Source organism: Microbispora sp. H10830, from assembly GCF_014161375.1.
In the GTDB taxonomy this organism is placed as follows: Bacteria; Actinomycetota; Actinomycetes; order Streptosporangiales; family Streptosporangiaceae; genus Microbispora; species Microbispora catharanthi.
This window is the reverse complement of sequence record NZ_JABBWX010000014.1, coordinates 168,414-222,960: the sequence shown is the minus strand read 5'-3', so window position 1 is coordinate 222,960 and position 54,547 is coordinate 168,414. Positions and strand designations below refer to the sequence as shown.

The following is a 54,547-nucleotide window of genomic DNA, read 5'->3' as shown; positions in this document are numbered from 1 at the left end:
GCTGCCCGACAGGCTGGCGGCCGTCCTCGCCGTGGTCTATCTGATCTTCAATCAGGGCTGGGGCGGTGGCCGCGTCGACCTCACCGCGGAAGCGATCCACCTCGGCCGGGCGCTCGCCGGCCTGATGCCGGACGAACCTGAAGTGCTCGCGCTGCTGGCGCTGATGCTGCTGCACGACGCGCGCAAGGCGGCCCGCCTGCGCGACGGGCAGATCGTCCCCCTCGACGAGCAGGACCGCACTCTGTGGGACGCGCGGCAGATCGACGAGGGCCGAGCGCTGCTGCGGCGGGCCATGGCACGCGGGCGCACCGGGCCCTACCTGGTCCAAGGGGCCATCGCCGACCTCCACCTGCATGAGCCCCGCGACTGGCGGCAGATCGCCGCGCTGTACCAGACGCTCGCCCGGCAGACCCGCTCGCCGATCGTCGAGATGAACCGGGCCATCGCCGTGGCCGAGATCGACGGGCCCGAGGCCGGCCTGGCCATCCTCGACCGCCTCGACCTCGGCCACTACCGATACTTCCACTCCACCCGGGCCGAGTTCCTGCGTCGCGCCGGCCGCGACGCCGAGGCTCACCACGCCTATCGCCGGGCGCTCGATCTCGCGCAGACCGAGCCGGAACAGCGTTTCCTCGCCGACCGCCTGGCCGAGACCGCGCCCCCGTCCTGAGGAGCCCGGCCGCCCCGGCAGATGACGGGCAGCATCAACCGATCACCCCGAGCGATCGGCGGGATTCGGAGGGCCGCTAAACCGGGAGAGCGGCGGCGTCGTGCCGCAGGGCCATGACCAGCAGGGTCGCGATCAACGTGGCGATGAGCAGCCAGCTCACCGCGATGATCACAGTGGAGCGGCCCGGCCGGCGGCGGCCCGCCCCTCGTCCCTGCCGCCCGCGCCCCGCACGGTGGTTGAACGACTCGAGCCTGGCCGCAAGCTTCGGGTCCTCGTCGGTGAGGTGCCGCTCGATCATCGCCAGCATCCGCTCTTCGTCCTGCGACCAGGCCATCGCGCAACTCTCCCAGAACGCAAGGTATGTGCCGACGTTCTGCCCAACGATGAAGATCGTTAGCCGTTTCGAGGGCCGCGATTTACGACGCGTTGCACGTTGCGATCTCCATCGAACCTCTGTTCTAATCGAAGGGTGCGATGGGACGGGCTGCGCCTCGACGTGGGAATGGACACGGAGAGCGGCGGGCGTGATGGCGAGCAGGGCGATACGACACCCCTGTTCGCCCGGTCGGCCGTGACGCGGACCTTCGACACCCCGGAGTTCCGGGGCGTCACCTTCTACGAGATCCACGCGCGCTCGATCATCAACCGGGTCCCCTCCGCCAGCCGGGTTCCGTTCGAGTGGACGATCAACCCCTACCGCGGCTGCACCCACGCGTGCACGTACTGCTTCGCCCGCAGGACGCACGAATACCTCGACCTGGACTCCGGGCGGGACTTCGACTCGAAGATCGTCGTGAAGGTCAACGCCGCCGACCTCGTACGCAGAGAGCTCGCGGCCCCCCGGTGGGGCGGGCACCCCATCGCGATGGGGACCAACGTCGACTGCTACCAGCGGGCCGAGGGCCGCTACCGGCTGATGCCGGGCATCCTCGCGGCCCTGCGGGATGCCCGCAACCCGTTCTCGATCCTCACCAAGGGCTCACTGATCCTGCGCGACCTCGGGCTGCTCACCGAGGCGGCCGAGGTGACCGACGTCAGCACGGCCGTCTCGATCGGGTTCACCGACGAGTCACTGTGGCGGGCCGTCGAGCCGGGCACACCCTCGCCACGCAAACGACTGGAGGTGTGCGCCACCCTGAACGAGCACGGCATCCCGTGCGGCGTGCTCATGGCGCCGATCCTCCCCTATCTCTGCGACTCCCCGCGAGCGCTGGAGACAGCCGTGCGCCGCATCGCCGAGACCGGCGCGACGCACATCACACCGATCGTGCTCCACCTGCGGCCGGGCGCGCGCGAGTGGTTCATGGCCTGGCTGTCGCGCGAGCACCCCCGGCTCGTCCCCCGTTATCTGGAGCTGTACGGCCGGGGCGCCTACGCCCCCAAGGCGTACCAGGAACGGATCGGCCAGGCCGTGCGCGCGCTCGCCCGCGAGCACGGGATCGGCCGGTCGGCCCCGCGCGGCGATCGAGCGTCGGGGGCGCGCGGCGCCCGTGTTGGGCAACGGCCCGGCGAGCCACCGGTCCCCCAGCCCGCACCGGCCGCGACGCCCGAACAGCTCACGCTCCTTTAGGCGGCCGCCGGCAGGTGCGGCTGCTCCTGCTCGGCGCGGGACCGACCGGGCCGTCAGGTGTCGCCGGGGGGCGGGGGCTCGGCGAAGGCGCCGGCGGATGCGGCGAGGGTGGCGGTTCTGGCGGCTTGGCCGGGCAGGTCCGGGTCGGGTGGCGTGCGGAGAAGCACCAGCTGGTGATACAGGGGCGCGGTGGCGGCGATGAGCAGTCGCCGGGCGTCGGTGCGCGGCGGGAGTTCCGCGCGCTCGAGGGCACGGCGGACGATGACCTCGCAGCGGGCGTACCGGTCCTCCCAGAGCCGCCGTTGGGCGTGGTCGGCCTGCTCGGAGCGGAACGAGGCGGCGATCAGGGCCGCCACGATCGGCGGCTCTGCGGTGAGCGCGTCCTGGATCTCACGGTTCAGCGCCGCCAGGTCGCCCTCCAGGGAGCCGGTGTCCGGGGGCTGCCAGGCGTCGTCGCCCGCCGCGTCCAGGACGTCGGCGAGCAGCCCGCCGACGTCTCCCCAGCGCCGGTACACCGTCGCGCGGTGCACACCCGCGCGGGCGGCGACGGCGTCCACGGTGAGCCCGTCATAACCGCGCTCTCCGAGCTCGGCGAGCACCGCGTCGAGCACCTGCCTGCGGATACGGGCGGTTCGGCCGCCGGGGCGGGGCCGGGGCGACGGCACGGGCCGTGCGCCCTCCGGTTGGGGTGCTGAAGAAGTCATCGCTGGTGGTCCGGTTGCTCGATGAGACGACGTCGTGGCAGGATCTTAACGCACCAACTGTCGCAATAATGGCGTCATCGATGCTCTCGCGGAGCGTTCGCCAGGAAGGAACCGACGCGTGATGCCGGCTGTGCCCGCCGACCCGACCGTGCTGCATCCGATGCCCGGGCAACCGCGGGTGGTGCTGCTGAAACCGCTGATCACCTCACCGCTGATCGAGGTCGGAGAGTTCTCCTACTACGACGATCCGGACGATCCGACCGCGTTCGAGACTCGCAACGTGCTGTACCACTACGGGCCGGAGAAACTCGTCATCGGCAAGTTCTGCGCGCTGGGCGAGGGCGTGCGGTTCATCATGAACGGCGCCAACCATCGCATGGACGGCCCCTCGACGTTCCCCTTTCCGATCATGGGTGGTTCCTGGGCCGAACACTTCGACCTCGTCACCGGCCTGCCCGGGCGGGGCGACACCGTGGTGGGCAACGACGTGTGGCTCGGATACCGGTCAATGGTGATGCCCGGCGTACGCATCGGCCACGGAGCGATCATCGCCTCCGGGTCCGTCGTCGTCGACGACGTCCCCGACTACGGCATCGCCGGCGGCAACCCCGCCGGGCTCATCCGCCGCCGCTACGGGGACGCGGACATCGAGCGCCTCCTCGCAGTGGCTTGGTGGGACTGGCCGCTCCAGCACATCACCGAACACCTCCGCACGATCATGTCCGGAAGCATCGACGACCTGGAGAACGCGGCACCGGCGCCTTCGCACCCGTAATCCCACTCTTCACGCTTCCAGCACCTCGGAATCGAGCCATCAGCATGCCTTCCTCGTCCCCCCACAACCCGTTCGCCGGCTGGCTTCGCGCCCATGCCGTCCCGCTCGCCCACCTCGACCCGAAGGCGCCGCTGGACGACCTGGAGCCGCTGCGCGACATCGTGGGAGACGCGCGCGTCGTCGCGGTCGGCGAGCACTCCCACTTCATCGACGAGTTCGCACGCGTGCGCCGGCGCATCCTGCGGTTCCTGGTCGAACGCTGCGGATTCACCGTCCTGGCCTTCGAACACGGCTTCAGCGAAGGCTTCCCCCTCGACGCCTGGGCCCAGGGGAAGGGCGCGGACGACGACCTGGCGGCCCACCTCGCCGCGGCAATCCCCGTGGGAGCCGACGAGCCGTTGCGCTGGATCCGCGGGCACAACCGCACAGCCGCACATCCGGTGCGCTTCGCCGGCATCGACATCCCCGCGGCCGGCGGGTCCCTGCTCCCCGCACTCGTCCCGATCGCGGACTACCTGCGCCAGATCGATCCCGAAACTCTGCCGATGATCCAGGCGGCGATCCGGATCGCCGAATCGTTCGCCGGTGGCTCCGGGGCGGTGGCCGCCCCCGCGTGGGCGCGCCTGGACACCGCCGAACAGGACGCCCTCAGTGCGATCCTGATGCGCCTGCTCATCCGGTTCCGCGCCGTCGAACCGCTGTACGTGTCCCGCGGCGACCAGGACAGCTATGACATCGCCCTGCGTCGCCTCGAAGGGGCCTGCCACGGCGACTACACCTTCCGCGCCATGGCCGGCCTTTTCGCCGGAAGCGGCCTGACCGCCGACACCTCTGCCCGCGACGTCTACATGGCCGGCTCGGTCCTGTGGCATCTGGAGCGCTTCGAACCTGGCACCCGGGTCGTGCTGGCGGCCCACAACGCCCACATCCAGAAGGTGCCGATCTCCTTCGACGGTCACCTCACGGGGCTGCCGATGGGACAGCACCTGCACAGCGCCCTCGGCGACGCGTACTTCGCCCTCGGCCTGACGAGCACCACCGGACACACACCCGAGATGCGCCGCGATGAGAAGACGCCCTTCGGTTTCACCATCGACGACATCACGCTGGAGCCGCCAGAACCCGGAAGCGTCGAAGCCGCCTTCGCCGACGCCGGCCTCGGGCTCGGCATCGCCGATCTCCGCCGGGCACGCCGCGAGACGGCCGACGGCGCCGGCCCCGACCGGATCCGGATGCAGAGCGTCTACGTGCATATCCCCGTGCTCGACGCGTTCGACGGCATCCTCAACACGCCGGTCTCCACCGTCGCCGGCGACGTCCAGATCTGAGGACCCCGGCCTCCGCTGATCAACCTTTGCGGGGCCGAGGGCTCGTGGCTCCCCGACATAAGCAACGGAAGGACTCACCCATGGTCTTCACCCAGGCCGAACTCGACTACCTGGCCACGCAGCGCATCGGGCGGCTGGCCACCGTCTCACCGGACGGGCAGGTGCAGAACAACCCGACCAATTTCTTCCTCGATGCCGGCACCGGCACGATCGTCATCGGCGGAGGCGCGCTGGGCAGGTCGAAGAAGTTCCGGAATGTCCAGCAGGGCAGCACGGTCGCGTTCGTCGTGGACGACGTGGCGACGGTCGATCCGTGGGCACCCCGCGGTGTCGAGATCCGGGGCGAGGCGGCGGCGCTGACCGATCAGGAGCCGCCGCTGCCCGGCCTGTCCCGAGAGATCATCAGGATCACCCCAACCAAGATCGTCTCATGGGGGCTGGACGGGCCGCGAGCGAGCCGTACGGTATGACGCTGCCGGCCGTTCCGATCCTGCTCGCGAGTGTGTAGCCCCGGACGCGTGTCCGTGCGGATACGATCGGCGGCCGTGGAGGACGACGCCGAGGACTTCGTCCGCGCGCACACCGGGCTCGCGGCCGTGCCGTACGTGCCGGAGATACGGCTGCGCCTGATCACGCCCGGCGCCGGGCCGAATGCGGTGCCGGACGCGGGCGGGGACGACCGCGTGTACGAGCTGTGGGAGCGCGCCGGGCGGCTGCCCTTCTGGGCCTGCCCCTGGGCCGGCGGGCAGGCGCTGGCCCGCCACGTGCTCGACCACCCCGAGATCGTGCGGGGCCGCACCGTCCTCGACCTCGCCAGCGGCTCGGGCCTGGTCGCGGTCGCCGCGGCACTGGCCGGAGCCGCCCTGGTCGTCGCCAACGACGTCGACCCGTACGCGCTGGCGGCCGTCAGCGTGAACGCCCGCGCCAACGGCGTCGCGGTGCGGATCGCCGGTGGCGACCTGCTCGACGGGACGCCGTCCCAGCAGGTCGTGCTGGCCGGGGACGTCTACTACGAGGAGCCGCTGGCCCGGCGGGTCACCCCGTTCCTCTCCCGGGCCGGCGGCGAGGTCCTTATCGGGGCGCCGGCCCGCGCCTGCTCCTATCTCCCTGAAGGTGTGTTCGAGCAGGTCGGAGTGCATCAGGTGCCCGCCTTCCTGGAGGACGCCTCCAGCAAACGGACGACCATATATCGGCTTTCCAAGCACTGTGTGACCTAGTTCACAACAACGGAACAACTGCCGGTTACGTCATAGGGAAAGGGGATCTTCGTCTGACACGAAACGGGGCGTGACTGTGTCTTCTCTTCACCGCAGGGTGGCAAGGAAAGCGGCCAGGGCGGTCGTGCGGGCGCTGGAGGCCCGTGACCGGCAGCGTGCCCGCTCGGCACCGCCGCCCGACGGTCACGAGATCCGGATCCTGCTGCTGCACGCCAACGGCATGGGCGGCACGATCCGCACGGTCTTCAACCTCGCCGGATATCTGGCGCGCACCCACGACGTCGAGATCGTGAGCGTCGTACGGGAACGCGAGGAGCCCTTCCTCCCCGTTCCTCCAGGAGTGCGCGTCCGCTACCTCGACAACCGGCTGCCCCGCCGCAAGGGCCTGCTGTCGCGGTTCCCGAGCAGGCTGGTGCCGAAGGACGAGGCGGCCTACCACTGGTTCACCCTGCGCACCGACCTCAAGCTGGTCCGATACATTCGCTCCCGCCGCAGGGGCGTCCTCATCGGGACCCGGCCCGGTCTGAACCTGATCGCCGCCCGCTTCGCACCCCCGGAGATCATCACGGTCGCCCAGGAGCACGGGAACCTGTCCTCTCACCAGCCGCTGGTGCGCAAGCAGATCATCCGCAGGTATGGCAGGCACGACGCGGTCGTCACCCTCACGCAGGCCGACCTGCGCGCCTACGAGCGGTCCTTCGAGAAGGCGCGCAAGGACCTGCCGGCCGTGCTGGCGCAGGTGCCCAACGCGACGCCCCGCCTGAACGGCGGCGTCTCACCGGTCACCGCGAAGACCGTCGTCACCGTGGGCCGCCTGACCTGGGGCAAGGGCTACGACCTGCTCATCCGTGCCTGGGCGCATGTGGCGGCGCGGCACCCGGACTGGACGCTGCGGATCTACGGCGGCGGCCCCCGGCAGGAGAAGCTCCAGGCGTCGATCGACAAGCGCGGGCTCTCCGAACGGGTGTTCCTCGAAGGCCCGGTCGAGGACGTCGGCGCAGTCCTCGCGGACGCCTCGATGTTCGTGCTGAGCTCCCGCCACGAGGGCATGCCGATGGTCATCCTCGAGGCGATGAGCAAGGGCGTCCCCGTCGTCAGCTACGACTGCCCGACCGGCCCGAAGGAGATGATCACCCACGGCCACGACGGCCTGCTGGTGAAGCCGGAGAAGATCCACGCGATGGCCGACGCCATCTGCACGCTCATCGAGGACGAGGACCTGCGCCGCCAGATGGGCGCCAACGCGCTGAAGACGGCAGCGCGCCACGACCTCGACGTCATCGGCGCCCGGTGGGAGGACCTGCTGTCCGGCCTGGTGGCCCGGCGGCGCGGCCACACGCCCGGCGACCCGCTCGCGTACGGGTCGGCCGAGGCGAGCGAACAGGACGCCGGGGAACGGCCGGGCCCTCTCGGCGCCGCCGCGCTCGACGTCGGCCGTACGCCTGACGGCCGGACGGCACGCCTCAGCCAGAACGCGTGAACCACCGGCGGGGGGCCGCCTCACGGGCGATCCGGAGGACCGTCCGAAGAACCGCCGGCGGCACCACCCACCGCACCATCCACCACACCAGGGCCACGGTCACAGGAAGATGCCGCCGGAGACCTCGACGCGCTGTCCGGTGATCCAGCGGCTCTCCTCGGCGAGCAGGGCGCCGATCGCGCCCCCGACGTCGGCGGGCTCCCCCACCCGTCCCAGCGCCGTCTGCGACGCGAGCACGGCGCGGAACCCCTCGTCGTCCCGCATGACGCCGCCCGCGAAGTCGGTGCCGACCGGGCCGGGGGCGACGGTGTTGACCGTGATGCCGCGCGGCCCGAGTTCCTTGGCGAGGTATCGCGTCAGCACCTCCACCGCGCCCTTCACCGACGCGTACGCCGCCTGCCCCACGCTCGCGAACCTGGTCAGCCCGGTCGACAGGTTGACGATCCGGCCGCCGTCCGCGATGAGGGGCAGCAACTTCTGCGTGAGGAAGAAGACGCCCTTGAAGTGCACGTCGGTCAGGGCGTCGAACTCGCTCTCGGTCGTGTCGGCGAACGCCGCGCTGACCGCGATGCCGGCGTTGTTGACGAGGTAGTCGAACTCGTCTCGGTCCCACCGCTCGCGCAGGGTGCGGCGCAACTCGTCCGCGAAGCCGTCGAACCCGGCCACCGCCGCGGTGTCCAGCGACAGCGCCGCCGCGGTGCGGCCGAGCCGGGTCAGGGACTCGACGACCTCCTCGGCCTGGTCCTTGCCGGTCCGATAGGTGACGACGACGTCGACGCCGCGCTCGGCGAGGGCGAGGGCCGTGGCACGCCCGAGGCCCCGGTTGCCGCCGGTGATGAGGGCGATTCGCTGAGAGGTCATGATCGAAGCTCCTGGTCATCGGGGACACGGCCCCCCGGCGGGGCCGTCACGCCCAGTTCACCGGGCCGCGCGCCGGGCTGCCACGGCCCACATATCCACGGCCCACGCAGCCACGGCCCACGCAGCCGGGGCCCGCGTATCCGGGGATCGGCAGGCCGTGGATACAGGGCGCCCGGCGCGGAAGGATGAGCGGGGACGGGAGAAGGCGAGGAGGCGCGAGCGTGGACCGCGAGGGACTGGCCGACTTCCTGCGCAAGCGCAGGGAGGCCCTGCAGCCCGAGGACGTCGGGATGGTCCGCGGGCCGCGCCGGCGCACCAGCGGGCTCCGCCGCGAGGAGGTGGCCGCCCTCTGCGGCATGTCCAGCGACTACTACAGCCGGATGGAACGCCGGAGAGGGCCGCAGCCGTCGGAGCAGATGCTCGCCGCGATCGCCCGCGGGCTGCGCCTGACCCTCGCCGAGCGCGACCACCTCTTCCGGCTCGCCGGGCACAGCGCACCCCAGCGGGCGCTGCGGGGCGACCACGTGAACCCGGGGATCATGCGCGTGCTCGACCGGCTCTGCGACACACCCGCCATGGTCACCACCGCACTCGGCGAGACGCTCCGGCAGACCCCGGCCGCCGTCGCCCTGTTCGGCGACCAGACCGTCTTCAGCGGCCTGGCGCGCAGCGTCTTCTACCGGTGGTTCACCGACCCGGCCGAACGGCGCCTCTATCTGGAGGACGACCATCCCCTGTACGGACGCGTGTTCACCGCCCTGCTGCGGGAGGCCGCCACGCGCGAGGGGCCCCGCTCCCGCGCCGCCGCCGTCACCCACGACCTCCTCGGCCGCAGCGCCGAGTTCGCCGCGCTCTGGGACAGGCACGAGGTCGGTCTCGGGCACCCGGACACCAAACGGCTGCTGCACCCGGAGCTCGGCGTGCTGGAACTGCAGTGTCAGACGCTGCTCGATCCCGACCAGTCGCAGGCGCTGCTCGTCTACACGGCCACGCCGGGCACGGAGAGCCACGACAAGCTGCGCCTGCTCGCCGTCATCGGCAGTCAGCGCCTCGGGGCCTGACCGGCCCACTCCTCCAGGCGACGGGCGAGCGCCCGGACCTCCTCGCGCAGCTCCGGCGGGCCGACCACGGTGAACGGCACGCCGAGGCCGGCCAGCACCTGCGCCATACCGTCCAGCCGTTCCGCGCGGCCGGTCATCCGGACGCCGCCGTCCACCGGGGCGAGCGCGGCCACCGTCGGCGGGATCCGCCGCCGGGCCTCCTCCATCGTCGTGGCCAGCACCACCTCGACCTCGTACCGGTACGGCACGCCGGCCAGCGACGCCATGACGTGGGCGACCGCGTCGAACTCCCCGGGGGCGGGAAACTCCTCCTCCGTCATCTCCGCTCGGCCGATCCGGTCGAGCCGGAACGTCCGCACCTCCCCCCTGTGGTGGTCGTGGCCGGTCAGATACCAGCGGCCCGAGTGGAACACCAGTCCGTAGGGATCGACCGTCCGCTCGCTGTCCTGCCCCCGGTAGGACCGGTAGGCCAGCCGTACGCGGAGACGACGGCGGGCCGCGTCGGCCAGCGTCAGCAACGTGGCCCCGCTCGGCCGGGAGGTCGCGGCGGAGCGGATGGTCAGGCCGACCATGTCCTCGACGGCGCCGACCCGGTCGCGCAGGGCGTCGGGCAGCACCCGCTGGATCTTCGCGAGCGCGCTCTCCGCCGCCCCCTCGCCCACCGTCAGGCCCGCGCGGCGGCCCGCGAGCAGCCCGAGCACCACGGCGGTGGCCTCGTCGCCGGTCAGCATGAGCGGCGGCAGCCGGTAGCCCGGCATCAGCCGGTAGCCGCCGTAGCGTCCCCGCTCGGCCTCCACCGGAATGCCGAGGTCCTCCAGCCTGCGTACGTAGCGGCGCACGCTCCGCACGTCCACCTCCAGGCGCTCGGCCAGCTCGGGACCGGTGAGCCCGGGCCTGGCCTGCAGCAGTTCCAGGAAGGCGAGAACGCGATTGGTCGACATATCAGGACCGATTCTGCCCTGATTCGGCTCTAGCGTCGACGCATGACGACATACGTACTTGTCCCTGGCTTCTGGCTCGGCGCGTGGGCATGGCGGGACGTGACCGCCGCCCTCCGTGGCATGGGGCACGAGGTTTACCCCCTGACCCTCACCGGCCTCGCCGACCGCGCCCACCTCGCCTCCCCCGATCTCGACCTGGACACCCACATCCGCGACATCACCGGCCTCGTCGAGGCCGAGGACCTGCACGACGTCGTGCTCGTCGGCCACAGCGGGAGCGCCGCCGCCATCACCGGAGCCGCCGCCCGCGCGGCCGGCCGCGTGAGCCGGGTCGTGTACGTCGAGAGCGGTCCGGTGCCGGACGGCATGGCCCAGATCGATCTCACCGGGCGGGAGTTCGTCGAGAAGCGCGTCGTGGACGGCCGGCGCTACCCCATGCCCTCCTGGGACGAACTGCAGGAGTCGGGCGCGAGCCTGGAGGGGCTGGGCGAGCGCGAGCGCGCGCTGATGGCCGCCCGTGCCACCGACCAGCCGCTCGGCACGATCACGCAGCCCCTCGTCCTGGGCGGCGACGCCGCCGCGTTCGCCGCGCTGCCGAAGACGCTGGTGAGCTGCTCGTTCCCGCTCGCGCAGGTCAAGGAGCTGATCGCGACCGGGCATCCGGCGTTCGCGCCGCTGGCCGGGCCGGAGTGGGAGCTGCGTGAGCTGCCCACCGGGCACTGGCCGATGCTCTCCCGCTCGGGTGATCTGGCCGTGCTTCTCGCCGAGTTGGTGTAACAAGCCGACGCCTTTACATTGTAGATTCCCTGGGCGGGACATTTGTCCTGCCCAGGGCCGTATCGATCTCTCTACCTGGGCCGACGGCGCCCGCCTACCGTCGTCCCCATGACCACGAAAACCGCCGACGCCGTGTCCCTGACCTCGGCGACCAAGCGCTTCGGCCCCGTACGGGCCGTGGACGGGCTCACGCTCGCCATCCCCCGCGGCCAGACGGTGGCCCTCCTCGGCCCCAACGGCGCGGGCAAGTCGACCACCATCGCGCTGCTGCTCGGACTGCTGCCGCCCGACTCCGGGCGGGCCGCGCTGTTCGGGCTCGACCCCGAGCAGGCCGTACGGCAGGGCCTGGTGGGCGCGATGCCGCAGGAGGGCGGCCTGATCCCCCGGGTCACGGTCCGCGAGTTGCTGACCTTCGTGTCCGGGACCTACGCCGCTCCCCTCCCCCTCGACCGGGTGCTCACACTCGCCCGGATCGGAGACCTGCGCGACCGCCGGGTGGACCGGCTGTCCGGCGGGCAGGCGCAGCGCGTGCGGTTCGCGATGGCGGTGTGCGGCGACCCCGATCTGATCGTCCTTGACGAGCCCACCGCCGCGCTCGACGTGGAGGCCCGGCGCGAGTTCTGGAACGGCATGCGCGGGCTGGCCAGTCAGGGCAAGACCATCCTGTTCAGCACCCACTACCTGGACGAGGCCGACGAGCACGCCGACCGCGTCGTCGTGCTCGGCCACGGACAGGTGATCGCCGACGGCACCAGCGCGGAGATCAAGCGGGCGGCGGCGCTGACCACGGTGAGCGTGACCGCCGACGGCGAGTCCGCCTGGTTCTCGACTCTGCCGGGCGTGCGCCACATGGAGATCAGGGGCGGCCGGGTCCACCTGCGCAGCGGCGACTCCGACGCCACGGTCATGGCCCTCGCCCGCGCCAGCGCCGTGCGCGAGCTGGAGGTCGTCCCGGCCGACCTGGAGGACGCCTTCGTGGCCCTCACGGCGAAGGAGAACGCGTGATGTGGGGATACGTGCGGCTCGAACTGACCAGGTCCATGCGCGACGGCGGCTACGTGATCTTCGGAATCGTGATGCCGGTCGTCATGTACCTCGTCTTCACCAACCTCGGCCTGGCCCCCGGCGACCGGCACGACGCCGCGATCTACACGATGGTCAGCATGGCGGCGTACGGCGCGCTCGGCGGCGCGTTCAACAACGGCAGCGGCATCGCCGAGGACCGCGCGGCGGGATGGCTGCGCCAGTTGCGGCTCACCCCGCTGACCTCGGCCCAGGTCGTGGCCGGGAAGGTCGTCACCGGAGCGGTCGCCGTCGTGCCGAGCATCGCGGCCGTGCTGCTGGCCGGCGTGCTGGTCAACCACGTCACGCTTCCCCCGCAGCGGTGGCTGGCGATCGTCGCGCTCCTCTGGGCAGGCACGGTGCCCTTCTCCCTGCTCGGTCTCGGCAACGGCTACCGCCTGTCGGGTCAGTCGGCGGCGATGGCCAACATCGCGACCATGCTGACGCTGTCCATCCTCGGCGGCCTGTGGGTGCCGGTCGAGAACTTCCCGTCCTGGCTGCGGGCGGTCGCCGAGTGGACCCCGTCGAACAGCTACGCGGGCCTGTCCTGGCGGATCGCGTTCGGCGACGTCCCCACCCTCCGTCAGGTCGTCCTCCTGTCGGCCTGGCTGCTCGTCTTCGGCGTCTACGCGGTGTACGGCTACCGCCGCGCCGGCCGCCGGGCCTGACCGCTAATGTGACGTTCCCGATGACGACAGAACGCGACACCTGGCTCGACCCGCTACGCGAGGGCGAGCGCGGCCCCGACGCCAAGGGCATGTACATGTGGGTGACCGTGACGGCGGCACCCGTGTGGGACATCGCACACGGCCGGTCCCACCCCCTCTGGCTGGCTTGGCCGGCCGCGCTGGCCGCCGCCGGGCTCTACGTGGTCACCACACACTTCGCCTTCGCGAACCGGCGGCGCGCCCTGCCGGTGCTGGGGCTGCTCGCGGTGGTGGTCCTGGCGTCCGCCACCGGATTCCGGCACAACTGGCTCTATCTGATCGTCATGCTGGCCGTCGCCACCGGGATCACCGTGCGCGGCAAGGTCCTGCCGGTGATCCTGATCGCCGAGTGCGCCGCCGCTCTGGCCGTGGCCGTACGGGCCGGCGCATCCCTCACCGGCGTGTTCTCCATGGTCTGGGGCACGTTCACCGCGGGCCTGATACCAGCGATCATCATCCGGCTGTGGGAGGCCATCCACGAGCTCAAGGCCACCCGCGAGGAGCTGGCCCGGGCCGCGGTGACCGAGGAGCGGCTGCGGTTCTCCCGCGACCTGCACGACCTGCTCGGGCACACCCTCTCGATCATGGTCGTCAAGGCCGAGGCCGTACGCCGGCTGTCGCGGGTGGACGCCGACGCGGCGGCGGGGCAGGCGGCCGACATCGAGCAGATCGGGCGGCAGGCGCTGACCGAGGTGCGGGCCGCCGTCACGGGCTACCGGGGCAGGGGGCTCGCCGCCGAGCTCGACGCCGCCCGCGCCGCGCTCGCGGACGCCGGCATCGAGGCGACGGTCCGCACCTCCTCCGTACGGCCCGATCCCGAGACCGACGCCCTGCTCGGCTGGGCCGTGCGCGAGGGCGTGACCAACGTCGTACGGCACAGCCGCGCGTCGGCCTGCGAGATCGGCCTGCGCGACGACGGCGGGCTCCTGGTGCTGGAGATCCGCGACGACGGCCCGCCGAAGAAGGCCCAGGGGCACGGCAACGGGCTGATCGGCCTGCGTGAGCGGGTGAAGGCCGCCGCCGGCACCGTGGAGACCACGGCGCCGGCGGACGGAGGCTTCCTGCTCCGGGTGGCCGTGCCGTACGCGAAGGAGGACGGTCGGTGATCAAGGTGCTGCTGGCCGAGGACCAGGGCATGATGCGCGGCGCGCTGGCCCTGCTCCTCGGCCTGGAGGAGGACATCGAGGTCGTCGCCCAGGTCGGCCACGGCGACGAGGTGGTGGACGCCGCCCTGCGCACCCGGCCCGACGTGGCCCTGCTCGACATCGAGATGCCGGGCCGCGGCGGGCTGGAGACCGCCGCCGACCTGCGCGAGCACCTGCCCGGCTGCGCCGTGCTCATCCTCACGACGTTCGGGCGGCCCGGCTACCTGCGCCGCGCCATGGAAGCCGGGGCGCGCGGGTTCCTGGTCAAGGACGGCCCGGTCGAGGATCTCGCCGACGCCGTCCGCCGCGTGCTGCGCGGCGAGCGGGTCATCGACCCCGCGCTCGCGGCGGCCGCGCTCAGCACCGGCCCGAGCCCGCTGACCGACCGGGAACGGGACGTCCTCGCCGCGGCGGCCGACGGCTCGACGATCTCCGACATCTCGGCCCGTCTCCACCTGTCGGACAGCACCGTGCGCAACTACCTGTCGTCGGCCATCGGCAAGACCGGCACCAGGAACCGGATCGAGGCCGCCCGCCTGGCCCGGCACAACGGCTGGCTGTAGCGGCTCACTGCACGTCGAACTCGTTGCCCTCGGGGTCGGCCATGGTCACGTGGTGGCCCCCGGGCTCCCGGACGGTGCGCAGCACGGCGGCGCCCAGTGCCTTGAGCCGGTCCACCTCGGCGTCCCTGCGTTCGGGGCCCGCGTGCAGGTCGATGTGCAGGCGGTTCTTGCCGGCCTTCGGCTCGGGGACCGCCTGGAAGAGGATCCGGCGGCCGAGGCCGGTGCCGGTGTCCGGATCGACCGGGTCGTCCGGGTGCCGTACGGCTCGCAGCGTCCGGAAGGCCGCGCGGTCGGGGGTCACCGCCTCCTCCCCCACGACGCCGGCGGCCAGGAGCCGGCCGACCACCGCGCTGTTGTCCTCCACCTCGTAGCCCAGGGCCTCCGCCCAGAACGCGGCCTGCGCGTGCGGGTCGGCACAGTCGATGACGAGCTTCCATTCGAGAGTCATGTAACCCTTTATAGTGGTTACATGAGCTTGACGCTACATCCACGCGACGGGGTCTCCTTCCGGTTCGATCCGGGCGCCCTCTGCCTGGAGTTCCTGGTAAGCGGCGGCGTGGGGGTCTACGCCCACTACGAGACGCTCCACGAGCCTGCCGACCTCGCCCGATGGGCCGCCGTGTCCCGGCTCGGCCTGGAGGAGGTGGACACGACGGCCGACGAGCTCATCCGTGCCAAAGCCCTGCGCACCGCCCTGTGGGGACTGGCCGGCGACCGCGTCCACGGACGCACGCCGAGACAGGCGGACGTGGACGCGGTCAACCGGGCGGCGTCGGCACCGCCGCTGACGCCCGTGATGACGGCGGACGGGCCGCGATCCTGGGCCGCCCCCGCGACCGGGGGCCAGGTGGTCTCGACCGTCGCGAGAGACGCGATCGAGCTGTTCACCGGCCCCTACGCGGACCGCGTGCGGGAGTGCGCGGGGGACAACTGCGCCCTCATCTTCGTCGACGCCTCACGCCCGGGCAGCAGGCGCTGGTGCTCGATGGACCGCTGCGGCAACCGCCACAAGGTCCGCGCCCACCGCTCCCGCGAGGGCTAGCGTTCGCCTGCCCCCCGCCGGCACAAAGCCGGGACGACGTGAACGTGACTCAGGCCGTCGACAACCGACGCAGCAGTTGCATGGCGTCCTTCTCGACGCGCGAAAGATCGTGGAGGATGGCGCCGGCCTGCTCGAGGCATTCCGCGTCGCCGCTCTCCCCCGCCTTAGCGATCAAGGTGGACACCTGCGTCCACAGGACGGCGGCCTCGGCGTACAGCCGGTGACCGGCGCGGAGGTCGTCGTCGTCGATCAGCCGGGTGCACTCGTCGAGGAAGTCGCGATAGAGCGCGCGGAACAGGGCACCGCCGGTGCCGCCCTTCTCCATGAGGAGGGCGGCCTGCGGCAGGTCCTGCCGCGGCTCGCCGGCGCGTAGCAGCCATCCGGGCACCTGCTTGCCGGCCTTCTCGATGCCGCGGTGGCCCAGATTCGCGATGGGAGCGGCGAGGAAGGCGTCGGCGCAGGCTCTGATGGCGGGGATGATCCGGTCCTGCCAGGAGAGCGGGTCAGCCGGCAGGGTGATGGTGAAGGATCGGTTCCTGGCGGTCATCGGGCCGCGCTCGGCCCGTGCCATGGCGAGGCCGGCCCGGCTGGTGCGCACCGCTCCTCCCTGCTGGCCGGTGTCCACGAGGTAGACGTCGTGCTCGTCGTAGCCGTACATGGCGACGACATGACCGCCGAAGTGCACCGTGGAGCGGAAGTAGTCCAGGTGGTAGGAGTCGAGCTGGAGGCCGACCGGCCGACCGGCGTCGATGGGGGCGGCCACGTTCTCCCACGCCTTGCGCGGTGAGGTGGTCTCCTCCACCGTCAACGTCAGCCCCAGCCTGGCGGCCAGGTTCCTGGTGAGGTCGAAAGGCCTGACGCGGCCTCCGAGAAGGGGGAACGGCATGCCCTTGCTGTCCCAGTAGATGAAGGACAGGCCCGAGCCCAGCCCGAACAGCATGGGCTCGGACAGATCGAGTCCCTCATGCCGCAACAGCACCCCCAGCGCCGTCGTCTCGCAGTGGTGCATTCCGCGGGCCTCGACGTCCTTCACGATGGCCATGCTCGCTCTCCTCATCCCTATCCCTGATCGGTGGAAGTAGCGTCAGGTCTCCCACAGTGGGAGAGTCCACCGGAAGTCCTGATCATCTCGTCGGCAAGCCGGCCGAGACCGAGATCGACCGGCCTGCGGACTCCTGAGGCTCCCGGCCCAGCCGCCTGACCGGCCTGATCGAGAGCAGCGCCGCCACCACGCCGACCGTCACCAGGGCCGACCCCAGCATGAAAGCGCGCGGTTCGACCAGCGCGGTGACCGGACCGGCCAGCGCCTGCCCGACTGCCATGCCCGCGACCGACCCGGCCACCTGGTAGGCGTTGACCCGGTTCACCACGTCCGGCGCGACCTGTGTCTGCACGCTGGTCGACCACATCACCGACCAGAACGCCAACGCGCACCCTCCGAGCAGGTGCCCGGCCATCAGCAGCGGCAGCGGCAGCCCGAGTGCGACCGCCAGCGGCACCGCCACGTACCCGCTCAGCGCCACCGCCCCGGCCGCCAGCGGCCTGCGCGGCCTGAGCCTGATCGCCACCAGCCCGCCCAGCACGGTGCCGAGTCCGAGCGCCGTCATCACCCAGCCGTAGCCGGCCCCGATGGCCTGGGATGACAGCGGCACGTACGGCCCGACCACCAGAACCCCCCAGAACACCCAGACCAGGATGACCGACCACATCCAGCTCCTGGCCGTGAACTCCTCCCAGCCCCTGCGCAGGTCGCTCAGCACGTCGGAGGGCTCCGGCCTGGGTACGGCGACCCGGACCAGCAGCAGGCACACCCCGCTGACCAGGAACGTCGCGGCGTCCACCGTGTAGACGAAGACCGGCCCGGCGACGACGATGAGGACTCCGGCCAGTGCGGGCCCCGCCAGCTGGGTGACCGCCTCGGCGATCTTCAACGTCGCGTTGGCCCGCTGCGGATCTACGGCGACCAGAGGGACCATGCCGTTGACGCCCGGTTCGAACATCCCGGCGGCCGCGCCCGACAGGAACGCCGTCACCAGCAACACGGCGTACGGCGGAGCACCATCCAGGAAGGCGACGGCCACCACTCCCTGGGTGACGACCCTGACCATGTCCGCGCCGATCATCAAGCGCCGGGCGCCGATCCGGTCGGCGACCACCCCACCGAACACCATGACCAGCACCGCAGACGCGGTCCAGAGCGCGAGCACGTAGCCGACGCCCGCGATCCCATAGACTCTCCCGATCGCCAGCGCCGAGGCGACGGGCATCATCGCGTCGCCGAGCAGCGAGATCGTACGAGCCCCGAAGTAGAGGGTGAAGTTCCTCGTCCACATGGGCCCCAATCCTGGGTTTTTCCAGATCAGGGCGCCGGTGTCCCAAATGACATCATTAGGTACATTTGCGCCATGGCCTTGGATTGCCCGGAAACGCCGTGTACGCCCCCCGATACGCATCGCGTGGTCGCCTTGGTCGCCCCGAACCAGGAGCTCTACCCGGTCACCTCCGCCTCAGCGGTCTTCGGCTACCACGGCCCCGGCATCCCCCAGCACTACAGCTTCAGCCTGTGCGCCGAGCGCCCCGGCTCCCTCCCCACCACCCTCGGCGTCCCCATCCAGGTGGACAGCGGTCTCGAAGCCCTCGACGACGCCGACACCGTGGTCATCGCGAGCTGGACTCTCACCCCCTCGCCCGCCGTACTCCACGCGGTGTCCCAAGCCCATGCCCGAGGCGCCCGCATCGTCGCCGTCTGCGCCGGAATCTTCATCCCCGCCGCCCTGGGCCTCCTGGACGGCCGCCGCGCCTCCGTCCACTGGGAACTGTCCGGCGAACTCGCCGCGCGCCACCCCCGCGTCGTCCCCGACGACACCGTCATCTACGTCGATCACGGCGACGTCGCCACCGCCGGAGCCTCGGCCGCCACCCTCGACCTCTGCCTTCACCAGGTGCTCCAGGAGTACGGCGCGGCCCACGCCATGCGCATCGGCCGCCAGCTCGCCGCCGGTCCGCACCGCGAGGGCTGCCAGCGCCAGTACCCTCCCCTCCCCACCACCGGCCCCATGCCGGACTCCCTGGCCCCCCTGCTCGAATGGCTCCTCTCGCGCCTGCCCGACCAGGTCACCGTCAAGGACATGGCCGCCTACTCGGGCGTCTCCCCCCGCACCCTCACCCGCCAGTTCGCCGATCAGCTCGGCGTCCCACCCGCCCGCTGGCTGCTGGAACGCCGCCTGGCCGCCACCCGCGCCCTGCTGGAGGAGACCGACCTGCCCGTCGAGACCATCGCCACCCGCGTCGGCCTCTCCTCGGCGGTCAACCTCCGCCGCCGCTTCCACACCGCCCTGCGCACCACCCCGGCCGCCTACCGCCGCTCCTTCCGCTGAAGCTCCCGGGCTGTTCCGCCGCGACCCCACCCGTCCACCTGCTCGTACGGCGAGCGCCCACCATGGGACAGGTCACCGGCCCTCCCTAGGGCCGGAGCACGATCTTGCCGTGCGTGTGCCCCCGTTCCAGGTCGCGGAACGCGTCCCGCACCCGCTCCAGCGGGTAGACGCGGGCGATCGGCACCTCCAGCTCCCCGCGCGCGGCGAGCCGGGCCAGCTCGCCGAGCACGACCGCGCACGCCGCCGCGCCTTCTCCGTAGGTCCGCGCACCAACCTTGGCGGCGGTCCGCCAGTCGCGGATCGTGTCGATCCGCTCGGGCCGTACGCCCAGCTCCACCGCCAGATCCACGTAGCCGTCGCCGAACGTGTCGATGAAGGCGTCGACGTTCCCGCCGGAGGCCTGCCGGATCCGCTCGGCCACGCCCTCCCCGTACTCGACCGGGACGACACCGCGATCCTTCAACCAGGCGTGATTCGGCTCGCTCGCCAGCCCGATCACCGTGGCGCCGCGCCGCCGCGCGAGCTGCACGGCAAGGGACCCGACGCCGCCCGCGGCACCGGACACGACGACCGTGTCGGCCGGTCCGGGGTCGACCGCGAACACGGTGGCGTACGCGGTCGTGCCGGCCACGTACAACGACCCGGCCACGTCCCAGGACAGCCCCTCCGGACGCGGGGTCAGATTCACGTCGTCGACCACGACGAACTCCGCGTGACTTGCCCTGTTGTGGGTGAAGCCGAGAACCTCGTCGCCCACCGCGACGCCACGCGCCTGCGGACCGGCCTCCACCACGACACCGGCCAGATCGCTGCCCTGCCCGGAGGGGAACGTCGCCGGCCAGCGCTCGTGCCGCGCGCCCTTCCGGATCATCACCTCGCCGGGCTGGATCCCGGCCGCGCGGACCTCCACCAGCACCTGCCCGGGGCCGGGAACCGGACGCTCCACCTCCTCCACCCGCAGCACATCGATGCCGCCGTACTCGTGGAACCGCACCGCCTTCATCGCGTGATCACCGCTCTTCCTCGTTCGGATAGGTGTTGGAGTGCCGGTCCGGCAGGCCTAGACGTCGAGCACCCGGTGAAGTCGCTCCGCGGTCGCGCGCGGGCGGAAGACGTATCCGTTGTGCCCGCCGGGGAACGTCTCGCAGGCGATCCCCAGCTCCTCGGCGAGCAACCTGCCGCACCTGTGCGCCCAGATGTGGCCCGAGTTCTCACCGACAGCGGGCACGACACGGGCGGGTGAGTTCTTGAGCGCGGTCAGGTCGAGTGCGTGAGTCCGTAGGGCCGGGGCGTCGTACGTGAGGAAGAACTCCAGGTTCGGCAGCTGTTCCGGCCCCGGAACGCGCGTCTCGACGTCGGGCTCACGGTCTGTCGGGTCGATGCCGGCGAACTTCGCGAACCTGCGCAGGGCGGGGAAGGCGCCCTCCGCCTTGAACGTCTCCTCGGCTGCGAGCAGATCCTCGATGGCGAGAGCCCGCTCCGGCTCAGGCAACAGCTGGGTGACGGGCGGTTCGTGCGCGACGACCACGCCGACCTGCCCGGGGTGCCTGGTCGTCAGCTCCAGCGAGATCAGGGCGCCGATGCTGCTGCCGTAGACGTGGGCGGGTTCCGCGGTGAGGGCGGAGAGCAGGTGGGAGATGTCGTCGGCGTGCGTGGCCAGCGTCAGTCCGGGGTCGTCATTGGTGCTACCCGACAGGCCACGGCGGTCGTAGGTGAGGACGGTGTACCTGCCGGCGAGGTGGGAGGCGAGAGCCTCGTTCACGGCGGCGTCCCCGTGGCCGCCGGCGACGAGCAGGAGCAGGGGGCCCGAGCCCCGGACGAAATGACGCAGCCGCGCGCCGGGCACTTCCAGCACGGATTCCCTCATGAGACCGCCTTCATCGTTTTCCTCGTACGGATAGGCCTTGGACGGCCACGCCTCGACTATGCCTTCGCTGTCGACGGTCAGGAACGGAGCGTTCTCCCTAGGATCGACGGTCCCAGGATGTGGTTGACGAACGGTGATATCACTACTGATATGGGGATTCACCGCGACGACCTCGCCGATTTCCTGCGCCGGTCCCGAGAGCGGCTGACTCCACGGGACGTCGGACTGGTCGAGGGGCCGAGGCGGCGTACGCCGGGACTGCGCCGCGAGGAGGTCGCGGCACTCGCCGGTATGTCGGCCGACTATTACATGCGGCTCGAGCAGGCCAGGAGCCCGCAGCCCTCGGTTCAGATGCTGGCCGCGCTGACGCACGCGCTGCGACTGACCACCGACGAGCGGGACCACCTGTACCTGCTCGCCGGGCACCGCCCGCCGGAGGGGGCGCGGGCCGGGGAGTACCTGCGGCCGAGCATGCTGTATCTGCTCGACCGGCTGGACAGCGTTCCGGTCCAGGTCCTGAGCGACCTGGGCGACCTGCTGGCGCAGAACGACATGGCGCAGGCGTTGTTCGGGTGCGTGTGCAGGGTGGCCAAGGAGGACCGCAACATCGTGCTGCGCTGGTTCACCGAGCCGGACGTGCGGAACCACTTCGCGGCCGAGGAGCACGAGGAGCACTCCCGGCAACTGGTCGCCGACCTGCGCGCCGCGGTGACCCGCCGCGGGGACGACGCGGCAGCCCGCGCACTTGTCACGCGGCTCCGCGCGGCCAGCGCCGAGTTCGCGGCGCTCTGGGACCGGCACGAGGTCGCGGTGCGCAGGTCACACCCCTACCGGCTCGTGCATCCCGAGCTGGGCAGGATCGAGTTCGACTGCGAGGTGCTGGCGACGCCTGCGGCGGACCAGCGACTGCGGGTCTTCACCCCGCCGCCCGGCGGCACCGAGGCGCTGGACATGCTGCGCGTGCTCGGCCCGCAGCACCGGCACGACACCGCCGCGACGCGCACGTCCGCGAACTAGGTCGCGCCGGTCCCGGACGTGGAGGAGGCGCGTCGCCGGACGACGGCGATACGCCGCTGAAGACTGCGTCGTGCCCGCTAGGTGGGCATCAGGCTCGGCTGCCTTGCTCGCCTCCCATCGAGGCAGGCGAGCAAGGCCGCCGAGGCAGCCGAGGACGAGCAGATCTCCCGGCTACCCCTGCGAGCGGTCACTCGGCTGCCCGGCCAGGGCGCGGTTGACGGCGGCGAGCACCGCCCGGGCGGACGCCGTCACGGCGTCGGCGTCCTCGCCCGCTCCCCACGCGGGGGTGTCGCCGACGCGGCACCGGGCGTAGGCGACGGCGCCGCCCTCCGCCGGATGCCCGCCCTGCCAGAGCACCTCCACCGCGATTCCGGACGCCTCCAGCGCGGCGGCGAGGGCCGCCGCCGGTTCGGCGCCGGTGCCCTCGCTTTCGCGCCCGTCCCGCCGTACCAGGCAGCGGAAGCCGTCGCCGCCGGCGGCCCACGACGACAGCGTGACCGGCCCGTCCTCCGCCATGTACGCGGCGCGGAACAACTGGAGCAGGTCCTTCGGCGTGGCCTCCCGCCCACTGCGGTCCGTCGCGTCCTGCACGACGCGGGAGAACTCGGCGCGCATCGCCTTCGGCAGGTCGAGCCCGTGGTGCGCCTGGAGGAGGTGGGCGATGCCGCCCTTGCCCGACTGGCTGTTGACCCGGATGACCGCCTCGTACGTGCGGCCGACGTCGGCCGGGTCGATCGGCAGGTAGGGCACCGACCAGGGCGCCTCCCCCACCGGCACGCCCCGCTCGGCCGCCGCGCGCTCGTGGTGGGCGAGGCCCTTGCTGATCGCGTCCTGGTGGGTGCCGGAGAAGGCCGTGTAGACCAGGTCTCCCCCGTACGGATGCCGTACGTGGACCGGCAGGCGGTTGCACTCCTCGACGGTCCGCCGGATGACGTCGATGTCGGAGAAGTCCACCATCGGGTCGACGCCCTGCGCGTACAGGTTCAGCGCGAGGGTGACGAGGTCGACGTTCCCGGTGCGCTCGCCGTTGCCGAACAGGCATCCCTCGACGCGTTGCGCCCCGGCCAGTACGGCGAGCTCCGCGCAGGCCACCCCCGTGCCCCTGTCGTTGTGCGGGTGGACCGAGAGGATGACCGCGTCACGCCGTTCGAGGTGGTGGTGCATGTACTCGATCTGGTCGGCGTACAGGTTCGGCGTGGCGATCTCGACGGTGGCGGGCAGGTTGTGGATCACCGGCCGGTCGGGCGAGGCGTCCCACAACCGGGTGAGGCCGTTGCAGACCTCCAGGACGAAGTCGGGCTCGGTGCAGTTGAACACCTCAGGGGAGAACTCGAACCGCACCGCCGTCTCCGGCATGGCGTCGGCGAGCCTCGCGACGTGCTCGGCGGCATCCCGGATGAGCGCGTGCAGGCCGGCCCGGTCCTGTCCGAGCACGACGTCGCGCCAGACCGGCGCGGTCGCGGTGTACAGGTGCACCACCGCGCGCGGCATGCCCTGGATGGAGGCGAAGGTCTGCTCGATGAGGTCGCGGCGGGCCGCCGTGAACACCACGGGGGTCACGTCGTCCGGCACCGCGCCGCGTGCGGCCAGGTGACGGACGAAGTCGAAGTCGGTCCGGCTCGACGACGGGTAGCCGACCTCGATCTCCTTGAATCCCATCGCGACGAGGAGGTCGAACATGCGGCGCTTGCGCGGTGTGTCCATCGGCTCGGCGAGCGCCTGGTTGCCGTCGCGCAGGTCCACGGGCACCCACAGTGGGGCCCGCTCGATCCTGTGCCCCGGCCATGCGCGCCGGATCTCGGGAATCTCGACCCGCTCGTGGGCGGGCCGGTAGCGGTGGTACGGCATCGCGCCGCCTCGCTGGGGATTCCAGGCGGGAGCGTCGGCGGGCACCGGGCCGTCCGGGGTGCGAAGCGTGGGGAAAGGTGTGCGGATCGCGGGGATGGGAGTGGAGGCGGTGGTCACGGAGGTGATCCTTTGGTCGGTCTGCCGGCGACCGGCGGCACGGCACCCCGCGGCGGGGCGCCGGTCTCGGATCAAACCCCGCCGCGGCGGCCGAGAAGCAGGCCGGAAACATGGCCGAACGACCAGTGCGACGACATGGCGGTTAGACTAGCCACAGAACAACTCCTCAGACAACCTGAGAGGTGAAAGTCGATGGCGCTCGGCGCACTCCACCGCAGCCCTCTCGTCGACCAGGCCGTCGAGAGCCTGCGCGAGCAGATCGCCGAGGGCCGCTGGCCGGTCGGCACCCGGCTGCCCGGCGAGACGACCCTGGCCAAGACCCTGGGGGTGGGCCGTTCCACCATCCGCGAGGCCCTGCGCGCGCTGGCCGGAGCCGGGCTGGTGCAGGCGCGACAGGGCGCCGGGGTCTTCGTCATCGCCACCAGTCCCGCCGAGGACTGGACGGCCCGCCTGCGCCGTGCCGCCGTGGCCGACGTCTACGAGGTGCGCATGCTGGTCGAGGTGCAGGCCGCCCGGCTGGCGGCGCGGCGCCGTACGCCGGACGACGTGACTGCGCTGCACGCGGCGCTGGAGGCCCGGCGGGCCGCCGCGCGGGAGAGTGACGCCGCCTTCGTCGACGCCGACATCGCCCTGCACGCGGCCGTCGTCGCCGCCGCGCACAACCCGGTGCTGACCGACCTGTTCGCGGAGTTCGTCCCCCGGCTGCGAGAGGGTCTGGTCGCCCTGGTGGACCTGCTCGACCTGCGGGCGGGCGACCCGAACCCGGGAGACGACGCCCACGCGGCGTTCGTCGGCGCCGTCGAGCGCGGTGACGCCGACGGCGCGGGCCGCGTGCTGCAGGAGGAACTGGAGCAGACCCTCGACCGCCTCCGCCGCGCGGGGTGAAGTGAGCCCGATCAGGGCTCGACGTCGGAGAAGAAGCCCGCGTAGAAGGTGATCTTGGCGAGGGCCTTCTGCCCGTCGGCGTTGGGGTGGAAGTAGTCCCACCCGCTCACCTGTTTCAGGGCGAAGGGATAGGAGAAGACCGCGCCCCCGTCGTAGCGGCAGGCCGGGCCGTAGCTCTCGCATGCCTGCCCGAGCTGCTCGTTGTAGTCCATCACCCGCTCGCGCACCCGGTCGCGCCTGGCCTCGTCCTTCTTCGCGGTGGATTTCGGGTTGGCCAGCATCGACTGGCAGATGTGGCCGATCCCCCAGAAGACGCGCGCCCATCCGTTGTCCTTGCCGACCCGCCACAGGCGCTTGACGTCCGGGATGCTCGCGACGTAGACCCGCGCGCCGGTGGGCCGCAGCACGTCGAAGGCCGCGTCGATGTTGCGCCGGAACGCGGCCACGGGGGTCATCTCCTTTTCGGAGCCCACGCAGGCGTCCTGCGCGCCGATCAGGACGGTGACGTAGCCGGCCCCGGCCTGGACGGCCTGCCGCGCCTGCCCGGCCAGGTCGGCGCTGGTGGCCCCTGGGACGGCGAAGTTCAGGTTGTGCCCTTTGATCGCGCTCCCCATGGCGAGCAGGCGCAGATAGTGGCTGTTCACCGACGGCGAGTCGCCCGCGGACCACGAGCGGGACGTGCAGGCGACGTACCAGCCGCAGGCGTTGAAACCCGCGCTGATCGAGTCTCCCAGCGCCGCCATCACGGCGGGCGTCGTACGGGCGTGGGCGCCGGTCGGCACGAGCAGGACGGCCGCGGCCAGGACCGGCGTGATCTTCTTGATCATGGGCACCTCCGGGAGATCAAAGGTAGGGATCGCGTGGAGGTGCGCTCTATCGCCACCAGGGAAGGCGAGCCTTCCATGACCAAGTTCCTATCGCGGCTTGACAGAGGGAGCCCGCGACCGCAAGGGGGGCCTCTTGTCGAACATGTTCAGATCCTGCGTAGAGTGAGTCGGGTGAGTGTCGCTCTTATCCGGCCCCTCGTGGTTCGCACGGTCGCGGTGAGCGACCCTGACGATCTGCTGGCGCGTCTGCCCGACGCCGCGCCGTACGCCTGGATCAGACACGGTGAGGGACTCGTGGGCTGGGGGGAGGCGGCACGCGCCGCGGTGCCGCCCGGCCCCGGCCGCTTCGACTGGGCGCGCGGCTGGCTCTCCTCGCTGTTCGCGGGGGCGCTCATCGAGGACCAGGTCGGCGTGCCGGGCTCGGGACCGGTCGCCTTCGGCTCATTCACCTTCGACGGCGACGCCCAGGGGACCGTGCTGGTCGTCCCCCGCGTGGTGCTCGCCCGGCGGGGCGGCCGCGCCTGGCTCACCACGATCGGCGACAGCGCCTTCGACCTGGCCACCCCGCCGAGGGAACCCGGCCGCATCCGGTACGCCGACGGCTCACTGACGGCGGCCCAGTGGGAGCACCGGGTCGCGCGGGCCGTACGGCGGATCAAGGACGGCATGCTGGACAAGGTCGTGCTCGCCCGCGACCTGACGGCCGTGGCCGAACGGGACATCGACCCCCGCGTGCTGCTGGGACGGCTGGCCGAGCGCTACCCCGAGTGCTACACGTTCTCCGTGGACGGGCTGGTCGGCGCGACCCCGGAACTGCTGGTGCGGCACACCGGCCAGGCGGTGGAGTCGCTGGTGCTCGCGGGCACGACGGCGCGGGGCGGCGGCCCGGCCGACGACGCCGCCCGCGGCGCCGCGCTGTACGCCTCGCAGAAGGACCGTCACGAGCACGCCTGCGCGGTCGCCTCGGTCCGGGAGGCTCTCGCCCCGCTGTGCTCGGCGCTGCACGTCCCCGACGAGCCCGAGCTCCTGGTGTTGCCCAACGTGCAGCATCTGGCCAGCCGGGTCACCGGGCGGCTGTCCGACGGCGCGTCGGTGCTCGACGTGGTGGCGGCCATGCACCCCACGGCCGCCGTCGGCGGGACACCCACCGGCGCCGCGCTCGGCGTCATCCGCGAACTGGAGGGCATGGACCGCGCGGGCTACGCCGGGCCGGTCGGCTGGATGGACTCGCGCGGCGACGGCGAGTGGGGCATCGCGCTGCGCTGCGCGTACGTCTCGGGCAGGCGCGCCCGGCTGTTCGCCGGCTGCGGCATCATGGCCGGGTCGGACCCCGCCGCCGAACTCGCCGAGGCGCAGGCCAAGCTCCGCGTGATGCGGTACGCCCTGGAAGGGTGAGCGCCGAGGGCGGGCTCACAGGCCACTCGGCCGGGGCCAGGTGTGGTCGCAGGAGGAGAAGCCCAGGTCGTCCCCGCTTTTTGCAGGGCCTCACGGTATTGCCGGTCGAAGGCGTGCAGGTCTTCGACCGGGAGGGCGGCACGGGCTGCTTGGACCATTTCGAATGCGGAGTCATCATGGGGGCGGTGTGACCTGGCGGGCGATGCGCTGGTGCGAGGAGCGCGAGAGTCCTCGACGCGCTGTGCACTCCGGCCGGATACGGCGACGACGGGCCGCGCCGGATCCGCGGCGGCATCGGCTGTTGCTCGACGCGGGTTCCACGCTCAGTGGTCTGGCCATGTTCGCGTCCCTGTTCGACCAGCGGGTGCCGAACAGGCCCGGCGGGCGGCCGGTGCCGAGCCGCTGCGCGACGACGCTACACGTCACCCGCGTGCACCTCGCCGGCCGCCTCATCGGGAACGTCACCGCGATCCGCGACCGCGTCGCCGCGCTGGTCGGCGGCTCGGGGGCGCTCGCATGACCACGGACCGGCGGGTCCGGCGGACGCGATCGCTGCTGCGCCAGGCGGCCATCGAGGTCGTCCGCGAAAAGGGCTTTCGCGCAGCCCGGGTACGCGACATCACCGAGCGCGCAGACGTCAACCGAGCCACCTTCTACGCGCACTACGCCGACAAGTACGCGTTCGCCGAGGCGATGGTGCGCGATGAGATCCGGCACCGGTTCGCCACCAGGCTTCCGGCTGCGCCTGCGCCGGTCGCCGACCTCGTCCACGCCCTGGCGGTGCTGCTGTGGGAGGATTCCAGCCGGGCGGACGGCTGCCGGCGGAACATCGACGTTCTGCGCCCGCTGATCCAGCGCGCGGTGCGCACCGAGGTGTCTCGCTTGCTCGTCGAACGGTGCGCGTACGAGTCGGCCGTGACGGCGCACATCGTCGGCTCGACGATCGTTGGCGCGGTTTGTTGGTGGCGGGAGAACGGGTTGTCGGACACCTCACCCGGCCAGGTGGCCGACGAGGTGACCCGAGCGGTGTTGTACGGGCTGAGGCCGACGTCAGAGTGACCCGGATACTTCTGCGGTCATGAGCCGCTCGCCGTTCGGCACCATGCCCGTCCACCGGCGAGCTCACCATCGAAGCTCCTCCCCAACCGGTGGGCGGCCCGCCCGTGGACGACCCGCTGCTTCCACGGTCGGCTGACGATGGCGTGCGTCATCCGGCGCGCGCCACGCGGACGTCGCATGATCATGTCAGCGAGCTCCCACGCCCGGTCCACCAGGCGCTCGCGCGGCACGATCTCCGACACCATGCCGTACTCGAGTGCCTGCGGCGCATCCACCGCCTGGCCGGTGTAGATGTGGTACGCGGCTCGCTTGGTGCCCATCAGTTCCTGGAACGTGAGGCTTTGCCCATCACCCGGCGCGGTCGACACCAGGAAATGCGGGTCGAAGAAGCGTGCGTCCTCGGTGCAGATCGTGATGTCACAGGCGAGCGCGATCTCGGTGTGCGGTCCAGGCCCGTTGACCGCGGCGATCGTCGGAACGTCGATGCCGAAGACGAAGTTCTGCAACAGCTTCGCCGCGTCCTCGTACATCTTGGCGATGTCGTCAACCGTCCGATCGAAATGCCCGTCGGCGCTGCGCCGCGCGTCCAGCCAGTGGTCGCCGGTACCCGTGAGGATGAGCACCTCGTTCTCCGGGTCGTTACCGACCTCCAGCCATGCCTGCCCCCAGGCGTCGTGACCGGCAGGCGTCTGGACGTACGAGTCGCCGTCGGTGTGCATGCGGAGCTCAAGGATGCCGTCACGGCGGCGCATCACGAAGAAGTCGCGGTACTTCTCCGCGTACTCGGCGAAGTCGGGACGGCTGACAAGCCCCGCCCATCTGGCCGTGTTCAACTGATCGGTCATGCGATCATGCTCGTCGAGTGCCGCAGCCGGCTCAATCCTCAAAAACCGGCCCGTGACGGATACCCGACAAACCACAGAAAACGTCGGATTCGGGCCGAGCGGCTTCGCCATCACACCTCCTTCTCCGCGTTATACCGAGAGCCGCCTCGCGCCGACCGACGCACAGACAGCGGCGACAGGCGGCTGGCCAGGTGATGGCCGGCGGCCTGGGCTGGTTCTGGGCGCTGGGCGTGCGGACAAGATCAACTCTGTCCGGATTCCGGTGGAGACTCGTGCTGCTGGTGATGGCGGCTTCTGTGCGCGGAGCAGGCAGATGTTTGCCGGCTGGCGTCGATCGCGCGCTGATAGCGCTTCGTCAGGTTGTGCAGCGTGTCAACCAGTTCCGGCGAGTCCACGATCGTGAAGTCCGCGTCCAGCATGCCCAGATAGAGGGCGAGCATCTCCGGATGGTCCGAGCCTGGCTCGAACGCGCACTGGTCTTCGCCTAGGGACTGCACCTCCATGGGGATCGGCAGCCGGCCCCGCACGTATGACGCGGGCGCGTGCACGATCACCCGTGCCCGGTACCGCCAGGTCGCCTCGCCGACTCCGCGTGCCACCTGCGCCGCGAGCTCCTGGTCAGGCGGTAGCGCACGGGGCGTGAAACGCGGCCCTGTCGGCGTCCGCGGCTCGATCCGGTCGACCCGGAAGGTACGCCAGGCGTCCCGGTCCAGGTCCCAGGCCACCAGGTACCAGCGCCGCCGGTCGTTCACCAGGCGGTACGGCTCGACCGAGCGCCGGCCGGCCGTGCCGGAATGCGCCCGATAGTCAAACCGGAGCCGCTCATGGTCCCGGCACGCGCTCGCGATCACGGTCAGCACGTCCGGATCCACCTGCGGGCCATTCGACGGCATCGGCAGCGCGTACGACTGGAGGGCGCTGACCTGGTGGCGCAGCCGCGAGGGAAGCACCTGCTGCAGCTTCGCCAGCGCACGCACCGAGGTCTCCTCGATGCCCGCGACCGAGCCGTTCGCGGCGGTACGCAATCCGACGGCGACCGCCACCGCCTCCTCGTCGTCCAGCAGCAGCGGCGGTAGGGCACGGCCCGTGCCGAGCCGATACCCGCCGGCCACACCCGGCCGCGCGTCGACCGGATAGCCCAGCCCGCGCAACCGGCCGATGTCATTACGGATGGTGCGGGTGGTGACGCCGAGCCGGGTGGCGAGCTCGGTACTGGTCCAGTCGCGTTGAGCCTGCAACAGGGACAGCAGGCGCAGCAGCCGCGCCGAAGTCTCCAACATTCTTCGATCCTGACGACAATCTAGGAACGATCCTTTCCGTTAATGTTCCTAGCCTTCTCCGCGTGAGGACAAGAGCTCTCATCGAACGCCCGGCCGTACCGGCCCCGTTGAAAAGGAGAAGCGCCATCAGCGACGGCATCCAGCCCTTCCGCGTCGAGATCCCCCAAGCCGACGTCGACTACCTGCACGACCGGCTCGCCGACGCCCGCTGGCCCGGCGAACTGCCCGGCGCGGAGTGGACTCGCGGCATACCGCTGGCCTACCTGAAGGAACTCGCCGAGTACTGGCGCACGCAGTACGACTGGCGCGCCCACGAGGCGCAGCTCAACCGGTACCCACAGTTCACCACCGAGATCGACGGCCAGCGCATCCACTTCTTGCACGTCAAATCCGACCAGCCCGGCGCCAAACCGCTGCTGATCACCCACGGCTTCCCCAGCTCCGTCGCCGAGTTCCTGCACCTGATCGAGCCGCTGGTCGACCCGGCAGCGGGTCAGGCCTTCCATGTCGTCGCCCCCTCCCTGCCCGGGTACGCCTTCTCGACCCCGCTGGGCGGGACGGGCTGGGCGATGGGTCGCACCGCACGCGCCTGGGCTGAGCTGATGCGCCGGCTCGGCTACGAGCGGTACGGCGTGCACGGCGGCGACGTCGGCGCCGGCGTGTCCGGCATGGTCGCCGGCCTCGACAGCGAGCATGTCATCGGCGCACACGTCGTGACCGATCCGCTGACCGCCGCGAGCGTCGCCACCTTCGTCCCAGGGATGGCCGACCGGCTCGACGAGAACGACCCGGTCGACAAGCTGATCCTGAGCCGGATGGACGCATTCACAAAGGAAGGTTCCGGATACCTGGCGATCCAGAACAGCCGGCCGCAAACCATCGGCTACGGTCTGGTCGACTCACCGCTGCTGCAGCTCGCCTGGATCGCCGAGAAGTTCCACGAGTGGACCGACCTGCCGGTCGACCGCGACCAGTTGCTCACCACGGTCAGCCTGTACTGGTTCACCGGCTCCGGCGCCACCGCCGCGCACACCCTGTACGAGCAGGCGCACTCCTCTGACTGGGGTGCGCCGTCGGCCGTACCGCAGGGGTTCGCGGTCTTCGGAGCGGACGACACCGTACGAAAGCTGGTCCCCGCGCCGGCCGACGCGCACTGGACCGAGTTCCAGCGCGGCAAGCACTTCCCGGCGATGGAGGCCCCGGCCGAGCTGGCCGCGGACCTGCAGGCCTTCTTCGGACCACTGAAGTGACCGATGTGCTGAGCCGGCGTGGTCTCAACCGGGCCACGCCGGCTCGCCAGCACCTGCTGGAACGCGCGGCGACATCGGCGATCGACGCGATCGAGCACCTGGGCGGGATGCAGTCCCAGGCACCGCTCGCCCCGTACGTAGAATTGTGGACCCGTCTCCAGAACTTCGCGGCGGACGAGCTTTCGACGCTGACCGAGCAGCGTCAGGTGGTGCGGCTGCACCTGATGCGCAACACCGTGCATCTCGTCAGCGCGCGCGACTGCCTGGACTGGCGCCCGCTGTTCCATCCCCTGCACGCCGCCCGGTTCAGCGGGCACTTTCGCCACGGGACCCAGGGAGTGAACCGGGACGCGCTGCTCAGGCAGGCGAAGCGGCTGCTGGAGGAGCAGCCGCGCATCCGCGCCGAGCTCGGCAAGCTGCTTGCGGAACGCTGGCCGGACGCCGATCCGAACGCGCTGGCGTACGCGGCGACGCATCACATCGCGCTGTGCCAGGTGCCACCGCGGGGCGTCTGGGGCAAGAACGGTCCCGCGGCATGGGCACCGGTGGAGAGCTGGCTGGGCGCGCCGCTGCGTCCGGTGCCGGTGGACGCGCTGGTACTGCGCTATCTCGGCGCGTTTGGTCCGGCGCATGTCGCGGACATCCAGGTGTGGTCCGGGCTGACCCGCCTGCGCGAGGTGGTGGAGCGGCTGCCGTTGCGGACGTTCCGCGGACAGGAGGGGCAGACGCTGTACGACCTGCCCGAGGCGCCCCGGCCTTCTGAGCACATGTCTGCCCCGCCACGGTTCCTGCCTGAATACGACAACCTGCTGCTGTCACACAAGGACCGCACCCGAGTGATCCTCGGCAACCGCCCGGTGCCGCGTCCCCACCCGCTGACGGCCGACGACCGCCGCCTCGTGGCGGGAGAGTCCACCGTCCGCGGCGAAGGTCTGACCGGCCCGGATTCGGCCGGCCAGACCTGATCGCCCGCTCCCGTGGTCAGCCCGCGCGATCGATCTTGTCCTGGATCTCGTTGACGGCGATCGCCTCCTGCCACCAGGTGATCGTTCCCCGGGCTGAGCGCGGTCGATGATCTCCACGACCGGCCTGATGCCGGGCCGGGGGGTGCCCTAGTGTCCCAGCCCCGCCGACATCGCGGGAGTGGTGAACCACCTGGTACGGCGTGGTTTTCCGTCTGGATCGGTGGCGGATCTGGTCAGCGCGCCGACGTACAGGAAGGTGTTGGTCGGGGGTTGGCCCGGTGCGGTGGTGGATCCGGCGAGGAAGCCGTTCATGTGCTGTCCGTCGTCGGTGACCAGCGCCCAGTAATACAGTGAGCGGTCGCCGTTCGCGGTGTGGCAGGTTTGCGTGTCGGGATCAAGTTCGGCGGTGTTGCCGCGCACGACGAGCGTCCAGTCACAGCCGTCCGGCGTGTGCGCGTTGATCTTGCCGCGATCATGGTGCGTGCCGCTGAATCGAACCGTGCCCTGTTCCGGGTAGACCGTGCCCTTGTCGGTGGAGACGACGTTGGTGAGGGTGTGGAGGTCCGCCGGGTCGTAGCGGTAGTCGCCGACGAACCGCTGGACGAACTTGCCGTTGTGCCGGCCGTCGACCACCTTGGTGCGGGAGCCGGAACTCATGGTGCCGATGAGATCCACTCCGTTGGGCTGATGGCTCACGGTCACGATCGACTCCGTCTCGCGGTTGCCCTTCACTTGGACGGACCATTTCGTGATGGTGCCGGGGGAGCCGACCGCCCGGTTGGTGCACTGCTGGGTCGTGGACGACAACTCCAGTCCGGTGCGCTGGACGCGGAAATTCCAGGTGCAGCCCCCATCGGTGTGTCCGTTGACCGTCCCGTTGGGGCCGGGGGAGAACACCACCCAGCCCACCTGGGGAACTTGCAGCGGCAGCGGTAGTTCCGGGTCGCACTGGCCGCCGCCGTCGGGGCAGGCCAGCACATCGATGTTGTTCAGAGTGGCGGCATCGGGTTGGTCGTAGTTCCACATGCCGTAGTACTTCGCCGCGTTCGTGCCGGTGTCGGCCGATGCCGTGGTCGATCCGAACGGCGCCGCCGTCGCGACGGCGAAGATCGCGGCAACGGCCGCCAAGAGGGCGAGCGAGGTTCGCGCGGCGATCGCGCAGGCTCGTGCGAACCGAGAAAGAGGTGACATGAGAGCGTTTCCTCGTTGCGTCGGGTGGTCGCTTGGTCAGCCGAGTGCGGCGGCGGCGCGTTCTTTGGCCGCCAGCACCACCGTGAGAGCGGTGTCGAGCCCGGCCGCGTCGATGCCCTCGAAGGCGGCATCTGTGACGTTGCGCGCATGCGCGTACAGGGCCGTGAAGTAGTCCCTGCCGGCTTCGGTGAGTTCCGCTTCAGCGGAGGCGTTTTCAAGTTGATACGTGATGTGGCCCGCCGCAGCGGCGCGCTCGAGCACCCGTACGGTGTCCGGCCCGGCTAGGTCCAGACGGCGGTTGAGTTCCTTCGCCACCTCGTCGAGGGGCAATGGAACATCCGCCTCCCAGAGCAGGGTCAGGAGCATCCAGGTGGGGAAGTCCGAGTCGAAGTCCGCGAGGGCGCGACGGTGCAACTTGCCGATCAGGCGCGCGGTCTCGCCTAACGCGCGGCCGAGGCTGGGACGCGATTCGGGGTTCACGGTCATCCGAGTCTCCTTGTGACATGGCGGTCTGGCAGCACTCCCACTTCTGTTGGTGCCACCAATGATGGTGCCACCAACCATACACGGGATTGGTGGTGGCACCAACAATTGGCTAACCTGGTGAGGTGGACAGCACTACGCACCCGACACCCGCCCGGCTGCGCGCCCTGCCGAGCTGGGTGATCAATCAGGCGGCGATCGCGGCCAACCGGCTGACCGACCGAGCGCTAGCCGGCACGAGTTCCCGACGCCAGTTCGCGATGCTGTCGGCCCTCGACGAGTTCGGCCCATCCAGCCAAGCCGATCTGGGCAGATGCACCGGAATCGATCGCAGCGATGTGGTGGCGGGGGTCAACGCGATGGTCGAGCAAGGATTTCTGCAGCAGCGTCCCGACCCGGCCGACGGCCGGCGCAATATCGTCACGCTCACCCCCGCGGGGAAAGACCATCTGGAGAGGCTCAGCGCCCTCATCGCCGACGCCCAGAATGAGCTACTGCGCGCCCTCTCCCCCTCGGACTCGAAAATGATCGTCGACCTGCTCAACCGAGTCCTCGACAGTGGCTGACGATCCGAACACCTGCGGGAGTTTCACAACGTGCTGAAGCGGACCATCCGGCGTCCTGGCCTCTCAACGACTTTCGGCTGGATCGGCGCGTATCTCCGTCTCCAGGAAGTTCGAGATCTCGTTCGCGACGACGTCGGGCATCTCGAGACCACACAGGTGTCCAAGGTCGCTCAGCAGGACCGCACGGCTTCCGGGGATGCGCCGCACGTCGTCCAGCTGCTTGGCTTGATCCACGAGGACGTCCTTCCCGCCGAGTATGTGCAGCTCGGTACGCGTATCTCAGACAGCTCGTCGGCCTGGCTTGTCAGCGCACCGCCGGCCAGCCAGCCGTGCCACATCTGTTCGGTGACGGTAAGCATGCTGTTCGTCAGACCCGAGGTCTTCGACGGGTCCAAGGAGATCGCCGCCACTGCTTGCGCGAGGGCCTCGGCATCGCCGTATGCGGCATCGAAGCCGGCGATCACCTCGTCCCCGGCAGTCGTCCCCGCAGCGTTCCACGGCACAACACCAACCAGCGCACGCACCTCATCCGGGTAGTCGAGCGCGATACGCACCGCGATCGCACCGCCGAGGGAAAATCCGGCGAGGCAGTAGTCGTCGACGCCCGCGTCGTTGATCGCGTCGTGCAGGGTCGCGGCCAGCGTGGACAGTCTCCCGTCCGCCGGCGCCCGTACGGACTGACCATGTCCGGGCAAGTCGAAGATCAAGACGCGGAACCCGCTCAGGTGCCGAACGATTCCGGTCATGAGATCAGCCGAGGCGCCGAACCCTGGCAACATGACAAGTGTCACAGGGCCCTGGCCGTGTTCCTCCCAGTAGATGTCCGAACTGGTGTGTGGCATCGCGATCTCCCTGTCTTTGCGAAGTGTGTCGGGCAACACGTACGGCGGAGCACACCGGCCGGATCCACCCGCACCGCGGGCCGGTCCGGCCGGGCTCCTCAGCGTCGTCTTGTTCAGTGCGCCTGGGTGGTGTGGCTCGCGGTGAAGGCCAGAAGAAGCGCGGCGGTCCGCGGCGGATCCTCCATGATGGGCGAGTGCCCGACACCGGGCAGCAACTCCACTTTCGCGCCCGGAACAGCGCGGTATTCGGCTGCGGAGGAGGATCGCCATCTCCGGTCCTCCTCGCCGAAGATCACCAGCAGCGGCTTGCCGAGGGGAATCAGCCGGTCGGGGAGCGTGCGCTGCTTCACATAGTCGTCGCCGTCCTGCGATGTCGCGATGAACGCGTGGTAGGTCATGCCGCGCGCGTCGTCCACAACCGCCTGCGGGACCTGGTAGCCGGGGCGGCTGAACGCGGTGCTCGCGGCCTGGCGGATCAGGCTGTCGGTCCGAAGCCGCCACAGCAGCTGCCCGATGACGGGGTCGGACAAGAGCCCGCCGACGAAGCCGCTTGAGATGAAGGCGTCCAGACTGGGCGCGGTGTCGATGAGCACGAGCGAGGTCACCAGGTCGGGGCGTTGCTCGGCGAGCGCGGTGGCGACCGCGCCACCGGTGGAATGGCCGACCACTACGGCGCGCTTGACCCCGAGCCGGTCCATGGCCTCACCGACCCGGCGTCCCTGCTCCGGCATCCCGTAGCCACCGCCGGCCGGTTTGGCCGACCTGCCGTGCCCGAGCAGGTCGATTCTGATGACGCGATGGGACTTGGTCAGCAGCGGAACGAGCGCGTCCCACGAGCGGGTCGACGCGGCGAGTCCGTGGATCAATACGAGTGCCGGGGCATCGGGGGGGCCGTCCTGGCGCACGTAGATGTTCCCGCCGCTGAGGGGCAGGGTCGGATTCCCACTGGCCTCGGCGCTCTGCCGCGTCACCACCTCCGCGTTCACGAGAAGCAACCCGGCGGCGACGACAAGGACAGCCGAGGCGATCAAGAGGCGCCGCCGGCGCCGTGCCGCCCTGTTCACATCAACCTGCCGGTGCGGGGACCGCAGGCCGGCGTCGTCGAAGCAGCAGGGTCGTCGAACCCCAGGGAAACAGTCATGGGCCTACAGTCGCCGCCGGCGCGCGCCGGCGTCTTGAACAAATGTCCGGGCCGTACGCCGACGCCACCGTCGGGGATGGAACGCGAGTAGATCCGCGACGGCACCCTGGAAGGCCACGAAACCGCCCCACCAGCCTCGATGACTCACGGGGTGGTCATCCCTCTTGACCGGTTTCGACTGACGAAGGTTTCGGCCTGGTCGTCCCGTTTACTGGGGGCGCCTGGTACGGCGGCCTGCCCAACAGCGGCCAGTCAGCGGGCGAGGTGGACGGTGCCGCCGAGCGCGGTCACGGCCCGCCCGGCGGTGACCGCCGCGATCCACTCCTCGAAGACGGGCAGCCGGTCCTCGGCCACCGCCACCTCGAAGGCGACCCGCGCGCCGTAGTCCACACCGCGCAGCGCGTACGGCGAGGCGCGCAGGTCGCTTTCCAGCCTCCCGGCCTGGGCATGGCCGACCGACACGGTCACGACCGCCGCGGGAACCATCTCGACCACCTCCGCCCGGTCGAGCGTCTCCCCCACCGCGCCGCCGTACGCCCGCGCGAGGCCGCCCGCGCCCAGCAGCACCCCGCCGAAGTAGCGCGTGACGACGGCGGCCACGTCGGCGAAGCCGCGCCGGGTGAGCATCTCCAGCATCGGCGTGCCGGCCGTGCCGCCGGGCTCCCCGTCGTCGTCCGCCCTGCGCACGCTCTCGCCGACGACGTACGCCGAGCAGTTGTGGGTCGCGTCGGCGTAGAGCCGCCTGCGCTCGGCGACGAACTCCCGCGCGGCCTCCTCCGTGGCCGCAGGGGCGAGCGCGCAGACGAAGCGCGAACGGCGGATCTCGATCTCGTGCTCGACGATGCCCCTGATCGTCCGATACGGCGCTGCCACGAGGTCAGCCTATTCAGCGGACCGCCTTTACAAAGTAATGTGCGGCCTTTGTGCGAGCGGACGAACATCACGCCGGTCTTTGGTGAGACCACACGAATTAACCCGCTCCCTCCCTGCCGTACCGTCAGCGGCGTGTCAGTCGAACTCCACCAGCATCCCCACCAGCGCCTCCACCACCGCGCGGTCGTCGCGGACACGCACAACGACCTGCTGATGGCGGTCGCCGAACGCTCGCCAGCCCGGTGGGCGGAGTTCTTCCGGGAACGGTGGCTGCCCCAGTTGCGGGACGGCGGAGTCGACCTCCAGGTGCTGCCGGTCTTCGTCGACGACCGCTACCGCCCGGAGGGCGCGCTGCGCCAGACCCTTCGCATGATCGAGTGCGCGCACACCCTGGCCGAGGGCAACGCGGACGCCGTACGGCTGTGCCTGGACGGCGCGCAGGTCGACCGGGCGCTCGACGACGGCGTGATCGCCCTGGTCCTGGCGCTGGAGAGCATGCCCGGCCTGGACTCCTCCGTCGAGCTGCTGCCCACCCTGCACCGGCTCGGCGTACGCGTCGCCTCGATCGCCCACTGGGGGCGCACGCCGCTGGCGGACGGCAGCGGCGAGGACGCCACCGGTGGCCGGCTGACCCATGCCGGGGTGGCGGCCGTACGCGAGATGGAGCGGCTCGGCATGATCTTCGATGTCTCCCACCTGGGCGCACGCGGGGTCGAGCACGTGCTGGAGCTGGCCGGCCGCCCGGTGATGGCGACGCATTCGTCCGCGCGCGCCCTGCGCGACCACCACCGCAACCTCACCGACGACCAGATCCGCGGCGTCGCCGCCACCGGCGGGGTCGTCTGCGTCAACTTCTTCCCCGTCTTCCTCGCGGAGGACCCCGCCGGCCACACCGTGGACCGGCTGGTGGACCACATCGAACACGTCGCGGAGGTCGCCGGGATCGACCACGTGGGACTGGGGCCCGACTTCGTCCGCGAGGTGCTGCACGACGTCACTCCCCCGTGCTGTGAGGACTTCGGCTTCGACGGGATCGACCCCGGCGCCGCCCTGCCCGGGCTGGACGGGCCACGCGGGCTGCCCCTGGTCACCGAGGCCCTGCTGCGGCGTGGCCTGCCCGGCGACGACATCCTGAAGATCCTCGGTGGCAACGTGCGGCGGCTGTTCCGGGCCGAGCTGGGCAGGCCCCGGTGACGACGGCTGTGAACGCCGCTGCCATGCTCGCGGACCTGGAGGAGCTCGTCTGCTGCGAGTCGTTCTCCGCCGACCACGAGGCGGTGGCCCGCAGCGCCGCCGTTGTCGCCGGCCAGGGGCGCCGCCTGCTCGGCGTGCCTCCCGAGACGATCGTGATCGACGGGGTGACGCACCTGCGGTGGAGCTTCGGCGAGCCGCGCGTGCTGCTGCTCGGTCACCATGACACGGTCTGGCCGATCGGCTCCCTCCGTACGCGGCCGTGGTCGGTCAGCGGCGGGATCGCGCGGGGGCCCGGAGTGTTCGACATGAAGGCCGGGCTGGTGCAGATGTTCCACGCGCTGGCCGCGCTGCCCTCGCCCGACGGCGTGTGCGTGCTGGTCACCGGGGACGAGGAGGTCGGGTCGCCGTCCTCCCGCGCCCTGGTCGAGGAGTCGGCGCGCGGCTGCGCCGCCGCCTTCGTGCTGGAGGCGAGCGCCGAGGGCGGCGCGCTGAAGACCGCGCGCAAGGGCATCTCGGCGTACGAGATCGTGGTGCACGGCCGGGCCGCCCACGCGGGCCTCGACCCCGGCAAGGGGGCCAACGCCGGAGTCGAGCTCGCCCACCAGATCCTCGCCGTCGCCGCGATGGCGGCCACGGACGGCCCGGACGGGACCTTGGACGGAACGACGGTCACGCCCACGCTGCTGTCCGGCGGCACCACCGTGAACACCGTGCCCGCACGGGCCCGCCTGGCCGTGGACGTCCGCCTGCCGACCGTCGCGGCCCAGCTCCGCGTGGACGCGCTGATGCGGGCGCTGTCACCCCGGACGCCCGGCACCCGCCTGGAGGTTCTCGGCGGCCCGAACCGCCCGCCGCTCGAACCGGCCTCGTCGGCCGGCCTGTTCGCGCTCGCCCAGCGGGTCGCCGCCGGCCTCGGGCTCGCTCCCCTCACGGGCGCGGCCGTCGGAGGCGCGTCGGACGGCAACCTCACCGCCGGGGCCGGCTGCCCCACCTTGGACGGGCTGGGCGCGGTCGGCGGCGGCGCGCACGCCGACGACGAGCACGTGGTCGTGGCCGAGATGCCGGGCCGTACGACGCTGCTGGCGGGCCTGGTCGAGGCGGTGCGCGGATGAGCGGCCCTGACGAACCCGACCTGCGGGAGCCGCGTCTGCGCGAGTTGCACACCATCGAGGAGTTCGAGGAGGTCTGCCGCCTGTTCGGCGGCATCTGGCGGCCGGATCCCGGCGGTGCGCCGGTCACGGTGGAGATGCTGCGTGCGCTCTCGCACGCCGGCAACTACGTCGCGGGGGCCTACCTGCACGACCGGCTGGCCGGCGCGTCGGTCGGGTTCGTCGCGGCCCCGCCGCGGCGGGCGCTGCACTCCCACATCACCGGGACACTCACCGGGCGGGGCGTCGGCTTCGCGCTGAAGCTGCACCAGCGGAAGTGGGCGCTCGACCGGGGCCTGGAGACGATCACCTGGACGTACGATCCGCTGGTGCGCCGCAACGCCCACTTCAACCTCGCCAAGCTCGGCGCCCGGCCCGAGGAGTACCTGCCGGCCTTCTACGGCAGCATGGGCGACGCGATCAACGCCGGGGACGAGTCCGACCGGGTGCTCGCCGTCTGGTGCCTGACCTCACCGCCCGTGCTCGCCGCCGTACGGCGTGAGCCTTCCCCGGTGGAGATCCCGCCGGACGCGGTCACGGGACTGGACGACGACGGCGGCCGGCCCGTGCGGGGCCGCACCGACGCCGAGACGGTGCTGGTCGCCGTGCCCGGGGACATCGAGACCCTGCGCGTGACGGATCCGGCCGCGGCCCGGGCCTGGCGGCTGGCCCTGCGCGAGGTGCTCGGCGGCCTGCTGCGCGACGGCGCGCGGGTCAGCGGATTCCACGACAGATCCTGCTACGTCGTCCGCCGGGGCGCCCGCGACGAAGGGAGAGGCGGCGAAGGCCGCACGCTGTGATGAGAACCACGGGGATGAAAACCACGGGGATGAAAACCACGGATATGACAAACACGGGCATCAAGATCACTGGTATCGAGCTGCGGCGGATCGCGATGCCGCTGGTCGCGCCGTTCCGCACGTCCTTCGGCACCGAGACGCGGCGTGACGTGCTGCTGCTGCGCGTCGTCACGCCCGACGCCGAGGGCTGGGGCGAGTGCGTGGCGATGACCCAGCCGCTCTACTCCTCCGAGTACGCCGAAGGCGCGGCCGACGTGCTGCGCCGCTTCCTGATCCCCGCGCTGCCCTCGCACCCCGGCCCGTACGCCGTCAACGAGGCGCTGCGCCCGATCAAGGGGCACCGCATGGCCAAGGCCGCGCTGGAGACGGCCGTGCTGGACGCCCACCTGCGTGCCACCGGGCAGTCGCTCGCCGGCTTCCTCGGCGCCACGAGGAGCCGGGTGGCCGCCGGGGTCTCTGTCGGCATCATGGACTCCGTCCCCGAACTGCTCGACGCCGTCGCCGGCTACCTGGACGAGGGCTACGTCCGCATCAAGCTCAAGATCCAGCCCGGCTGGGATCTGGAGCCCGTACGCGCCGTGCGCGAGCGTTTCGGGCCCGAGCTGCCGCTGCAGGTCGACGCGAACGCCGCCTACACCCTCGCCGACGCCCCGCACCTGGCGCGGCTGGACGAGTTCGGCCTGCTGCTCATCGAGCAGCCGCTGGCCGACGACGACATGGTCCGGCACGCCCGGCTGGCCGCCGCGATCAGCACCCCCGTGTGCCTGGACGAGTCGATCGAGTCCGCCGAGCACGCGGCGGCGGCCATCTCCCTCGGCGCCTGCTCGGTCGTCAACATCAAACCCGGCCGGGTCGGCGGCTACCTCGAAGCCCGGCGCATCCACGACCTGTGCCGCGCCCACGGCGTGGCGGTCTGGTGCGGCGGCATGCTGGAGACCGGGATCGGCCGGGCGGCCAACGTCGCGCTGGCCGCGTTGCCCGGCTTCACCCTGCCCGGCGACACCTCCGGCTCGCGTCGCTACTACAGCACCGACATCACACCGCCCTTCGAGCTCGAGGACGGGCATCTGACCGTGCCCACCGGCCCGGGCATCGGAGTCGAGCCGATCCCGTCGCTGCTGGACGAGGTCACCGTCGCCACCGAGTGGATCCCGCTCTGACGCCCGCCGGCCACCCGTGGACGGCTCAGTGCCAGTCGCTGATCCGCACGTCCCGGGGCGACGGCGCGCCCTCGCCGGTCTCCACCAGGGACTTCAGGCTCATCAGGAACGTGGCCCACTTGGTGCTGCAGTGGTGCATGAACTCCACGGGCTCCTTCCAGCCCCGGTGCGTGAACAGCACGATCGTGTAGTCGCCGTCCTGGCGGAGGTGCCAGTCGATCGTCGTCCCGATCCATTCCTCGGGGCCGTCGGCCACCCGCCACGCCACCCGCTCGGACGGAGCCAGCTCGACGACCTCCATGTCGAAGCCGCCGGGCGGGAACCGGAACTCGAGCACGCCGCCGACGTCGCCGCTCCCCTTCGTGTCGTCGGTCCACCAGCCGGCGAGGCCCTCGACGGTCGTCAGCGCGTCGTACACCTTCTCCGGCGACGGGGTCTTGACCCCGATCCTGTGCAGGATGTCTGCCATCTTCGGTTCTCCTTGGTCTCGTCAGTCCTGTTGGGTGCGCTGGATCGCCTCGGCGATCCGCTTGATCCGCCGCAGCCGGGCGTCCCACGCCGCGCCGACGGACGACAGCTGGGCCACCGCGCGGGCGAGCTGGGCGTCGTCCACCCGATACCGCTTCTCCCGGCCCGCCGGCGTCCCACGGACCAGACCGGCCCGGTCGAGGACACCGAGGTGCTTGGCCACCGCCTGACGGGTGACCGGGAGCCGCTGGGCCAGCGAGGTCGCGGTGCCGTCGCCATCGATGAGCAGCAGGTCGAGCATCCGGCGCCGGGTCGGGTCTCCGATCGCCGACCAGAGGTCGTCGTCCACGGTCTCGGCCGCCGTGACGCTCACGGCCGCACCCGCAGCGTCGCGACGTACGGCACCAGCCGCGGCAGGTAGAAGTCCCAGCCGGTGACGTGCTCCCGGTACTGCTGCTCCAAGACGGCGACCTCCCAGCCCATCTCGCGGAAGCCGGACTCGGTCATCTTGAGCAGCGTCCCGCCGCCTGAGGGGGTCAGGTCGAAGGTGACCAGCAGCGAGTTGCCCTCGGCCGCCACCTCGCCGGCCGGATGCGTCCAGCGGAACGAGAACGTCCGCGGCGGCCGCACGTCGAGGACGGTGAACGACACCACCGCCCCGCCGGCGTCGCGGTCACCGAAGACGATCTCCCCTGCCGCCCCGGGCGCCGGCTCGTACCGGGCGTCGTCCGGCCACCACTCCTTGAGGTGGTCGGGACTGCTCACCACCTCGAAGACGATCTCCGGCGACGCCTCGATGTAGATCTCGCGCTCGATTGTGCCGAACTCCACGTCAACCTCCTGCAACGTTTGGTTGCACATGAGGCTATCCGGAAGGCCGCCCTTCACGCAACCATCGGTTGCACGTTTTCGGCAGGGCAGACGGGCAACGCGTTCACGCGCGAGAACCGCCAATGCGGTAGACGATGCGGTCGCCGGCGACCGGTGCGGCCTTTCGAGCGCGCGAGCGGTTCTTCCGGCGCTCGTCGTGCTATCGGCCGAAGATCCGCATCTGGAGCATGACGCCGAGCCGCGCGTCCGAGTCGGCCAGGTCCAGCCCGCCGATCTCGGTCAGCCGCTTGAGGCGGTAGCGGAAGGTGTTGGGGTGCACGTGGACCCGCGCGGCGGCGGCGTTGACGTCGCCGAAGGCGTCCAGGTAGGCCCGCAGGGTGGCGACCAGCTCGCTGCCGTGCTCGGCGTCGTACGCGAGCAGCCGCTCGTACGGCCCGGTGGGCGCCTGCTTCTCCGCCCTGACCAGATCGGACAGCTGGAGCAGCAACGCCTCGAAGTGCACGCTCGTATACCCGGCCACCTGGCCGGAGGCGCTCCTGGCGCGCAACACTCGCAGCGCCCGGTCGGCGTCGGCCCGCGACCGGGCCACCTCGGTGAGGTCGGCCGCCAGGCGCCCCACGCCGATGTTGGCCGCGTGCCGGGGGCCGACCCTGGTCAGGAAGCTCTCCGCCACGCGTACGGCCCGCGTCTCCTCCTGCCCGCCGGCCTGCAGGGGCAGCACGGCGTAGGCCACCGAGCCGACCAGCGCGGCGGCGGCCCTGGGGTGGATGGCCCCGACGTGCAGCGCGAGGGCGTCGCAGAACCGCTGCCTGTCGCCCTCCAGCCGGGCGGCGTCGTCGTAGGTCTCCTCGGTGAGCTGGGCCGCGAGCACGCACAGGCGCTCGCTCGCCACGCCCAGACGGCCCGCCGCCTCCGCCGCGTCGCGGCCGCCGGCGAGCACGGTCGACAGCAGGTCGGCGCGCAGCCGCCTGCTGGTGTCGGCCCCGGCGCGCTGCCGCAGGAGCTGTAACGCGACGATCTTGGCGGCGTCGGCGAGGGCGCGCCGCCGCTGCTCGCTGAGCGGCTCGCGCACCGCGGCCCAGATGGAGCCGAGGATCTCGTCCCCCGAGCGGACGGCCACCGCCGCCCGGTTGATCCCCTCGTCGTCGAGTTCGATGTAGATCGGCTCGCGGCTCTGGTAGAGCCGGCGGAAGACGCCGCCTTCCTCCAGCATCCGCCGATACCGCTCCGGCACCTGACGGCCGAGCACGGTGGCCACCCGCCCGGGGTCGGCCTCCTCCTGCCGCTCGGAGTAGGCCAGCACGCGCGAGGAGCGGTCCTCGATGGTCACCGGCGCGTCCAGCAGCGCGCACACGGCGTTGGCCAGCGAGAACAGGCCGTCCGGCGGGGGCTCTCCCGGCTCGGCGAGATCGCCTTCGCCCCGGAGCTCGGCCAGTAGCGAGCGCAGCAGGGCCGCCACCTGGGCCCAGGAGGCGGCGCGGGTGAGGCCGAGCACGGCGACCCCGGTCTCCAGGACCTTCGCGCGGAGCGGCTCGTCCACCTCCACCGGCCGCTTGACGACGATGCCGGCCGCCGGGCCGGCCGCGTCGAGCAGGGCCCGGATCCGCTCGGCCGAGTCCACGCCGACGGCGAGCACGAGAGCCCCCTCCTGCAGCAGCGGCTCGTCCAGGGGGTCGTAGATGTGCACCCCGGTGACCTCGGCGTCGAGGTCACCGGGTGAGGCGGCCACGTCGAGCACGGTGCTGCCGAGGTCCTCCAGGACCCGGCGCAGGCTGGCGCGCGGCCGTGCGCTCATTCCCCGCCTCGGCCGATCCTGGGCGTGGCCCGCGCGCCGAGGTGGACGTACGGCGTGCCGTCGGCGAGCCGGAAGAACACCGCCGACCACCAGTCGGGCTGCCCCTCCGGGCGGCCGACGAAGGTGACGTCGTCTACCGGCACGAGGTCGAAGTCCATGGGCGGCTGCGCGCCGGCGAGGGCGCCCGTGGCCTCCATGTGCGTCGCGAGCGCTCCGTCGCGCACGGTCATCGTGATGCGCATGCCGGCCCGCTCGTAAACCCCGGCGTACCGCTCCACGTCGGTCTCGTACGGCTCGGCCGGCGGGCCGAGCACGGGCGGGACGGTCAGGCCGAGCAGGTCGGCGAACAGCTCGGTGGCCACGGCGTGCTGGAAGGCGCCGGTCTGGCCGCCGTTGGCCAGCACGCACACGACCGTGCCCGTGCCGGGGACCGCCCAGAGCATGGCCGCCTGACCGATCGTGTTGCCGCCGTGGGAGATCACCCGGCGGCCGCCCCACTCGTCGAGGATCCAGCCGATCCCCCACTGCCGGCCCAGCGTGTGCGGGTTGGGGACGTCCACCTGCGGCTCCCACATCGCCTGCGGGTCGGCCAGCAGGCCGCCTTCGAGGTGGGCGCGGGCGAACGCCACGACGTCGGCGGCGCGGGCGCAGATCAGCCCGGCGGGCCCGGCCGAGCGCATCAGGCCCCACATCGGCGCGGGCGCGCCGCCCATGTGGCCCATGGCCGCGCGGAAGCGCAGGACGTCCTCCGGCAGGGTCCAGGTGTGGGTCAGGCCCAGGGGCTCGACGACCTGCTCGCGCAGCGCGGCGTCCCACACCTTTCCGGTCAGGCGCTCGACCGCCCGGCCCGCGATGGACAGGCCGGAGTTGCAGTACGAGTGGGTGGCCCCGAGCGGGTGGATCTGCGCGAGGTCCGCGCACGCCTCGACGTACTTCTCCAGGCAGTCGTCGCCCCTGCCGGTGTCGAGGAACAGGTCGCCGTCGATGCCCGAGGTGTGCGACAGCAGGTGCCGGAGCGTGACCGTCTTGGACACCTCCGGGTCCGCGACCCGGAACTCCGGCAGGATCTCCCGCACCGGGGTGTCGAGGGTGACCCGCCCCTGCTCGGCCAGCAGCATGATCTGCGTCGCCGTCCACAGCTTCGTTATCGAGCCGATCTGGAAGAGCGAGTCGGGGGTCGCCTCGACGCCGGTGGCGACGTTGAGCACCCCGGCGGCGAACTCGTGGACCTCTCCCTCGTGCAGGAAGGCCAGGGTCGCGCCGGGCACCTCGTACTCGGCGATCAGCTCACCGAGCCGGGTCTGCCATCGTCCTGCCACGTCAGCCATCGGAGGGGGTCCTTTCGTCGCCGGCCGTTGCCCGAACGCTAGGCGTCCTTTCCCGCCGCTGCTTCGTTCACCTCAACGAACCGGCGCGTCGCTCGTAGTGGGATTCTCCAACACACCGCGCCGCACCTCGAACAGGAAACAGCCGAACTCCACGGCCCGCACGTGGACCACCGCCGTCTCCGGGTCCTCCAGCAGGGTCTCCAGCAGGATCGACGCCGCGACGGGGTCGGCCGACTGGTGCGCATCCACGAGGTGCCCGTTCAGGATGGAACCGTCGGCGCGGTAGGTGCGGAAGACCCGGCGCGGCCCGCCCATGGCCGCCGGGTAGCCGGGCCCTGTCTTCGCCTGGGGGCCCTCGCACGGCTCCTCGTGGACGAACACCGGCCCGACCTCCTCGTACGCCCCGGGGTCGGCGCCGGTCTCCAGCGCCCAGCGGCGCAGCGGCGCGTAGGCCGCGAGCAGGACCGCCTCCCCGGGCCGGGAGCGGCGCAGGCAGCAGCGCAGCGGGCTGCCGCCCTCCTCCTCGACGATCCGGCGCGGCCTCCGCCCGGCGTCGTCGGTCTTCCTGATCTGGTCAAGCACGTCGGGCGCGATGGCCCTGATCTCGAACGTCATGCCCTCATCGTGGCCGTGCGGCCGTCCGAAGGGCTGGCGGGAAACGGACGGCGCGTTACGAGGCGCTGACGGTCTCCGGCACGGTCTCCTCCTCGCTCGCGGCCTTGGCGGCCTTGCGCTTGAGCCACAGGGTGGTGCCGATGCCGACCAGGACGGCGACCACCAGCCCCACCCAGGAGAAGCCCTTGAGCCACTTGTCGGCCACCACACCCAGGTAGTAGACCCCGGCCGTGGTCCCGCCTGCCCACGCGACGCCGCCGAGGACGTTGGCGACGAGGAAGCGCCAGTACGGCATGTGCAGGGCCCCGGCCAGTGGCCCGGCGAGGATCCGCAGCAGGGCGATGAAACGGCCGAAGAACACCGCCCACATCCCGTGGCGGTTGAACATGTGCTCCGCCCTGGCGATGTGCGCGGGGCCGAAGTGCTTGGGGAAGCGCCGTCCCAGCCGGTCGAACAGCGCCCGTCCGCCCTTGCGGCCGATCAGATAGCCGATGGAGTCCCCCACGATCGCGCCGCCGCTCGCGCAGAGCCCGACGACCAAAGGGTCCACGACCCCTCTGGACGACAGCAGCGCGGCGCTCACCAGCACGATCTCACCCGGGAGCGGGATGCCCAGACTCTCCAGCCCGATGACGGCGCCCACGAGCACGTAGACCCAGACGGACGGGATGGTCTGCAGCCACTCGTCGACGTGCATCTCACTCCCTCAACGCGGTAACAGCACCCATTCTGCCGTCGCCCCGCGAGTGCGACATCCGCCGAAAGGACCAACGCGGGTAACCCGGGAGAAGGACGGGCGTGCCCCGCCTCCGACCGGGAGACGATCAGTCGCGCATCGCCACGCGCACGGCGTCGCGCATCGCGGCGTGGACGGCCGCGTTGCTCACCCGGTCGGTGCGCGCCTCCACGATGCGCAGGCCGTCCCCCTTGATCGCCCTGGACAACTCCTCCGGGTCCTCGACCAGCGCGTACGGCAGGCCGCTCGCGGCCGCCAGATAGCCGAGATCCACCCCGTGGGGAGTGCCGAAGACCCGCTCGAACGGCTCCTCCAGCGCGGCCTGCGGCAGCAGCGAGAAGATCCCGCCGCCGTCGTTGTTCACCACCATGAGGCACAGGTCGGGCCGGGGCTCGCGCGGGCCGAGGATCAGGCCGTTCTGGTCGTGCAGCAGCGTGAGGTCGCCGATCAGCGCGTACGCCGGGCCGTTGTGGGCGAGCGCCGCCCCGACGGCGGTGGAGACCAGGCCGTCGATGCCCGACGCGCCCCGGTTGGCCATCAGCCGCAGCCCCCGCCGGGGGCGCATGGCCTGGTCGAGGTCGCGGATCGGCATGGACGAACCGCAGAACAGCAGCGAGCCGTTGGGCAGCACCTCGACGAGGTCCCTGGCCAGCCGCGGCTCGGTCAGCCCCGAGGAGTCGAGAACCGCGTCGATCGCCTCGCGGGCCACGTGGTCGGCGTGCCGCCAGGCGCGCAGCCAGGCGTCCCCGCCGGCCGCGATCGGGATCTCCACGGCCTGGGCCACCTGCGTCGCCGAGCGGGTCGGGTCGGGCCACCGGGTCAGGTCGGGGGCGACCACGATGTGCTCCTCGGCCCGGCGCAGCCACGACAGCAGCGGGCGCGAAAGCCCGGGGCGGCCGAGGGTGACCACGACATCGGGCCGGTGGGCGTCGGCCCACTCCTGGTCGCCCAGCAGGAAGTGGTAGGTCGAGATCGCGTGGTCGCCGTACCGGCCGCCGCCGTTGGGCTCCGACAGCACGGGCCAGCCCGCCATGCCCGCGGCGGCGACGTATCGCCGCACGTTGGCGGCGCCGTCGCCGACGACCAGCACCCCGCGCCGGGTCGGCGGGATGTGCAGGGCGGCGGAGGGCGGCGCGACCCGCGCCCGGAACCACGCGCCGGAGGCGTCGCCGTCCAGCGGCTCGCACCAGCTCGCGTCCCCGTCGGGAATCAGCGGCTCGCGGAAGGCGACGTTGAGGTGGACGGGCCCGGGGTCCGGCGGCCCGGCGGCGCGCTGGCAGGCCCGGGACACCAGCGACCGCCAGTAGGCCACCTGGCCCGGCCGCTCCTCGGGCACGCCGACCTCGGCGAACCAACGCACGGCAGAGCCGTACAGCTTGACCTGGTCGATCGTCTGGTTGGCGCCGGTGCCGCGCAGCTCGGGCGGCCGGTCGGCGGTCAGCAGGAGCAGCGGGACGCCCGACTCGGACGCCTCGATCACGGCGGGGTGGAAGTTGGCCGCCGCCGTGCCCGAGGTGCAGATCAGGGCCACCGGCCGCTCGGACCGCTTGGCCAGGCCGAGAGCGACGTACGAGGCCGACCGCTCGTCGACGCGCACGTGCAGCCGCACCCGCGACTCGGCGTGCGCGGCGAGCGCCAGCGGCGCGGACCGGGAGCCCGGGGCGAGCACCACGTCGGTGACCCCGCAGCGCACCAGTTCGTCGATCAGGACGGTCGAGAGGGCGGTCGCCGGGTTCACCGCCGCGCCCCCAGAACGCCCCGGTCGGCCCGGTTCCTGTCCACCCGCCCGTCTCCTCCTGTTCCCGCAGCCGCAAGCGTACGGCAAAACGGAGAGGCCGCCGTCATCACGCGGCCGTCTACGGGCGGCGGGGGAACTTCGAGAAGTCCGGCTTGCGCTTCTCCTTGAACGCGTCGCGGCCCTCCTGGGCCTCCTCGCTCATGTAGTAGATGAGCGTCGCGTCGCCGGCGAACTGCTGCATGCCGGCCGCGCCGTCGGTCACCGCGTTGAGCGCGCCCTTCAGCATGCGCAGCGCGAGGGGCGACTTCTCCAGCAGCTCGCGGGCCCACTGGACGGTCTCCTCCTCAAGGCGCTCCAGCGGCACCACCGCGTTGACCAGGCCCCACTGGAGCGCGGTCTGGGCGTCGTACTGGCGGCACAGGTACCAGATCTCGCGGGCCCGCTTGAGGCCCACGGTCTCGGCGAGCAGCCAGGAGCCGTACCCTCCGTCGAACGAGCCCACCTTGGGGCCGGTCTGGCCGAACCTTGCGTTGTCGGCGGCGATCGTCAGGTCGCAGCAGACGTGCAGCACGTGGCCGCCGCCGATGGCGTAGCCCGCCACCATGGCGATGACCGGCTTGGGGCAGCGGCGGATCTGCACCTGCAGGTCCAGGACGTTGAGCCGGCCGATGCCGTGGGTCTTGTCGTCCACGTAGCCGTCGTCGCCGCGGATCTTCTGGTCGCCGCCGGAGCAGAACGCCTTGTCCCCGGCGCCGGTGAAGATGATCACACCGACCTCGGTGTCCTCCTGGGCGCGGTTGAAGGCCTCGCGGAGCTCGAACAAGGTCGTGGGCCGGAAGGCGTTGTGCCGCTCGGGGCGGTTGATCGTGATCTTCGCCATCCCCTCCGCGGTCTCGTAGATGATGTCCTCGTACTCGCCCGACCGCTTCCAGTCGACCCCGCTCGTCACACCCGCTCCTTCGTCGTCGCCAACCAGGCGGTCGCCTCCGGCCACCGCGCCGGGACTAACCTTACGACCGTGCTCAGCCATCCCGGACACCACCCAGGACAGCGACCCGTGCACGCTCTCGTCCTGCCTCCGGGGCCCGCCCTGTCCGAGGCCGTACGGCAGGCCCTGACCGGCGACGGGCCCACCGTGCTGCCGCTTTCGCCCGACCTGCCGCGGCCCGCGCTCGAGGCGACGCTCGCCGCGCTGCGCCCCACCCACGTCGTGACCGCCGACGGCGTGCGGCGCGAGCCGGACGGCGCGCCGTCCGACGCCGCGCTGATCATCGCGACCTCCGGCTCCACCGGCGTCCCGAAGGGGGTGGAGCTGACGGCCGAGGCGCTGCTCGCCTCGGCCCGCGCCTCGCTGTCCAGGCTCGGCGCCCGCGAGGGCGACCGCTGGCTGTGCTGCCTGCCGCCGTCGCACATCTCCGGCGCGCAGGTGCTCGTCCGGTCGCTGCTGTGCGGCACCGAGCCGATCGTCCACGCGCGCTTCTCCCCCGACGAGGTCGCCGCGAGCGGGGCGGACCACGTCTCGCTGGTCCCCACCCAGTTGCGGCGGATGCTGGACGCGGGGGCGGACGTCGCGGCCTTCGGCACGATCCTGCTCGGCGGGGCCGCCGCCCCTCCGAGCCTGCTGGCCGAGGCCCGCGCGGCGGGGGCCAGGATCGTCACCACGTACGGCTCCAGCGAGACGAGCGGCGGGTGCGTGTACGACGGGGTGCCGCTCGACGGGGTCGAGGTCAAGATCGGCGGCGACGGGCGGGTGCGGATCGCGGGCCCTGTGCTGTTCTCGGGTTACCGCCTGCGCGAGGAGCGGCCCTTCGAGGGCGGCTGGTTCGTCACCTCCGACCTGGGCTCGATCGAGGACGGACGGCTCACCGTGCTGGGCCGGGCCGACGACGTGATCAACACCGGCGGCCGCAAGGTCGTGGCCGGCTCGGTCGCCGAGGTCCTGGCCGGGCACCCGGCCGTACGCGACGTCGTGGTGGTGGGCAGGCCCGACCCCGAGTGGGGCGAGATCGTGGTCGCCGTCGTGGTCCCCCGCGATGGCGGCGAGGTCACGCTCGGCGAGCTGAGGGCCTTCGCCAAGGAGCGGCTGCCCGCCTACGCCGCGCCGCGCGCCGTCGAGCTGGTGTCCCAGATACCGCTCCTGCCGAACGGCAAACCCGATATGGTCGAACTCAAGAACCGGAACCGCGGATGACCTTCGTGCGTCTGTAAGAGCAGGGGGAAGGGGACGCCGCATGCAACCGATCCGCTTCACGCCGGCCCACAAGATGATGGCCTCCGCCGTGCTCGTCGGCGTCGTCATCGTGGGCGGGGCGTCGGTCACGGCCGCCGCCTTCGCGGGCCGCCTGGACGACGTCGCGAAGGTGGGCGACGCCCCCGCCGCCAAGCTCGGCCCGGCGGCGGGCGGTCACGGGGGATCGGTCGAGGTCTCCCCCGACGATCCCGGCGACGGCGACCTCACCGGGCCGCGGTCCACTCCCGAGGCCGACCCCGACGTGGTGCTGAAGGAGCTCACGGACGACCCGGACGGGGTCGCCGACTACTGGACCCGCGACCGCATGCAGGACGCGAATCCCATGCCGGTGCCCCAGGTCAGCGTCAGCATCATCCCCGACTGACCGGCCCGCCCGGGGCGAGTCCGACGGCGTCCCCCGCGGGGTGAGGGAACAAACCGGGCGCGAGAGCGTTATTGATACTGGTGCGCAGAGCTGCCGGACGCCGCGCCCCGATCGCAAGCATCAGAACCTCGAACCAACCATGAACTCCGCAAGGAGGAGGTGTCCTCATGCCCCGGACCGCCGTGGCGGACTCGCCCGAGCGCGAGGCGACCCCGACGACGCTCGACCTGCTCCTGGAGCGAGGCCGTGCACAGGGTCGCCTTTCCCTGTCGGAGCTGCGCGAGGCCTTCGCGAAGGCCGGCGTCAGCCCCGTCGAGGGCCGCTCGATCCTGCGCGAGCTCACCGAGGCGGGCGTGAACCTGGCCGCCGACAACGGCACGCAGAACGAGCCGGGCGCGCAGACCGAGGCGGCAGCCGAGACGGGGGCGCGGACCCCCGCCAAGGCGCCGGCCAGGAAGTCCCGCCGGGCCGCCCAGGCCGCGGCGCAGGCCGCCAAGAACGGGCCGGCCGCCAGGAGCGCCGCGAAGAAGACGGCCAAGGCCGCCGACGAGGAGCCGTACGACGAGGAGCTGCAGGCCGACGAGGCCGAGGCGGAGGACAGCGAGACGCTCGACCTCGACGACACCTCCTCGGTCATGGGCGACTCGGTCCACACCTACCTGAAGTCCATCGGGCGCCGCACCCTGCTCACCGCCGCCCAGGAGGTGGAGCTGGCCAAGCGCATCGAGGCCGGGCTGTACGCCGAGTACAAGCTGGAGACCGCCGTCGAGAGCGGCGAGCACCTGCCCCCGCACGTGCGTGAGGACCTGGAGTGGGTCATCGAGGACGGCAGGCGGGCCAAGGACCACATGCTGGAGGCCAACCTCCGCCTGGTCGTCTCCGTGGCCAAGAAGTACACCGATCGCGGCATGGCCCTGCTCGACGTCGTGCAGGAGGGCAACCTCGGCCTGATCCGCGCCGTCGAGAAGTTCGACTACACCAAGGGCTACAAGTTCTCGACGTACGCCATGTGGTGGATCCGGCAGGCCATCCAGCGCGGCTTCGCCGACTCGGCCCGGACGATCCGGCTGCCCGTCCACGTGCTGGAGATGCTGTCGAAGCTGTCGCGCGTCGAGCGTGACATGCACCAGCGGCTCGGCCGGGAGCCCACTCCGGAGGAGCTGGCCGTCGAGCTGGACAAGACCCCGGACCAGATCGAGGAGCTGCTGCGCACCAGCCGGCAGCCGATCAGCCTCGACTCGACCATCGGCGAGGACGGCGAGACGCGCATCGGCGACCTCATCGAGGACGTCGACTCCCCCGAGGCGTCCGAGGTCGTGGACCGGCAACTGCTGGCCGAGCAGCTCAAGGGCGTGCTGAGCAACCTGTCGCCGCGTGAGGCGAAGATCATGAGCCTGCGCTTCGGCCTGGCCGACGGCAAGCCGCACACGCTGGACGAGATCGGCAAGCACCTGGGCCTGACCCGGGAGCGGATCCGCCAGCTTGAGAAGGAGTCGCTGTCCAAGCTGCGCCACCCGAGCAACACCCGCCCCCTGCTCGACTGGGCCAGCTGAGACTCGGACCGGCTGAGATTCGGGCCGGCTGATTCAGATATTCGTACGGCCCGCACCCCCAGGGGTGCGGGCCGTACTGCTGCCTGCGCTCAGCGGCCTGCGGCGGCCAGGCCCTTGCGCACGTCGCGCGGGGTCAGGCGGGCGGGGTCGCCCGTCTTGGAGGCGCGGGGCACCCGGGGGATGCCGCTGAGGCGGTGCGCCTCGCGCAGCGTGCGCAGGCGGTTCACCTCGTCGGTCCACAGGGCGCCGTCGGGGGTGGCCTTCGCCTTGCGCCGGGAGATCCTGCTGTCGTAGGACTTCACGCCGAAAGTGGCGCGCTGGCCCGCCTCCGCGGCGCGCAGCGCCTCGGTCAGGGCGGCGTCGAGGCCCAGGGCCGCCTCACGGAGCTCGGGGAGCGGCGCGCCCGCCGCCTTCGCCTCCTGGAACCGCCGCTGCGCCACCCGGACCTTCTCCAGCACGTGGTCGAAGTCCTTCCGGATCTCCAGATCCGCGTGGTAGCGGACCTCCGCCTCCCGGCTCACCCGCGGACGGAAAAACGCCATCGTCAGCCCCTTCGGTATCGGACTCGCGCAATCGAACGTGCGCAATCGAACTCGCGTCGCAGTCGGTAGCGTACGCGCTCCGCGCGGGGGCCCGCACCGCAGGGTGCGCCACCCTTTACGAAGTAAGGGTCGATATGGCAGCATGATCGCCGTGCCTGCCAAGCGACCACCCGTCCCCCTGTCCCGTGAGCGGATCATCGACGCCGCCCTGCACATCGCCGACGGCCAGGGCCTGCGCCGGCTGACCATGCGGCGTCTCGGCGACGCCCTCCAGGTGGAGGCCATGGCGATCT

The 54,547-nt window shown here is 71.6% G+C and carries 59 protein-coding genes (2 of these 59 only partly in view); 31 read left to right on the top strand and 28 right to left on the bottom strand.

Features of this window, described 5'->3' with window-relative positions; all coding sequences use genetic code 11:
* A protein-coding gene (locus tag HHX35_RS31795) for an RNA polymerase sigma factor (RefSeq protein ID WP_182902338.1) crosses the window boundary here: on the top strand, positions 1 to 670 show its 3' portion. Its footprint begins 524 nt before the window's first position; the window shows 670 of its 1,194 coding nt (coding positions 525–1,194); its start codon lies beyond the left edge, outside the window; it ends in the stop codon at positions 668 to 670.
* A 76-nt stretch (positions 671 to 746) separates the two neighbouring features.
* Here the strand turns inward: HHX35_RS31795 and HHX35_RS31790 are convergent, their stop codons facing one another.
* Entirely contained in the window at positions 747 to 1,004 is a 258-nt protein-coding gene (locus HHX35_RS31790; protein ID WP_079313873.1) for a DUF3040 domain-containing protein, read from the bottom strand.
* Positions 1,005 to 1,139: 135 nt separating this feature from the next.
* Between HHX35_RS31790 and HHX35_RS31785 the strand changes: the two genes are divergently transcribed.
* A complete protein-coding gene (locus tag HHX35_RS31785) occupies positions 1,140 to 2,240 on the top strand; it encodes an Rv2578c family radical SAM protein (RefSeq protein ID WP_310739437.1) in 1,101 nt (366 codons plus the stop codon).
* Positions 2,241 to 2,293: 53 nt separating this feature from the next.
* On the opposite strand, the gene HHX35_RS31780 is transcribed toward HHX35_RS31785, so the two are convergent.
* Positions 2,294 to 2,851: a TetR/AcrR family transcriptional regulator gene (locus HHX35_RS31780; protein ID WP_310739436.1), complete on the bottom strand. Its 558-nt coding sequence runs from the start codon at positions 2,849 to 2,851 to the stop codon at positions 2,294 to 2,296.
* Between the two features lie 214 nt (positions 2,852 to 3,065).
* On the opposite strand from HHX35_RS31780, the gene HHX35_RS31775 reads away from it, so the two are divergent.
* The 5 genes from HHX35_RS31775 to HHX35_RS31755 all read left to right on the top strand — a co-directional run bounded on the left by HHX35_RS31775 (position 3,066) and on the right by HHX35_RS31755 (position 7,744).
* On the top strand, positions 3,066 to 3,719 hold the full coding sequence (locus tag HHX35_RS31775) for a CatB-related O-acetyltransferase (RefSeq protein ID WP_182902336.1): 654 nt from the start codon (positions 3,066 to 3,068) through the stop codon (positions 3,717 to 3,719).
* Positions 3,720 to 3,763: 44 nt separating this feature from the next.
* On the top strand, positions 3,764 to 5,047 hold the full coding sequence (locus HHX35_RS31770; protein ID WP_182902335.1) for an erythromycin esterase family protein: 1,284 nt from the start codon (positions 3,764 to 3,766) through the stop codon (positions 5,045 to 5,047).
* A gap of 80 nt (positions 5,048 to 5,127) precedes the next feature.
* Positions 5,128 to 5,517: a PPOX class F420-dependent oxidoreductase gene (locus HHX35_RS31765; protein WP_182902334.1), complete on the top strand. Its 390-nt coding sequence runs from the start codon at positions 5,128 to 5,130 to the stop codon at positions 5,515 to 5,517.
* Positions 5,518 to 5,565: 48 nt separating this feature from the next.
* Positions 5,566 to 6,264: a methyltransferase gene (locus HHX35_RS31760; protein WP_220506118.1), complete on the top strand. Its 699-nt coding sequence runs from the start codon at positions 5,566 to 5,568 to the stop codon at positions 6,262 to 6,264.
* A gap of 97 nt (positions 6,265 to 6,361) precedes the next feature.
* Complete coding sequence (locus tag HHX35_RS31755; protein WP_310739435.1) at positions 6,362 to 7,744, top strand: glycosyltransferase family 4 protein; 1,383 nt, start codon at positions 6,362 to 6,364, stop codon at positions 7,742 to 7,744.
* 99 nt (positions 7,745 to 7,843) lie between these two features.
* Here the strand turns inward: HHX35_RS31755 and HHX35_RS31750 are convergent, their stop codons facing one another.
* A complete protein-coding gene (locus tag HHX35_RS31750; RefSeq protein WP_182902333.1) occupies positions 7,844 to 8,605 on the bottom strand; it encodes an SDR family NAD(P)-dependent oxidoreductase in 762 nt (253 codons plus the stop codon).
* Between the two features lie 221 nt (positions 8,606 to 8,826).
* On the opposite strand from HHX35_RS31750, the gene HHX35_RS31745 reads away from it, so the two are divergent.
* Complete coding sequence (locus tag HHX35_RS31745; protein ID WP_182902332.1) at positions 8,827 to 9,666, top strand: helix-turn-helix domain-containing protein; 840 nt, start codon at positions 8,827 to 8,829, stop codon at positions 9,664 to 9,666.
* On the opposite strand, the gene HHX35_RS31740 is transcribed toward HHX35_RS31745, so the two are convergent.
* Positions 9,648 to 10,607: a YafY family protein gene (locus HHX35_RS31740; RefSeq protein WP_182902331.1), complete on the bottom strand. Its 960-nt coding sequence runs from the start codon at positions 10,605 to 10,607 to the stop codon at positions 9,648 to 9,650. The genes HHX35_RS31745 and HHX35_RS31740 overlap by 19 nt on opposite strands.
* Before the next feature lie 42 nt (positions 10,608 to 10,649).
* On the opposite strand from HHX35_RS31740, the gene HHX35_RS31735 reads away from it, so the two are divergent.
* The 5 genes from HHX35_RS31735 (at position 10,650) to HHX35_RS31715 (ending at position 14,861) form a co-directional block, all read left to right on the top strand.
* Positions 10,650 to 11,384, top strand: coding sequence for an alpha/beta fold hydrolase (locus HHX35_RS31735; RefSeq protein WP_182902330.1), 735 nt, complete (start codon positions 10,650 to 10,652; stop codon positions 11,382 to 11,384).
* Between the two features lie 108 nt (positions 11,385 to 11,492).
* On the top strand, positions 11,493 to 12,389 hold the full coding sequence (locus tag HHX35_RS31730; protein WP_182902329.1) for an ABC transporter ATP-binding protein: 897 nt from the start codon (positions 11,493 to 11,495) through the stop codon (positions 12,387 to 12,389).
* Positions 12,389 to 13,114, top strand: a complete 726-nt coding sequence (locus HHX35_RS31725) for an ABC transporter permease (RefSeq protein WP_182902385.1) — start codon at positions 12,389 to 12,391, stop codon at positions 13,112 to 13,114. The genes HHX35_RS31730 and HHX35_RS31725 overlap by 1 nt, the downstream gene beginning before the upstream one ends.
* A gap of 20 nt (positions 13,115 to 13,134) precedes the next feature.
* On the top strand, positions 13,135 to 14,259 hold the full coding sequence (locus HHX35_RS31720; RefSeq protein WP_182902328.1) for a sensor histidine kinase: 1,125 nt from the start codon (positions 13,135 to 13,137) through the stop codon (positions 14,257 to 14,259).
* Positions 14,256 to 14,861, top strand: a complete 606-nt coding sequence (locus tag HHX35_RS31715; RefSeq protein ID WP_182902327.1) for a response regulator transcription factor — start codon at positions 14,256 to 14,258, stop codon at positions 14,859 to 14,861. Before HHX35_RS31720 ends, HHX35_RS31715 begins: the two co-directional genes overlap by 4 nt.
* Positions 14,862 to 14,865: 4 nt before the next feature.
* Here HHX35_RS31715 and HHX35_RS31710 read toward each other — a convergent pair whose 3' ends face one another.
* Positions 14,866 to 15,309 (bottom strand): VOC family protein, encoded by a 444-nt coding sequence (locus tag HHX35_RS31710; RefSeq protein ID WP_182902326.1) that lies wholly within the window; start codon positions 15,307 to 15,309, stop codon positions 14,866 to 14,868.
* A 21-nt stretch (positions 15,310 to 15,330) separates the two neighbouring features.
* On the opposite strand from HHX35_RS31710, the gene HHX35_RS31705 reads away from it, so the two are divergent.
* On the top strand, positions 15,331 to 15,903 hold the full coding sequence (locus HHX35_RS31705) for an ABATE domain-containing protein (protein ID WP_182902325.1): 573 nt from the start codon (positions 15,331 to 15,333) through the stop codon (positions 15,901 to 15,903).
* Between the two features lie 49 nt (positions 15,904 to 15,952).
* Here the strand turns inward: HHX35_RS31705 and HHX35_RS31700 are convergent, their stop codons facing one another.
* Positions 15,953 to 16,945 carry a BtrH N-terminal domain-containing protein gene (locus HHX35_RS31700; RefSeq protein ID WP_182902324.1) on the bottom strand — a complete coding sequence of 331 codons (993 nt, stop codon included), beginning with the start codon at positions 16,943 to 16,945 and terminating at the stop codon, positions 15,953 to 15,955.
* Between the two features lie 82 nt (positions 16,946 to 17,027).
* Positions 17,028 to 18,236, bottom strand: a complete 1,209-nt coding sequence (locus HHX35_RS31695; RefSeq protein ID WP_182902323.1) for an MFS transporter — start codon at positions 18,234 to 18,236, stop codon at positions 17,028 to 17,030.
* A 123-nt stretch (positions 18,237 to 18,359) separates the two neighbouring features.
* Here HHX35_RS31695 and HHX35_RS31690 point away from each other — a divergent pair, with 123 nt between their 5' ends.
* The gene (locus tag HHX35_RS31690) at positions 18,360 to 19,280 is read left to right on the top strand and encodes a helix-turn-helix domain-containing protein (protein WP_310739433.1); all 921 of its coding nucleotides are present in this window, start codon (positions 18,360 to 18,362) and stop codon (positions 19,278 to 19,280) included.
* A gap of 85 nt (positions 19,281 to 19,365) precedes the next feature.
* Here the strand turns inward: HHX35_RS31690 and HHX35_RS31685 are convergent, their stop codons facing one another.
* Both HHX35_RS31685 and HHX35_RS31680 read right to left on the bottom strand, forming a co-directional pair.
* Complete coding sequence (locus HHX35_RS31685; protein ID WP_139578006.1) at positions 19,366 to 20,283, bottom strand: NADP-dependent oxidoreductase; 918 nt, start codon at positions 20,281 to 20,283, stop codon at positions 19,366 to 19,368.
* Positions 20,284 to 20,340: 57 nt separating this feature from the next.
* Positions 20,341 to 21,147, bottom strand: coding sequence for an alpha/beta fold hydrolase (locus HHX35_RS31680; protein WP_182902321.1), 807 nt, complete (start codon positions 21,145 to 21,147; stop codon positions 20,341 to 20,343).
* Positions 21,148 to 21,297: 150 nt separating this feature from the next.
* Between HHX35_RS31680 and HHX35_RS31675 the strand changes: the two genes are divergently transcribed.
* On the top strand, positions 21,298 to 22,164 hold the full coding sequence (locus HHX35_RS31675; protein WP_182902320.1) for a helix-turn-helix transcriptional regulator: 867 nt from the start codon (positions 21,298 to 21,300) through the stop codon (positions 22,162 to 22,164).
* A 171-nt stretch (positions 22,165 to 22,335) separates the two neighbouring features.
* On the opposite strand, the gene HHX35_RS31670 is transcribed toward HHX35_RS31675, so the two are convergent.
* Positions 22,336 to 24,012 carry a 2-isopropylmalate synthase gene (locus HHX35_RS31670; protein ID WP_182902384.1) on the bottom strand — a complete coding sequence of 559 codons (1,677 nt, stop codon included), beginning with the start codon at positions 24,010 to 24,012 and terminating at the stop codon, positions 22,336 to 22,338.
* Between the two features lie 309 nt (positions 24,013 to 24,321).
* Between HHX35_RS31670 and HHX35_RS31665 the strand changes: the two genes are divergently transcribed.
* Positions 24,322 to 25,014: a FadR/GntR family transcriptional regulator gene (locus tag HHX35_RS31665; RefSeq protein WP_182902319.1), complete on the top strand. Its 693-nt coding sequence runs from the start codon at positions 24,322 to 24,324 to the stop codon at positions 25,012 to 25,014.
* 11 nt (positions 25,015 to 25,025) lie between these two features.
* On the opposite strand, the gene HHX35_RS31660 is transcribed toward HHX35_RS31665, so the two are convergent.
* Positions 25,026 to 25,841, bottom strand: a complete 816-nt coding sequence (locus HHX35_RS31660) for an SGNH/GDSL hydrolase family protein (protein WP_182902318.1) — start codon at positions 25,839 to 25,841, stop codon at positions 25,026 to 25,028.
* Between the two features lie 171 nt (positions 25,842 to 26,012).
* Between HHX35_RS31660 and HHX35_RS31655 the strand changes: the two genes are divergently transcribed.
* The 3 genes from HHX35_RS31655 (at position 26,013) to HHX35_RS31645 (ending at position 28,295) form a co-directional block, all read left to right on the top strand.
* Entirely contained in the window at positions 26,013 to 27,236 is a 1,224-nt protein-coding gene (locus tag HHX35_RS31655) for an isochorismate synthase (protein WP_310739430.1), read from the top strand.
* Between the two features lie 301 nt (positions 27,237 to 27,537).
* Positions 27,538 to 27,756 carry a hypothetical protein gene (locus tag HHX35_RS31650; RefSeq protein ID WP_182902316.1) on the top strand — a complete coding sequence of 73 codons (219 nt, stop codon included), beginning with the start codon at positions 27,538 to 27,540 and terminating at the stop codon, positions 27,754 to 27,756.
* On the top strand, positions 27,753 to 28,295 hold the full coding sequence (locus tag HHX35_RS31645; RefSeq protein ID WP_182902315.1) for a TetR/AcrR family transcriptional regulator: 543 nt from the start codon (positions 27,753 to 27,755) through the stop codon (positions 28,293 to 28,295). The genes HHX35_RS31650 and HHX35_RS31645 overlap by 4 nt, the downstream gene beginning before the upstream one ends.
* Positions 28,296 to 28,312: 17 nt before the next feature.
* Here HHX35_RS31645 and HHX35_RS31640 read toward each other — a convergent pair whose 3' ends face one another.
* A complete protein-coding gene (locus tag HHX35_RS31640) occupies positions 28,313 to 29,251 on the bottom strand; it encodes an enoyl-CoA hydratase/isomerase family protein (protein WP_220506115.1) in 939 nt (312 codons plus the stop codon).
* Positions 29,252 to 29,382: 131 nt separating this feature from the next.
* Entirely contained in the window at positions 29,383 to 30,420 is a 1,038-nt protein-coding gene (locus tag HHX35_RS31635; protein ID WP_182902314.1) for a YafY family protein, read from the bottom strand.
* A 62-nt stretch (positions 30,421 to 30,482) separates the two neighbouring features.
* Here HHX35_RS31635 and HHX35_RS31630 point away from each other — a divergent pair, with 62 nt between their 5' ends.
* A complete protein-coding gene (locus HHX35_RS31630; RefSeq protein ID WP_310739429.1) occupies positions 30,483 to 31,670 on the top strand; it encodes an epoxide hydrolase in 1,188 nt (395 codons plus the stop codon).
* Positions 31,667 to 32,635 carry a winged helix DNA-binding domain-containing protein gene (locus tag HHX35_RS31625; protein WP_182902313.1) on the top strand — a complete coding sequence of 323 codons (969 nt, stop codon included), beginning with the start codon at positions 31,667 to 31,669 and terminating at the stop codon, positions 32,633 to 32,635. Before HHX35_RS31630 ends, HHX35_RS31625 begins: the two co-directional genes overlap by 4 nt.
* A 147-nt stretch (positions 32,636 to 32,782) precedes the next feature.
* Here HHX35_RS31625 and HHX35_RS31620 read toward each other — a convergent pair whose 3' ends face one another.
* Positions 32,783 to 33,826, bottom strand: a complete 1,044-nt coding sequence (locus tag HHX35_RS31620; protein ID WP_182902312.1) for a hypothetical protein — start codon at positions 33,824 to 33,826, stop codon at positions 32,783 to 32,785.
* A gap of 36 nt (positions 33,827 to 33,862) precedes the next feature.
* Positions 33,863 to 34,312 carry a MarR family winged helix-turn-helix transcriptional regulator gene (locus HHX35_RS31615; RefSeq protein ID WP_182902311.1) on the bottom strand — a complete coding sequence of 150 codons (450 nt, stop codon included), beginning with the start codon at positions 34,310 to 34,312 and terminating at the stop codon, positions 33,863 to 33,865.
* 122 nt (positions 34,313 to 34,434) lie between these two features.
* Between HHX35_RS31615 and HHX35_RS31610 the strand changes: the two genes are divergently transcribed.
* Complete coding sequence (locus tag HHX35_RS31610) at positions 34,435 to 34,875, top strand: MarR family winged helix-turn-helix transcriptional regulator (RefSeq protein WP_182902310.1); 441 nt, start codon at positions 34,435 to 34,437, stop codon at positions 34,873 to 34,875.
* Between the two features lie 170 nt (positions 34,876 to 35,045).
* Here the strand turns inward: HHX35_RS31610 and HHX35_RS31605 are convergent, their stop codons facing one another.
* From HHX35_RS31605 to HHX35_RS31595, 3 genes are all read right to left on the bottom strand, one after another.
* The gene (locus HHX35_RS31605; protein ID WP_182902309.1) at positions 35,046 to 35,717 is read right to left on the bottom strand and encodes an alpha/beta fold hydrolase; all 672 of its coding nucleotides are present in this window, start codon (positions 35,715 to 35,717) and stop codon (positions 35,046 to 35,048) included.
* Positions 35,718 to 35,830: 113 nt separating this feature from the next.
* The gene (locus HHX35_RS31600; RefSeq protein ID WP_310739428.1) at positions 35,831 to 36,703 is read right to left on the bottom strand and encodes an alpha/beta fold hydrolase; all 873 of its coding nucleotides are present in this window, start codon (positions 36,701 to 36,703) and stop codon (positions 35,831 to 35,833) included.
* A 407-nt stretch (positions 36,704 to 37,110) separates the two neighbouring features.
* Positions 37,111 to 37,731: a YigZ family protein gene (locus HHX35_RS31595; RefSeq protein ID WP_182902307.1), complete on the bottom strand. Its 621-nt coding sequence runs from the start codon at positions 37,729 to 37,731 to the stop codon at positions 37,111 to 37,113.
* A 132-nt stretch (positions 37,732 to 37,863) separates the two neighbouring features.
* On the opposite strand from HHX35_RS31595, the gene HHX35_RS31590 reads away from it, so the two are divergent.
* From HHX35_RS31590 to menC, 4 genes are read left to right on the top strand one after another with little or no spacing between them, the layout of a single operon-like run.
* Positions 37,864 to 38,925 carry a membrane dipeptidase gene (locus HHX35_RS31590; RefSeq protein ID WP_310739427.1) on the top strand — a complete coding sequence of 354 codons (1,062 nt, stop codon included), beginning with the start codon at positions 37,864 to 37,866 and terminating at the stop codon, positions 38,923 to 38,925.
* Positions 38,922 to 40,037, top strand: coding sequence for a M20 family metallopeptidase (locus HHX35_RS31585; RefSeq protein WP_310739426.1), 1,116 nt, complete (start codon positions 38,922 to 38,924; stop codon positions 40,035 to 40,037). The genes HHX35_RS31590 and HHX35_RS31585 overlap by 4 nt, the downstream gene beginning before the upstream one ends.
* Positions 40,034 to 40,873, top strand: a complete 840-nt coding sequence (locus HHX35_RS31580; RefSeq protein ID WP_182902306.1) for a GNAT family N-acetyltransferase — start codon at positions 40,034 to 40,036, stop codon at positions 40,871 to 40,873. The genes HHX35_RS31585 and HHX35_RS31580 overlap by 4 nt, the downstream gene beginning before the upstream one ends.
* A 59-nt stretch (positions 40,874 to 40,932) precedes the next feature.
* On the top strand, positions 40,933 to 42,033 hold the full coding sequence (menC, locus tag HHX35_RS31575) for an o-succinylbenzoate synthase (protein WP_182902379.1): 1,101 nt from the start codon (positions 40,933 to 40,935) through the stop codon (positions 42,031 to 42,033).
* Between the two features lie 25 nt (positions 42,034 to 42,058).
* On the opposite strand, the gene HHX35_RS31570 is transcribed toward menC, so the two are convergent.
* The 9 genes from HHX35_RS31570 to menB form a co-directional block, all read right to left on the bottom strand.
* Entirely contained in the window at positions 42,059 to 42,502 is a 444-nt protein-coding gene (locus HHX35_RS31570; RefSeq protein ID WP_182902305.1) for an SRPBCC domain-containing protein, read from the bottom strand.
* Between the two features lie 21 nt (positions 42,503 to 42,523).
* Positions 42,524 to 42,874, bottom strand: coding sequence for a metalloregulator ArsR/SmtB family transcription factor (locus HHX35_RS31565; RefSeq protein ID WP_182902304.1), 351 nt, complete (start codon positions 42,872 to 42,874; stop codon positions 42,524 to 42,526).
* Entirely contained in the window at positions 42,871 to 43,332 is a 462-nt protein-coding gene (locus tag HHX35_RS31560; protein WP_182902303.1) for an SRPBCC family protein, read from the bottom strand. The genes HHX35_RS31565 and HHX35_RS31560 overlap by 4 nt, the downstream gene beginning before the upstream one ends.
* Before the next feature lie 199 nt (positions 43,333 to 43,531).
* Positions 43,532 to 45,127, bottom strand: a complete 1,596-nt coding sequence (locus HHX35_RS31555) for a helix-turn-helix domain-containing protein (RefSeq protein WP_182902302.1) — start codon at positions 45,125 to 45,127, stop codon at positions 43,532 to 43,534.
* Positions 45,124 to 46,455 (bottom strand): serine hydrolase, encoded by a 1,332-nt coding sequence (locus tag HHX35_RS31550; RefSeq protein ID WP_182902301.1) that lies wholly within the window; start codon positions 46,453 to 46,455, stop codon positions 45,124 to 45,126. Before HHX35_RS31550 ends, HHX35_RS31555 begins: the two co-directional genes overlap by 4 nt.
* 72 nt (positions 46,456 to 46,527) lie before the next feature.
* The gene (locus HHX35_RS31545; protein WP_182902300.1) at positions 46,528 to 47,070 is read right to left on the bottom strand and encodes a DUF1203 domain-containing protein; all 543 of its coding nucleotides are present in this window, start codon (positions 47,068 to 47,070) and stop codon (positions 46,528 to 46,530) included.
* 55 nt (positions 47,071 to 47,125) lie between these two features.
* A complete protein-coding gene (locus HHX35_RS31540; protein ID WP_076435912.1) occupies positions 47,126 to 47,767 on the bottom strand; it encodes a DedA family protein in 642 nt (213 codons plus the stop codon).
* A gap of 127 nt (positions 47,768 to 47,894) precedes the next feature.
* Positions 47,895 to 49,544: a 2-succinyl-5-enolpyruvyl-6-hydroxy-3-cyclohexene-1-carboxylic-acid synthase gene (gene menD / locus HHX35_RS31535; RefSeq protein ID WP_182902299.1), complete on the bottom strand. Its 1,650-nt coding sequence runs from the start codon at positions 49,542 to 49,544 to the stop codon at positions 47,895 to 47,897.
* A gap of 118 nt (positions 49,545 to 49,662) precedes the next feature.
* On the bottom strand, positions 49,663 to 50,493 hold the full coding sequence (gene menB, locus HHX35_RS31530) for a 1,4-dihydroxy-2-naphthoyl-CoA synthase (protein ID WP_079313902.1): 831 nt from the start codon (positions 50,491 to 50,493) through the stop codon (positions 49,663 to 49,665).
* 108 nt (positions 50,494 to 50,601) lie between these two features.
* Here menB and HHX35_RS31525 point away from each other — a divergent pair, with 108 nt between their 5' ends.
* From HHX35_RS31525 to HHX35_RS31515, 3 genes are all read left to right on the top strand, one after another.
* A complete protein-coding gene (locus HHX35_RS31525; RefSeq protein WP_182902298.1) occupies positions 50,602 to 51,735 on the top strand; it encodes an AMP-binding protein in 1,134 nt (377 codons plus the stop codon).
* 40 nt (positions 51,736 to 51,775) lie between these two features.
* Entirely contained in the window at positions 51,776 to 52,159 is a 384-nt protein-coding gene (locus tag HHX35_RS31520) for a hypothetical protein (protein WP_182902297.1), read from the top strand.
* Between the two features lie 167 nt (positions 52,160 to 52,326).
* Positions 52,327 to 53,712 (top strand): RNA polymerase sigma factor, encoded by a 1,386-nt coding sequence (locus HHX35_RS31515; RefSeq protein WP_182902296.1) that lies wholly within the window; start codon positions 52,327 to 52,329, stop codon positions 53,710 to 53,712.
* Between the two features lie 89 nt (positions 53,713 to 53,801).
* Here the strand turns inward: HHX35_RS31515 and HHX35_RS31510 are convergent, their stop codons facing one another.
* A complete protein-coding gene (locus tag HHX35_RS31510) occupies positions 53,802 to 54,254 on the bottom strand; it encodes a hypothetical protein (RefSeq protein WP_259405570.1) in 453 nt (150 codons plus the stop codon).
* A gap of 142 nt (positions 54,255 to 54,396) precedes the next feature.
* On the opposite strand from HHX35_RS31510, the gene HHX35_RS31505 reads away from it, so the two are divergent.
* Positions 54,397 to 54,547: the start of a TetR/AcrR family transcriptional regulator C-terminal domain-containing protein gene (locus tag HHX35_RS31505; protein ID WP_220506111.1), read on the top strand. It continues 425 nt past the right edge of the window; the window shows 151 of its 576 coding nt (coding positions 1–151); its start codon is at positions 54,397 to 54,399; its stop codon lies beyond the right edge, outside the window.

Coding starts and splice junctions, on each gene's coding strand:
- HHX35_RS31645 (WP_182902315.1), top strand. CDS start 27,753: ATGACCACGGACCGGCGGGTCCGGCGGACGCGATCGCTGCTGCGCCAG.
- HHX35_RS31620 (WP_182902312.1), bottom strand. CDS start 33,826: ATGTCACCTCTTTCTCGGTTCGCACGAGCCTGCGCGATCGCCGCGCGA.
- HHX35_RS31665 (WP_182902319.1), top strand. CDS start 24,322: ATGGCGCTCGGCGCACTCCACCGCAGCCCTCTCGTCGACCAGGCCGTC.
- HHX35_RS31705 (WP_182902325.1), top strand. CDS start 15,331: ATGAGCTTGACGCTACATCCACGCGACGGGGTCTCCTTCCGGTTCGAT.
- HHX35_RS31545 (WP_182902300.1), bottom strand. CDS start 47,070: ATGACGTTCGAGATCAGGGCCATCGCGCCCGACGTGCTTGACCAGATC.
- HHX35_RS31685 (WP_139578006.1), bottom strand. CDS start 20,283: ATGAAGGCGGTGCGGTTCCACGAGTACGGCGGCATCGATGTGCTGCGG.
- HHX35_RS31660 (WP_182902318.1), bottom strand. CDS start 25,841: ATGATCAAGAAGATCACGCCGGTCCTGGCCGCGGCCGTCCTGCTCGTG.
- HHX35_RS31775 (WP_182902336.1), top strand. CDS start 3,066: ATGCCGGCTGTGCCCGCCGACCCGACCGTGCTGCATCCGATGCCCGGG.
- HHX35_RS31540 (WP_076435912.1), bottom strand. CDS start 47,767: ATGCACGTCGACGAGTGGCTGCAGACCATCCCGTCCGTCTGGGTCTAC.
- HHX35_RS31750 (WP_182902333.1), bottom strand. CDS start 8,605: ATGACCTCTCAGCGAATCGCCCTCATCACCGGCGGCAACCGGGGCCTC.
- HHX35_RS31710 (WP_182902326.1), bottom strand. CDS start 15,309: ATGACTCTCGAATGGAAGCTCGTCATCGACTGTGCCGACCCGCACGCG.
- HHX35_RS31675 (WP_182902320.1), top strand. CDS start 21,298: ATGGGGATTCACCGCGACGACCTCGCCGATTTCCTGCGCCGGTCCCGA.
- HHX35_RS31670 (WP_182902384.1), bottom strand. CDS start 24,012: ATGCCGTACCACCGCTACCGGCCCGCCCACGAGCGGGTCGAGATTCCC.
- HHX35_RS31550 (WP_182902301.1), bottom strand. CDS start 46,455: ATGGCTGACGTGGCAGGACGATGGCAGACCCGGCTCGGTGAGCTGATC.
- HHX35_RS31640 (WP_220506115.1), bottom strand. CDS start 29,251: ATGGCGAAGCCGCTCGGCCCGAATCCGACGTTTTCTGTGGTTTGTCGG.
- HHX35_RS31555 (WP_182902302.1), bottom strand. CDS start 45,127: ATGAGCGCACGGCCGCGCGCCAGCCTGCGCCGGGTCCTGGAGGACCTC.
- HHX35_RS31740 (WP_182902331.1), bottom strand. CDS start 10,607: ATGTCGACCAATCGCGTTCTCGCCTTCCTGGAACTGCTGCAGGCCAGG.
- HHX35_RS31615 (WP_182902311.1), bottom strand. CDS start 34,312: ATGACCGTGAACCCCGAATCGCGTCCCAGCCTCGGCCGCGCGTTAGGC.
- HHX35_RS31635 (WP_182902314.1), bottom strand. CDS start 30,420: ATGTTGGAGACTTCGGCGCGGCTGCTGCGCCTGCTGTCCCTGTTGCAG.
- HHX35_RS31515 (WP_182902296.1), top strand. CDS start 52,327: ATGCCCCGGACCGCCGTGGCGGACTCGCCCGAGCGCGAGGCGACCCCG.
- HHX35_RS31605 (WP_182902309.1), bottom strand. CDS start 35,717: ATGCCACACACCAGTTCGGACATCTACTGGGAGGAACACGGCCAGGGC.
- HHX35_RS31735 (WP_182902330.1), top strand. CDS start 10,650: ATGACGACATACGTACTTGTCCCTGGCTTCTGGCTCGGCGCGTGGGCA.
- HHX35_RS31765 (WP_182902334.1), top strand. CDS start 5,128: ATGGTCTTCACCCAGGCCGAACTCGACTACCTGGCCACGCAGCGCATC.
- HHX35_RS31725 (WP_182902385.1), top strand. CDS start 12,389: ATGTGGGGATACGTGCGGCTCGAACTGACCAGGTCCATGCGCGACGGC.
- HHX35_RS31680 (WP_182902321.1), bottom strand. CDS start 21,147: ATGAGGGAATCCGTGCTGGAAGTGCCCGGCGCGCGGCTGCGTCATTTC.
- HHX35_RS31695 (WP_182902323.1), bottom strand. CDS start 18,236: ATGTGGACGAGGAACTTCACCCTCTACTTCGGGGCTCGTACGATCTCG.
- HHX35_RS31510 (WP_259405570.1), bottom strand. CDS start 54,254: ATGGCGTTTTTCCGTCCGCGGGTGAGCCGGGAGGCGGAGGTCCGCTAC.
- HHX35_RS31700 (WP_182902324.1), bottom strand. CDS start 16,945: ATGGCCATCGTGAAGGACGTCGAGGCCCGCGGAATGCACCACTGCGAG.
- HHX35_RS31720 (WP_182902328.1), top strand. CDS start 13,135: ATGACGACAGAACGCGACACCTGGCTCGACCCGCTACGCGAGGGCGAG.
- HHX35_RS31770 (WP_182902335.1), top strand. CDS start 3,764: ATGCCTTCCTCGTCCCCCCACAACCCGTTCGCCGGCTGGCTTCGCGCC.
- HHX35_RS31580 (WP_182902306.1), top strand. CDS start 40,034: ATGAGCGGCCCTGACGAACCCGACCTGCGGGAGCCGCGTCTGCGCGAG.
- HHX35_RS31790 (WP_079313873.1), bottom strand. CDS start 1,004: ATGGCCTGGTCGCAGGACGAAGAGCGGATGCTGGCGATGATCGAGCGG.
- HHX35_RS31520 (WP_182902297.1), top strand. CDS start 51,776: ATGCAACCGATCCGCTTCACGCCGGCCCACAAGATGATGGCCTCCGCC.
- HHX35_RS31730 (WP_182902329.1), top strand. CDS start 11,493: ATGACCACGAAAACCGCCGACGCCGTGTCCCTGACCTCGGCGACCAAG.
- HHX35_RS31570 (WP_182902305.1), bottom strand. CDS start 42,502: ATGGCAGACATCCTGCACAGGATCGGGGTCAAGACCCCGTCGCCGGAG.